At 69.9% G+C, this 54,313-nt stretch carries 57 protein-coding genes, 1 tRNA gene, 1 pseudogene and 1 riboswitch (1 of these 60 running past the window's edge); of the genes and pseudogenes, 23 read left to right on the top strand and 36 right to left on the bottom strand.

From position 1 onward, the window contains the following. From ACIGAQ_RS09985 to ACIGAQ_RS09970, 4 genes are all read right to left on the bottom strand, one after another. On the bottom strand, positions 1-261 hold the 5' end (the start) of the coding sequence (locus ACIGAQ_RS09985) for a DNA cytosine methyltransferase (protein WP_399780994.1). It extends 1,089 nt beyond the left edge of the window; the window shows 261 of its 1,350 coding nt (coding positions 1-261); the start codon lies at positions 259-261; its stop codon lies off the left edge, out of view. Positions 262-407: 146 nt separating this feature from the next. After that, positions 408-2,225, bottom strand: a complete 1,818-nt coding sequence (locus ACIGAQ_RS09980; protein ID WP_399780991.1) for a DEAD/DEAH box helicase — start codon at positions 2,223-2,225, stop codon at positions 408-410. Then, positions 2,222-3,658, bottom strand: a complete 1,437-nt coding sequence (locus ACIGAQ_RS09975; RefSeq protein ID WP_399780988.1) for a hypothetical protein — start codon at positions 3,656-3,658, stop codon at positions 2,222-2,224. The genes ACIGAQ_RS09980 and ACIGAQ_RS09975 overlap by 4 nt, the downstream gene beginning before the upstream one ends. A gap of 18 nt (positions 3,659-3,676) precedes the next feature. Next, positions 3,677-4,375: a hypothetical protein gene (locus ACIGAQ_RS09970; RefSeq protein ID WP_399780985.1), complete on the bottom strand. Its 699-nt coding sequence runs from the start codon at positions 4,373-4,375 to the stop codon at positions 3,677-3,679. A 544-nt stretch (positions 4,376-4,919) separates the two neighbouring features. Between ACIGAQ_RS09970 and ACIGAQ_RS09965 the strand changes: the two genes are divergently transcribed. Next, on the top strand, positions 4,920-5,591 hold the full coding sequence (locus ACIGAQ_RS09965; RefSeq protein WP_399780982.1) for a hypothetical protein: 672 nt from the start codon (positions 4,920-4,922) through the stop codon (positions 5,589-5,591). Between the two features lie 312 nt (positions 5,592-5,903). Continuing rightward, positions 5,904-6,602, top strand: a complete 699-nt coding sequence (locus ACIGAQ_RS09960; protein ID WP_399780979.1) for a hypothetical protein — start codon at positions 5,904-5,906, stop codon at positions 6,600-6,602. A 167-nt stretch (positions 6,603-6,769) separates the two neighbouring features. Here ACIGAQ_RS09960 and ACIGAQ_RS09955 read toward each other — a convergent pair whose 3' ends face one another. Next, positions 6,770-7,393 carry an ATP-binding protein gene (locus ACIGAQ_RS09955; RefSeq protein WP_399780976.1) on the bottom strand — a complete coding sequence of 208 codons (624 nt, stop codon included), beginning with the start codon at positions 7,391-7,393 and terminating at the stop codon, positions 6,770-6,772. A 205-nt stretch (positions 7,394-7,598) separates the two neighbouring features. Here ACIGAQ_RS09955 and ACIGAQ_RS09950 point away from each other — a divergent pair, with 205 nt between their 5' ends. Both ACIGAQ_RS09950 and ACIGAQ_RS09945 read left to right on the top strand, forming a co-directional pair. Continuing rightward, positions 7,599-8,447, top strand: a complete 849-nt coding sequence (locus ACIGAQ_RS09950) for a helix-turn-helix domain-containing protein (RefSeq protein WP_399780972.1) — start codon at positions 7,599-7,601, stop codon at positions 8,445-8,447. Beyond that, the gene (locus ACIGAQ_RS09945) at positions 8,444-8,671 is read left to right on the top strand and encodes a DUF397 domain-containing protein (RefSeq protein WP_399780969.1); all 228 of its coding nucleotides are present in this window, start codon (positions 8,444-8,446) and stop codon (positions 8,669-8,671) included. The genes ACIGAQ_RS09950 and ACIGAQ_RS09945 overlap by 4 nt, the downstream gene beginning before the upstream one ends. A gap of 286 nt (positions 8,672-8,957) precedes the next feature. On the opposite strand, the gene ACIGAQ_RS09940 is transcribed toward ACIGAQ_RS09945, so the two are convergent. The 4 genes from ACIGAQ_RS09940 to ACIGAQ_RS09925 all read right to left on the bottom strand — a co-directional run bounded on the left by ACIGAQ_RS09940 (position 8,958) and on the right by ACIGAQ_RS09925 (position 11,113). Further along, entirely contained in the window at positions 8,958-9,332 is a 375-nt protein-coding gene (locus ACIGAQ_RS09940) for a VOC family protein (protein WP_399780966.1), read from the bottom strand. A gap of 77 nt (positions 9,333-9,409) precedes the next feature. Beyond that, positions 9,410-9,898, bottom strand: coding sequence for a MarR family transcriptional regulator (locus ACIGAQ_RS09935; protein ID WP_399780963.1), 489 nt, complete (start codon positions 9,896-9,898; stop codon positions 9,410-9,412). Positions 9,899-10,067: 169 nt separating this feature from the next. Further along, on the bottom strand, positions 10,068-10,526 hold the full coding sequence (locus ACIGAQ_RS09930) for a DUF2267 domain-containing protein (protein ID WP_399780960.1): 459 nt from the start codon (positions 10,524-10,526) through the stop codon (positions 10,068-10,070). 164 nt (positions 10,527-10,690) lie between these two features. Continuing rightward, positions 10,691-11,113, bottom strand: coding sequence for an Hsp20/alpha crystallin family protein (locus ACIGAQ_RS09925; RefSeq protein ID WP_179272312.1), 423 nt, complete (start codon positions 11,111-11,113; stop codon positions 10,691-10,693). Between the two features lie 185 nt (positions 11,114-11,298). Between ACIGAQ_RS09925 and ACIGAQ_RS09920 the strand changes: the two genes are divergently transcribed. Beyond that, positions 11,299-11,613 (top strand): hypothetical protein, encoded by a 315-nt coding sequence (locus ACIGAQ_RS09920; protein ID WP_311688267.1) that lies wholly within the window; start codon positions 11,299-11,301, stop codon positions 11,611-11,613. Between the two features lie 440 nt (positions 11,614-12,053). Here ACIGAQ_RS09920 and ACIGAQ_RS09915 read toward each other — a convergent pair whose 3' ends face one another. Both ACIGAQ_RS09915 and ACIGAQ_RS09910 read right to left on the bottom strand, forming a co-directional pair. After that, positions 12,054-13,646, bottom strand: coding sequence for an MFS transporter (locus ACIGAQ_RS09915; protein ID WP_311688266.1), 1,593 nt, complete (start codon positions 13,644-13,646; stop codon positions 12,054-12,056). 53 nt (positions 13,647-13,699) lie between these two features. Further along, positions 13,700-15,070 (bottom strand): DUF445 domain-containing protein, encoded by a 1,371-nt coding sequence (locus ACIGAQ_RS09910; protein ID WP_399780955.1) that lies wholly within the window; start codon positions 15,068-15,070, stop codon positions 13,700-13,702. 164 nt (positions 15,071-15,234) lie between these two features. On the opposite strand from ACIGAQ_RS09910, the gene ACIGAQ_RS09905 reads away from it, so the two are divergent. Further along, the gene (locus ACIGAQ_RS09905; protein WP_399780953.1) at positions 15,235-16,566 is read left to right on the top strand and encodes an SGNH/GDSL hydrolase family protein; all 1,332 of its coding nucleotides are present in this window, start codon (positions 15,235-15,237) and stop codon (positions 16,564-16,566) included. A 60-nt stretch (positions 16,567-16,626) separates the two neighbouring features. Here ACIGAQ_RS09905 and ACIGAQ_RS09900 read toward each other — a convergent pair. From ACIGAQ_RS09900 to ACIGAQ_RS09885, 4 genes and pseudogenes are all read right to left on the bottom strand, one after another. Then, a pseudogene (locus ACIGAQ_RS09900) lies at positions 16,627-17,313 on the bottom strand (DUF1707 domain-containing protein); the annotation flags it as partial. Between the two features lie 33 nt (positions 17,314-17,346). Further along, positions 17,347-18,411 carry an ATP-binding cassette domain-containing protein gene (locus ACIGAQ_RS09895; RefSeq protein WP_399780950.1) on the bottom strand — a complete coding sequence of 355 codons (1,065 nt, stop codon included), beginning with the start codon at positions 18,409-18,411 and terminating at the stop codon, positions 17,347-17,349. Between the two features lies 1 nt (position 18,412). Continuing rightward, on the bottom strand, positions 18,413-19,234 hold the full coding sequence (locus ACIGAQ_RS09890) for an ABC transporter permease (RefSeq protein ID WP_311688262.1): 822 nt from the start codon (positions 19,232-19,234) through the stop codon (positions 18,413-18,415). Continuing rightward, entirely contained in the window at positions 19,227-20,027 is an 801-nt protein-coding gene (locus tag ACIGAQ_RS09885) for an ABC-2 family transporter protein (RefSeq protein WP_362275552.1), read from the bottom strand. Before ACIGAQ_RS09885 ends, ACIGAQ_RS09890 begins: the two co-directional genes overlap by 8 nt. Before the next feature lie 492 nt (positions 20,028-20,519). Between ACIGAQ_RS09885 and ACIGAQ_RS09880 the strand changes: the two genes are divergently transcribed. Continuing rightward, entirely contained in the window at positions 20,520-22,916 is a 2,397-nt protein-coding gene (locus ACIGAQ_RS09880; protein ID WP_362275272.1) for a transglycosylase domain-containing protein, read from the top strand. A 39-nt stretch (positions 22,917-22,955) separates the two neighbouring features. On the opposite strand, the gene ACIGAQ_RS09875 is transcribed toward ACIGAQ_RS09880, so the two are convergent. From ACIGAQ_RS09875 to ACIGAQ_RS09865, 3 genes are all read right to left on the bottom strand, one after another. Further along, positions 22,956-23,276, bottom strand: a complete 321-nt coding sequence (locus ACIGAQ_RS09875) for a multidrug efflux SMR transporter (RefSeq protein ID WP_362275274.1) — start codon at positions 23,274-23,276, stop codon at positions 22,956-22,958. Between the two features lie 34 nt (positions 23,277-23,310). Beyond that, positions 23,311-23,377, bottom strand: a riboswitch (guanidine-III (ykkC-III) riboswitch). Positions 23,378-23,442: 65 nt separating this feature from the next. Next, positions 23,443-23,799 carry a co-chaperone GroES gene (locus ACIGAQ_RS09870; protein WP_094052261.1) on the bottom strand — a complete coding sequence of 119 codons (357 nt, stop codon included), beginning with the start codon at positions 23,797-23,799 and terminating at the stop codon, positions 23,443-23,445. Between the two features lie 44 nt (positions 23,800-23,843). Next, complete coding sequence (locus tag ACIGAQ_RS09865; protein ID WP_311688259.1) at positions 23,844-24,173, bottom strand: DUF3618 domain-containing protein; 330 nt, start codon at positions 24,171-24,173, stop codon at positions 23,844-23,846. Between the two features lie 106 nt (positions 24,174-24,279). Here ACIGAQ_RS09865 and bcp point away from each other — a divergent pair, with 106 nt between their 5' ends. From bcp to ACIGAQ_RS09845, 4 genes are all read left to right on the top strand, one after another. Continuing rightward, positions 24,280-24,747, top strand: coding sequence for a thioredoxin-dependent thiol peroxidase (gene bcp / locus ACIGAQ_RS09860; RefSeq protein WP_399780945.1), 468 nt, complete (start codon positions 24,280-24,282; stop codon positions 24,745-24,747). A gap of 152 nt (positions 24,748-24,899) precedes the next feature. Continuing rightward, positions 24,900-25,541, top strand: coding sequence for an HNH endonuclease signature motif containing protein (locus ACIGAQ_RS09855; RefSeq protein WP_399780942.1), 642 nt, complete (start codon positions 24,900-24,902; stop codon positions 25,539-25,541). Beyond that, positions 25,538-26,032 (top strand): HNH endonuclease signature motif containing protein, encoded by a 495-nt coding sequence (locus tag ACIGAQ_RS09850; protein ID WP_362275279.1) that lies wholly within the window; start codon positions 25,538-25,540, stop codon positions 26,030-26,032. The genes ACIGAQ_RS09855 and ACIGAQ_RS09850 overlap by 4 nt, the downstream gene beginning before the upstream one ends. Positions 26,033-26,048: 16 nt before the next feature. Then, a tRNA-Leu gene (locus tag ACIGAQ_RS09845) sits at positions 26,049-26,121 on the top strand. Positions 26,122-26,166: 45 nt separating this feature from the next. On the opposite strand, the gene rdgB is transcribed toward ACIGAQ_RS09845, so the two are convergent. The 4 genes from rdgB to ACIGAQ_RS09825 form a co-directional block, all read right to left on the bottom strand. Further along, positions 26,167-26,769 (bottom strand): RdgB/HAM1 family non-canonical purine NTP pyrophosphatase, encoded by a 603-nt coding sequence (gene rdgB, locus ACIGAQ_RS09840; protein ID WP_311688255.1) that lies wholly within the window; start codon positions 26,767-26,769, stop codon positions 26,167-26,169. A 136-nt stretch (positions 26,770-26,905) separates the two neighbouring features. Next, positions 26,906-27,304 carry a hypothetical protein gene (locus tag ACIGAQ_RS09835; RefSeq protein WP_399780938.1) on the bottom strand — a complete coding sequence of 133 codons (399 nt, stop codon included), beginning with the start codon at positions 27,302-27,304 and terminating at the stop codon, positions 26,906-26,908. 145 nt (positions 27,305-27,449) lie between these two features. Continuing rightward, positions 27,450-28,187: a ribonuclease PH gene (gene rph, locus ACIGAQ_RS09830; protein WP_311688253.1), complete on the bottom strand. Its 738-nt coding sequence runs from the start codon at positions 28,185-28,187 to the stop codon at positions 27,450-27,452. 111 nt (positions 28,188-28,298) lie between these two features. Next, entirely contained in the window at positions 28,299-28,532 is a 234-nt protein-coding gene (locus ACIGAQ_RS09825) for a glucose PTS transporter subunit EIIB (RefSeq protein ID WP_010039992.1), read from the bottom strand. Positions 28,533-28,708: 176 nt separating this feature from the next. Between ACIGAQ_RS09825 and ACIGAQ_RS09820 the strand changes: the two genes are divergently transcribed. Both ACIGAQ_RS09820 and ACIGAQ_RS09815 read left to right on the top strand, forming a co-directional pair. Beyond that, a complete protein-coding gene (locus ACIGAQ_RS09820; RefSeq protein ID WP_399780933.1) occupies positions 28,709-30,022 on the top strand; it encodes a PTS transporter subunit EIIC in 1,314 nt (437 codons plus the stop codon). Positions 30,023-30,199: 177 nt separating this feature from the next. Further along, positions 30,200-31,462 (top strand): PTS transporter subunit EIIC, encoded by a 1,263-nt coding sequence (locus ACIGAQ_RS09815; protein ID WP_311688251.1) that lies wholly within the window; start codon positions 30,200-30,202, stop codon positions 31,460-31,462. 63 nt (positions 31,463-31,525) lie between these two features. Here ACIGAQ_RS09815 and ACIGAQ_RS09810 read toward each other — a convergent pair whose 3' ends face one another. Next, the gene (locus ACIGAQ_RS09810; protein ID WP_311688250.1) at positions 31,526-32,278 is read right to left on the bottom strand and encodes an MBL fold metallo-hydrolase; all 753 of its coding nucleotides are present in this window, start codon (positions 32,276-32,278) and stop codon (positions 31,526-31,528) included. A gap of 213 nt (positions 32,279-32,491) precedes the next feature. Between ACIGAQ_RS09810 and ACIGAQ_RS09805 the strand changes: the two genes are divergently transcribed. Further along, entirely contained in the window at positions 32,492-32,941 is a 450-nt protein-coding gene (locus ACIGAQ_RS09805) for a type II toxin-antitoxin system PemK/MazF family toxin (RefSeq protein WP_311688249.1), read from the top strand. 258 nt (positions 32,942-33,199) lie between these two features. Here ACIGAQ_RS09805 and ACIGAQ_RS09800 read toward each other — a convergent pair whose 3' ends face one another. The 7 genes from ACIGAQ_RS09800 to clpS form a co-directional block, all read right to left on the bottom strand. Then, positions 33,200-34,150: a PLP-dependent cysteine synthase family protein gene (locus ACIGAQ_RS09800; RefSeq protein WP_399780929.1), complete on the bottom strand. Its 951-nt coding sequence runs from the start codon at positions 34,148-34,150 to the stop codon at positions 33,200-33,202. A 2-nt stretch (positions 34,151-34,152) separates the two neighbouring features. Further along, positions 34,153-34,431: a MoaD/ThiS family protein gene (locus ACIGAQ_RS09795; protein ID WP_094052247.1), complete on the bottom strand. Its 279-nt coding sequence runs from the start codon at positions 34,429-34,431 to the stop codon at positions 34,153-34,155. A gap of 123 nt (positions 34,432-34,554) precedes the next feature. Then, entirely contained in the window at positions 34,555-34,650 is a 96-nt protein-coding gene (locus ACIGAQ_RS09790) for a putative leader peptide (protein ID WP_311688247.1), read from the bottom strand. A gap of 111 nt (positions 34,651-34,761) precedes the next feature. Beyond that, positions 34,762-35,184 carry a M67 family metallopeptidase gene (locus ACIGAQ_RS09785; RefSeq protein ID WP_311688246.1) on the bottom strand — a complete coding sequence of 141 codons (423 nt, stop codon included), beginning with the start codon at positions 35,182-35,184 and terminating at the stop codon, positions 34,762-34,764. A 132-nt stretch (positions 35,185-35,316) separates the two neighbouring features. Beyond that, the gene (locus tag ACIGAQ_RS09780) at positions 35,317-36,744 is read right to left on the bottom strand and encodes an amino acid permease (RefSeq protein WP_311688245.1); all 1,428 of its coding nucleotides are present in this window, start codon (positions 36,742-36,744) and stop codon (positions 35,317-35,319) included. A gap of 366 nt (positions 36,745-37,110) precedes the next feature. After that, on the bottom strand, positions 37,111-37,719 hold the full coding sequence (locus tag ACIGAQ_RS09775; protein ID WP_399780924.1) for a DUF2017 domain-containing protein: 609 nt from the start codon (positions 37,717-37,719) through the stop codon (positions 37,111-37,113). A gap of 32 nt (positions 37,720-37,751) precedes the next feature. Beyond that, on the bottom strand, positions 37,752-38,069 hold the full coding sequence (gene clpS / locus ACIGAQ_RS09770; RefSeq protein ID WP_094052242.1) for an ATP-dependent Clp protease adapter ClpS: 318 nt from the start codon (positions 38,067-38,069) through the stop codon (positions 37,752-37,754). Between the two features lie 107 nt (positions 38,070-38,176). Between clpS and ACIGAQ_RS09765 the strand changes: the two genes are divergently transcribed. Continuing rightward, complete coding sequence (locus ACIGAQ_RS09765) at positions 38,177-39,523, top strand: nicotinate phosphoribosyltransferase (RefSeq protein WP_311688243.1); 1,347 nt, start codon at positions 38,177-38,179, stop codon at positions 39,521-39,523. 115 nt (positions 39,524-39,638) lie between these two features. Next, positions 39,639-40,229 (top strand): isochorismatase family protein, encoded by a 591-nt coding sequence (locus ACIGAQ_RS09760; protein ID WP_094052240.1) that lies wholly within the window; start codon positions 39,639-39,641, stop codon positions 40,227-40,229. A 27-nt stretch (positions 40,230-40,256) separates the two neighbouring features. On the opposite strand, the gene ACIGAQ_RS09755 is transcribed toward ACIGAQ_RS09760, so the two are convergent. Both ACIGAQ_RS09755 and ACIGAQ_RS09750 read right to left on the bottom strand, forming a co-directional pair. After that, on the bottom strand, positions 40,257-40,601 hold the full coding sequence (locus tag ACIGAQ_RS09755; protein ID WP_311688242.1) for a hypothetical protein: 345 nt from the start codon (positions 40,599-40,601) through the stop codon (positions 40,257-40,259). 122 nt (positions 40,602-40,723) lie between these two features. Beyond that, positions 40,724-43,072 (bottom strand): immune inhibitor A domain-containing protein, encoded by a 2,349-nt coding sequence (locus tag ACIGAQ_RS09750; protein WP_362275294.1) that lies wholly within the window; start codon positions 43,070-43,072, stop codon positions 40,724-40,726. A gap of 404 nt (positions 43,073-43,476) precedes the next feature. Here ACIGAQ_RS09750 and ACIGAQ_RS09745 point away from each other — a divergent pair, with 404 nt between their 5' ends. Continuing rightward, positions 43,477-43,755: a hypothetical protein gene (locus ACIGAQ_RS09745; protein ID WP_311688274.1), complete on the top strand. Its 279-nt coding sequence runs from the start codon at positions 43,477-43,479 to the stop codon at positions 43,753-43,755. Between the two features lie 45 nt (positions 43,756-43,800). Here ACIGAQ_RS09745 and ACIGAQ_RS09740 read toward each other — a convergent pair whose 3' ends face one another. Further along, on the bottom strand, positions 43,801-44,556 hold the full coding sequence (locus ACIGAQ_RS09740) for an RDD family protein (protein WP_399780918.1): 756 nt from the start codon (positions 44,554-44,556) through the stop codon (positions 43,801-43,803). Between the two features lie 60 nt (positions 44,557-44,616). Then, on the bottom strand, positions 44,617-46,662 hold the full coding sequence (locus ACIGAQ_RS09735; RefSeq protein WP_399780915.1) for an RDD family protein: 2,046 nt from the start codon (positions 46,660-46,662) through the stop codon (positions 44,617-44,619). 246 nt (positions 46,663-46,908) lie between these two features. Here ACIGAQ_RS09735 and ACIGAQ_RS09730 point away from each other — a divergent pair, with 246 nt between their 5' ends. Then, positions 46,909-47,319 carry an SsgA family sporulation/cell division regulator gene (locus ACIGAQ_RS09730; RefSeq protein ID WP_311688238.1) on the top strand — a complete coding sequence of 137 codons (411 nt, stop codon included), beginning with the start codon at positions 46,909-46,911 and terminating at the stop codon, positions 47,317-47,319. 8 nt (positions 47,320-47,327) lie between these two features. Here ACIGAQ_RS09730 and ACIGAQ_RS09725 read toward each other — a convergent pair whose 3' ends face one another. Together ACIGAQ_RS09725 and hppD are read right to left on the bottom strand one after the other, a co-directional pair. Next, positions 47,328-48,734, bottom strand: coding sequence for an FAD-binding oxidoreductase (locus ACIGAQ_RS09725; protein ID WP_399780911.1), 1,407 nt, complete (start codon positions 48,732-48,734; stop codon positions 47,328-47,330). Between the two features lie 108 nt (positions 48,735-48,842). Next, positions 48,843-49,988, bottom strand: coding sequence for a 4-hydroxyphenylpyruvate dioxygenase (gene hppD / locus ACIGAQ_RS09720; protein WP_399780908.1), 1,146 nt, complete (start codon positions 49,986-49,988; stop codon positions 48,843-48,845). Between the two features lie 123 nt (positions 49,989-50,111). Between hppD and ACIGAQ_RS09715 the strand changes: the two genes are divergently transcribed. The 5 genes from ACIGAQ_RS09715 to ACIGAQ_RS09695 are packed head-to-tail and all read left to right on the top strand — an operon-like array spanning position 50,112 to position 54,293. After that, positions 50,112-50,582, top strand: a complete 471-nt coding sequence (locus ACIGAQ_RS09715) for an Lrp/AsnC family transcriptional regulator (protein WP_311688235.1) — start codon at positions 50,112-50,114, stop codon at positions 50,580-50,582. Positions 50,583-50,601: 19 nt separating this feature from the next. Continuing rightward, positions 50,602-51,249 carry an ABC transporter permease gene (locus ACIGAQ_RS09710; protein WP_311688234.1) on the top strand — a complete coding sequence of 216 codons (648 nt, stop codon included), beginning with the start codon at positions 50,602-50,604 and terminating at the stop codon, positions 51,247-51,249. After that, positions 51,242-52,498, top strand: coding sequence for a betaine/proline/choline family ABC transporter ATP-binding protein (locus ACIGAQ_RS09705; protein ID WP_311688233.1), 1,257 nt, complete (start codon positions 51,242-51,244; stop codon positions 52,496-52,498). The genes ACIGAQ_RS09710 and ACIGAQ_RS09705 overlap by 8 nt, the downstream gene beginning before the upstream one ends. Then, a complete protein-coding gene (locus tag ACIGAQ_RS09700) occupies positions 52,495-53,337 on the top strand; it encodes an ABC transporter permease (RefSeq protein WP_362275308.1) in 843 nt (280 codons plus the stop codon). Before ACIGAQ_RS09705 ends, ACIGAQ_RS09700 begins: the two co-directional genes overlap by 4 nt. Beyond that, complete coding sequence (locus ACIGAQ_RS09695) at positions 53,334-54,293, top strand: glycine betaine ABC transporter substrate-binding protein (protein WP_399780903.1); 960 nt, start codon at positions 53,334-53,336, stop codon at positions 54,291-54,293. Before ACIGAQ_RS09700 ends, ACIGAQ_RS09695 begins: the two co-directional genes overlap by 4 nt. Positions 54,294-54,313: the final 20 nt, after the last annotated feature.

The raw sequence follows: 54,313 nt of genomic DNA, 5'->3' as shown, positions 1-54,313 counted from the left end.
GAGTTCCTTGTACTCGTCGGAGTCAAGAAACTTCTTGACATCCATAGGCCTCAGCGCCTTGGCTCGCTCCGGGGTCCAGCCGGGCCAATCGCCCACGTTCTCTCGGAGCGTGTCTACCGCATCCGGCTCCCACTCGACGAGCGCCAAGTGGTCGAAGCCTGCGTTGTGCAGCCCAACAGCTTGTCCGCCTGCCCCTGCACAGATCTCGATCGAGGTCAGTGGCGTGGCGAACTGCGGACGCTGCTGGCCGCTGGGGCGCATGGCGCTCCTTCCGGAGGTGACTCAAAACTGTTGCCAAGTCTTACAGAGACGGTGATCGTGCACCGCGTAAGGCAACAAGAGTCTCGCACTGCTCCTGATTCCCGGCCCAATCCGGGGCTGAGGCGGGCCGGGAGAGCTGCTCGCCGCTAGTCGCCGCCGATGTGCCTGAGCAGGGCCTCAATGTCGTTCGGCGCGAGGCCAGCCGCCACCGCCGGCTCCTCCTGCAGGTCGGCTAGCTGCTGCACGGTGGGGTCGTCGAGGATCTTCCCCATGAACTCCAGCTTCTGGTCCAGGCGGGCCGTGACGACCTCGTCGATGGTGTTCCGAACAGCCAGAACGGTGACGCGAGTGTCTGTCCCGGGCGCCAGCCCCAGCCGGTGGATGCGGTCGAGGCTTTGCAGGAACCGGCCTGCCATGAAGTCACGGTCCACGTACACAGCGTCATGGCAGATTTGGTGCAGGCTGATGCCCTCCCCGAGAGTCGCAGGGTTGGAGATCAGGACCATGCAGCTCGGGTCTTCGCGGAAGCGCCGCAACTGCTCGTCCCGGTCAGGCGTGCCACCGTAGACGACTGCGGGACTGTACTTCTCCAGCATCTGTTCCAGAGTCGTGAGGCTACGGACGAACATCGTCCAGACCAGCGTCTTCCGGCCTTGTGCGGCGTTTTCCGCCACGATGGCCACCGCTTCCTTGTACTTGGGCGACAGTTCATAGTCCGGCAGGTTCTGCAGGAGCGAGTACAGGGAACTGCCTTGTGGAACCTCCAGCGGCGGCAGCTGATACGCCAGGGGCTCATACCGGCTACCGCCCTCCAGGAGGAGCGCTGGGCTGGTGGCCGCCATCAGCAACCGCAGAGCGGTCTTGCCGAGCGAACTCAGGTCATCCCTGGCAGCACGGCTGTTCTCACCACCTACCAGCGAGCTGTAGATCTCGTTGTGCAGTGGAGGCATGTCGACGTACCGCATTCTCAGCCAGACCGGGGGAAGGCCCAGTTCCTGCTTCGTCGTCCGGGTGAACAGCGGCCGGAGGACAGAGCTGGCATAGGCGAGGTCCCCACCTGCCACGGCCTGTACGACTGTTCGCTGCCCATGCCCTGGCCAGACGAAGCCGAGAAGATTCTCCAGATCCTTCGAACCGTTGGGCGCCGGCGTGCCGGTGAGAATCATCCGCCTCTCGGCAAGTGGACCAAGAGCCATGCACGCGGCACCGTAGGTTCCCCGGGCTCCCAGTTTCATCCGGTGTGCCTCGTCGAGGATGATCATTGAGGGTTCCGACTTCAGCCAACTTGCCAACGTAGCCAGGGAGCGGTCAAGTCGCTCGTAGTTGACGATCAGTACTTCGGCCCACTGATCCATGGAGCCATCGAGAACGTGAGTGCGCAGCGGGTAGCTGAAGCACACGGCTGTCTCATAACGCCACGACTCGTACGCTGACTTGGGGCAGACCACCAGGAGTCGGCTCACGCGGCCCCGAGCTTTCTGCGCCGCATACACCGCTAGGGCTACACGAGTCTTTCCGGCTCCAGGAACGCTGAAGTTCGCCCCATGCTGAAGGGTCAGCAGCTTCGCGATGTCCCGGAGCTGGAACTCGCTGAGCTCCGCCTTCCAGGTCTCGCCCAATAGGCTCGGTACCTCGTCGGGGCTGACCTCCCCTTGCGGCCTGGAACCGTCGAGACGTTCCTTGACCGTGTTGGCGTCGCGGACCACCCCCGCTACGAGGTTTCGGAGCTCAGGTGCCCATTCCACCCCCTGGTGATGCGGCCAGCCGCTAAGAACACTGAGGTCCGCGAGCAATTCGTCGAGGGCAACCGACGCAGTGAGCGGGCCGAGCTGGCCGCCCGTACGGAATCGGGCGGCCAGTTGGACAAGATCTTGTTGATACTGGTCGGTCGTTCTGAGCACGACACGAGTGCGCGTCTCATCGAAGCCGAGATGGAGGGATGTTCCGGGCGCGTTCCCTGTCACTGACGACCCTCCGCAGCCGCGGCTTCAAGCAGCCAGGCCACCCCGTCACCGGGGTTGGGAAGGCCTCTGCCAGCCTGTTGTGCGAGCTTGCGGAGGCTTGCACGCAGCTTCAGCACGGCTTCGTCGAAGGCCTCCTCGTCCAGACTCCTGGAGGTACGGGCCTGGACGAGGTCCATCACGCACTGATCGATACTCGCGCAGGCTTCCGCGAGCCGCGTAGGCGCAAGCTGCTTCCGCTTACGCAGACGCGCACTGCGACCGGCAGCTTCGATCGCATCGTCGAACGCCTTCCTGGCGTCGTCCAGCACGGCCTGTCCCTGTGCTTTGTCGCTGTCAGCCAGAGGCGAGTTCCCGCTGCGGATCTCGGCGCTGGCCCGCAGAATCTGGTCATTCAGCGCTCGCGCCCGGGACACGGCAGATGAGGCTGCTGGAACAGCCAGGTCAAGCCCAGGGATTGCCACCGTCTCATGACCGGCCGAACCGGTGCCTGACTCGGCCAGCGTGGCCGGCAAGGCACGAGCGAGATGATCCTCCTTCAGGAACTCCTCATCGATGTGCCGCACGTCCGTCTTCGAGAAGTCCAAAAGGATGGCAGCCAGTCGCCACTCCTTGAGGATCTCCGCCTGGTCCCGGTCGACAGACTCAAGCTTCACGTATAGACGATGAAGCTCCTTGAGGCGTTCTTGGGCACCTTCCCAGTCCACTAGCCGCAGGGTCACGCCTCCACCGCTCTTGCTGCGGTCGATGAGCTCCCGGATAGTGCTCAAGATCCAGCGCTCCTGGTGATAGGTCTTCACCTGGATACGGAAGGCCTTGGCGATCTGCTCCGGAGTGCGACCGATTGCAGCCTGCTCCTCCATCGCCAGAAGCCGGTTGATGTACGAGTAGTCGCGACGGTGGTCCTTACGCAGCTGGAGCGACAGCTCGACAGCGTTGATATCCGCCCATGTGAACGACTCGGGCAGCACGCCGACACGCATCGACTGCGCACCGAGTTCCTGCAGTGCGGCGGCACGCGTGTTTCCATTCACAAGCACGCCTTGATGTGTCACAAGGCCGGGATCGTTCTGCCCGAACTGCTCCAAACTCTCCTTGAGCTTGTCAAAGTCGGTGTCACGGATATTCGGGTCGGCCGGCGAAGCCTTCAGCAGAAAACGCAGGTAATCCTGGCTTTCCGCGCACCACGGATCCTTCTCAAGCAGCTCATCACGGGTTGCGTCGTGACTGCGCTGAGCCCGGATCCGGTGGGTGCTGGGATTGAAGTACAGCCCGCTAAGGGGCAGGTCGACGACCTCGACATGAGCCTGCTGCTCGTTCCAGTCAACCGTGACGGTCTCCCTAGTGCCGCCGGCTGCCTTGACCTCCTCCACCTTCTTCTTGATCAGCTCACTGAACTCGGCCGCGCGCGGCGGCGGCGGGAGTTCCCGCAGCATCGTTGTTCCCCGTCCTGTCTAGTGATCCTGGTCATCCATGTCGTGCAACGCGTCGGCGACGGCCTTGCGGGACTCCTCCGGGAGAGTCCTGTAGATGCCCCACATCTTCTCCATGGGACTGAGTGACCTCTGGTCGGCTGCGATCCACGCCAGGAAGATCTGCCGCTCCATGGGCGCCAGCGATTCGGCAAGATCCAAAATCACGCCGAGATCGACCTCACGATCGCTGCTGCCGGCCCCGCAACGCTTGCACTCGGTGACGAACTGGTAGTCGTTCCCGCCGTCTGGCAGCACTACCTTCCTGCGGGCCACATTCAGAACCGAGAGCGTGATGCCATCCTCGTACGCTTCACCACCAGCGATTCCGCAGGACCGGCAGAGGTGGTTGTCAGCCTGGAAGATCTTGAGGCGCTGTGCAGTCGTGAGGCTGTTCTTGTGCTTAGGCGCTTTCGACTTACCTGGCACCCAGACATCGGCGCCCCTCGCAACGAAACGCTGTTCCTGCTGCTTCAGAGACACATCATCGCGACTCGTGTCGATCCGCCATCCGTGGTCCCTGAGATCCCGGGTCCGCCGGTCAATCTGAGCGACCTCCGGGAAAGCCGACCGCAGCTGGGGCTTCGTGAAGACGTTTCCCTCCCCAACCACCTGCAGCAGCCATAGGGCCGCCCGCGCCATGCTTCCCAGCTTTGGGTCCTGCCACGACGGCAGCGTCATCCATCGCCTCCGGTCATATCAAAACGGCATACCGCAATCAGCCGTGCATGGCGATGGAAACCGACACGCACCCGGCTCACGTCCCCCCGCTTGCTTCTCGGGCGGCTGCCTCACCAGTCTGACACCACCACCCGAAAGGAAGTCCAGCGGTTGAACACTTGCTCCGCAAATAGCAAGCAGCAACTCCCTGCCCTTCAGGCACAATTGCGGGACCCATGCAGGCTCAGGGTTGACCACCAGGGCTTGCGGGCCAGGCCACCGGCCAGAAACCACTGATACGGGGAGGCGGAAGCTCATGGACGGAACCCGGAGCGCCCCAGCCGCACGCAACTGGATAGACAAGGAGATTCGCAGTGACGTTCCGCCAGGCCAGCGAGCCCTGGCCAGGGCCCTCCAGGACCTTTGCCGCCACATCACACCTCCGCCGTCGGGTAAGTCACCACATACAGCCCCCACCCAGGCGGACGCAGCTAGACACTTGCTGTGCAGTGAAAGCTCGCTGTCCCGATTCCTGAGCGGGCGGTCGGTTCCGCGGCTGCCCTCCGTGGAACATCTGTACAAGACGGCCGTCGCCGATGCTGGGGGTGAACGCGTTCTCGGCATCAGCCTCGACGACCTGCGGGAACTCCACAAGGCGGCGTTAGATGAACGGTGCCAGAGCTGCGTTGCCCTGCGGTCACAACTGGCATCCGCTGAGGCGCAGACAACGACAGCGGAAGCAAAGCTAGCCTCAGTACGGCAGTCAGCCTCAGACAGCGCGGCTGAGCTGGAAGCCCTCCGGCGAGAAGTCAAGTCGCTTAAGGATGCCGTCTTCAAGCTGCGGGCCACTAGGGCCGGCTTGCAGGCACGGCTGACCACTCAGGCGGCGCAGGCTCCGCTGCCGGTCCCCCGCCGGAGAGGGGACCGGCAGCGGAGTGAGAGCGATGTGTCAGCAGCACGGCAGGTAGCGAAGCGAGCAGCCGAGTTGCGGAGTGACGGCCGGCAAGAAGCCGCACTGGCCTTGCTGCGTCACACCACCGAAGTTCTCAGTCCTGTCGAGACCGCGGCGCTGTTCAGGGCACTCCGCCAGGAACGGCAGGACGAACTAGTGGACAACTTGATTCATATCTATGGCCGCGACCACCGAGATCGAGAGGTCATGCACGTGACCTGGGAGCTTCATAGGCAGGGTGCACCGGATGACGCCGGCGCTCTGCTCCGGGCGGCGATGGGCTGACACGTCGGCGCCGCAAGGCGGCGGTTCCTCTCACAAGGGCACAGGAGACGCCCGACGAACGGCCCCGCTACGGCTGGCCCGCAGGGAGATGCCCTGCGGCCACACCCCTGACGGGACGCCCCGATCGCCGGCCTCGGTCGGCTACACGACGGGTCCCCGCACACCCCGCGCAGGCCGCCCTCCCACACTCGCCTGCCGGACGTTGCCGAACGCCGCCGTCTGTACGAACAGGCGGGACGGCGGTACATTCGTTCGGGCCGTCACTGCATCGAGTGGCGCCGTCGTACCTCTACATGGCCCTGAGGGGATGCAATGGCACAGGAACGCGCCGTGAGGCGTTCTTCGAAGGTGAGGGTCGCGGAATTTCTTGCGGCCAAGGGCGAAGGCAAGGTGTTCAAGAAGCTCGAACTGTTCCAGGGCGTTCCCGGAGTGGCTCAGGTGGATCGCCGCATGCGTGACCTACGCGAGCTGGGCTGGCAGATCGACAACTACAAGACGGACCCGCACCTCCAACCCGATGAGTACCGGCTCACAGCGATCGGCACTCGTATCGACCTTGGTGAACAGCCGGGGCGTCCTTCACGGCCGCGGATCTCCGCTACTCGCCGCAGGGAAGCCATCGAAGCGGTCGACTCTCTGTGCCAGATGTGCGGCACAAGGGCCGGAGAGGCTTTCCCGGATGACAAGGACGAGAAGGCGGCCCTCGGTGTTCACCTCATTGATCCGAGCTCGCCAGCGAACACGGAGCTGTCGAACCTGCGGGTGGAGTGTCAGCGTTGCAGCCGGGGAAGCGGGGCCGGCAAGCCGTTGCCCACTCGCGAAGAGATCGTGGAACAGGCCTCTCGCCTCAGCAGTCGCGCCGAGAAGCGGCGCCTGTACCGGCTTATGCAGTCAGGGCAGCCGGAGCGCGATGAGGTCGAGAGGCTCTTTGTCCAGTGGCTCCGGCTGAAGCATGACGACAGGGTGGAGGTCATGCTGAAACTCGCAGGCGCTTTGATCGAGGAGGACTGACTCCTCCTGCCCACACCCGGGATGACCGGTGCTCTTCGAGACACCGGTCATCCTGCCGCCTGAACCAGCACGAGACGGCGCCATGCCCAGAACGGGCAGCGTGGCACAGCTGGTGCCGCGAGCGGCAAGGTAGTCGGCTCGGCTCGCTCACCGACCCTGCCGTGAGGTTACTGCCGGGACTCGAATCGCATCTGCGCGCGGTCGAGCATGTCGTCCGGATCTCGGCCGTGTGCTCGAAACCAGTGGAGGAAGTCGGTAATCGCCGCGATCGCCGTCTCCTCCGCCGCAGCGGAGCCCAGCCTGCTCATCTCAGGTCTGCGGGGTGACTGCACCGTGGCGTAGAAACCGAGGAGAGCTTCGGCTCGCGTCACACCGGGAGCCGTCATGTGACCGTCGTGCGTAGTCAGGTTCGTCGCCAGTTCGCACCATGTGACCTTCCGGTCCGGACGCAGCAGTACACCCCAGCGATCGGCGAGGGCATCCACGAGAGCCATCCCTCTGCCGCCCTCGGAGTCCAGGCCGGCATCACCGAGGACGGGCAGTGCGCGGGTGTCCGGGTCGTGTACTTCGATGCGCAGATGCGTGCCGTTGAGGGACACGGCCAAGGTCGCCGGAGTGCCGGGGCCGACATGCGTAATGACATTGGCGACCAGTTCACTGAGGCACAGCTGGGCCTCGTCCACGAGTTCGTCCAATCCCCAGACGCCCAGGTGCGTCCGCATGGCCCGGCGAAGGGCGGTCACCTCCGCGGGTTCGGCCGTGAAGACGATGTCCCACGGCTTGCGTGGCATGCAGGCTTCCTGGCACACGAAGACCCCTCTGGTATCAGTCGGCGCCACAACGTCACAGCAGTTCACTGAGCGTTGCTCTCGAAACCAGGGTGCGGTCTGCGCATCCCGCCGTGCAATATGCAGCAAGGGATTCCCACTTCTGAGTGATTGGCAGTCACATCCCTTGGCGCAAGACTGATCGCCCGCTAATCGAAAGAGGGTTGAGATGGCCGGATCACCCACGGCACGCCGTCGGCGCCTCTCCATCGAGCTCAAGAAGCTGCGCGAGAAGAGCTCCCTCACCTGCGCACAGGTCGGTGAGGCCCTGGACTGGAGCGGCTCGAAAGTCAACCGGATGGAGACGGGCAGCGGGCGCGTCCAGCCGTCGGACATCGACGCCCTGTGCCGGTTCTACGGCACGAGTGATGAGCTGCGCGAGTTCCTCAAGGCCCTTGCCCGGCAGGCAAAGGTGCGCGGGTGGTGGCAGGAGCACGGGGCCGGCGTTCCCGAATGGTTCAACATCTACATCGGCCTGGAGCAGGACGCCTCTACGTTCCGCCAGTATCAGAGCGAGGTCGTGCCCGGTTTGATGCAGACGGAGGCGTACGCGTCCGAACTGCACCGGGCCGGGGGACACATGCCCGCCGAGGACACGGCGAGAGCGGTTCGGGTGCGTATGGAGCGGCAGACCCTACTGCGACGACCAGATGCCCCAGATGCCTGGTTCATCGTCAATGAGGGGTCTCTGCGCCATGTCATCGGCGACCGGGCCCTGATGCGCGAACAGTTGGAACGGCTCTTGGAAACGGCCGCTTTGCCCAGCGTCACTCTCCAGGTTCTTCCATTCGACGCAGGGACCTATCCGGCCACTGGGTCATTCACCATGCTGGGCTTCCCGGCTCCGGAAGATCCGGATGTCGTGTACAGAGACGGCATTACAGATGCCGTGTATCTGGAAGGCGAGCATCATGTGCGGGAGTACACCAGAGCGTTCGACGGCTTGCGGGCAGCAGCCTTGAGTCCCCAACGCTCGGCCCTGTTGATCGAGTCGATCGTGAAGGATTACGCGCAGTGATATCGCCCGAGTCCGGCGGCAGCGGCCGTCCGGTGTGGTTCACCTCCTCCTACAGCAATGGCGCGGGGGGTGAGTGCGTCGAGTGCGCCTTCGTCGAAGACGGCGCCCTGGTCCGTGACACGAAGGTTGCTCAGGCGCACCCGATTGCAGTGGGCTGCGATGCTTGGCGGTCCTTCGTCCAGACGGTCAAGCGGGATGGGACTGCAGCTGGTAGAGGTTGCTGAACCGCTGGTCGGCCAGGAGCTACTCACGGCCGCCCGGTTTTTCTCAGGTTGGCGGTTCCGGGGCGGGTGTCAAGAGCGCCCTCCGGGCGTCGGCTTCGCCGATTGCGCTGCGCTTCACTCTTGACGCCCGCCCCTCCACCGCGAAGTGATGCCCGGCCGGGCGGCCCGGGGGTGGGGCGGCGGGCCGGGTGGCTGGGGGCAGTGTCCGTCGCCGGGTGCGGGCCCGCGGTGTATTTTCTTGCCTCTTTCGGTGGCTCCCGCCAGTCCTTCCTCGCACCTCGGTGGTTCAGCCCCGCTCCCCCCGTTCGATGCAGAACTCGTTGCCCTCCGGGTCGGTCATCACGACCCAGCCGCGGCCGTTCGGGAGGGTGCGGTCTGTTGCGACGCGCGCGCCGAGGGAGAGCGCTCGGTCGACCTCCTCGGAGCGGGTGCGGCCTGTGGGTGCGAGGTCGAAGTGGAGGCGGTTCTTGGTTTTCTTGGGGTCTCCGGTCCTGATGAAGAGGAGTCCGGGTGTGCCGGCCGGTAGTTCGATCAGGACCTCGTCGTCGCCGGGCTTGTCCGAGTCGGAGATCGGGTGGCCGAGGAAGTCGGACCAGAAGCGGGTCAGTTCATAGGGCTCGCCCGTGCAGTCGAAGGTGATGTGGCGGAGGGTGGGGTTCAACGGTCGGTTCCGTCCCGTCGGTGGCCAGAGGTGCCGTGCGCTCCGCAGCATCGTCGGCGAGGCCGGGCGCTGTCGAACTATTTGGCGGGATCGGGCAGATTGCCGTCGCCGCCCAGGTTGGCGACCATGCGGCGCAGGACGTTGATCGTGGTGATGAAGTCGGCCTGGGAGATGCCGTCGTGGGTCTGGTGGTGGACGCGGAGGTTGCGTTCCCTGGCCCGGAGGCGGGCGGCCTCGCCCCCGTCCGTGAGGGTCAGGCCGCCTGTCGTGTCGTCCTCGGTGAGCCAGCCCCGAGCCGTCAGGTCGTCGTAGACCGCGTCGAAGTCGGTGTCCTGGTCGTCGTAGGGGGCCAGGCGGGCGGTGAGGGTGGCCCGGGTCCAGGTGCCCGGGGCGCCAGCGGCGTGGTTCAGGGTCCACCAGTGGGGCTGCGTGAGGTTCTCCACTGCCAGTTGGGCGCGGATGGCCCCCACGACCCTGCGGTAGGCCTGACCGGTCCAAGCGCCGATCGGCTGGGCGGCCAGCTCCTCGTCTGGGTACTCCCTGAGGGCTTCGGTTCGGGTGCTCATGACTTCGGTTCTCCCGTGTGTGATGTGTTCCCCCCCGGGTGGGAGAGACGGGTTGAACCTAGGAGCTCAAGCAAGGTCGAGGTCAAGGACGACGTCGTTCCGGCCGCTGCGTGACGGCCGCCCCGGGCCTTGCCGGGGTGGCCGTCGGGTGGGGTTCGGGGTTCGGTGGTCAGGCCGCTGGGCTCAGGTCCGCCCGGCCGAACAGGAGGGCGTAGCCCGGCGGGAGTTGGGTCAGGATGCGGGTCACCAGGTCGTCGCCGATCAGGGGCGGGAGCGCGCTGAGGACGGAGCTGACGTCCCAGCGGGCCGTGGCGGGGGTGGCTCCCGGCGTGCGGGAGGCCACCTCGTCGACGAACCGCGCGGCGGTCAGCCGGTGCGTGGCCGGGATCTGGGAGGCGATCAGGCGGGCCGCCTCTTCGGGGAGGGCGCGGGCGAGGTCGACCCGTTCGTCGCCGATGACGTGGGCGCCGAGGGCCGCCAGGACCGTACGGGTGACCTGCTCGGCCTTGGTCAGGGTGTCGTACTGGCCCGACGCGCGGACTGCCTCGACGAGTCGGGGCCAGCCGTCGTCGTCCTCGTGGTCCCTCGTGGTCACACCGGGCACTGTCGCCGTGCTCGCCGTGCTCATGTGCGGGTTCTTCCTCCGGATGCGTGGGTGCGGTCCTCCCGGGTCGTGCCACCGTGTGCGCGTGCCGCGAGCGGTGGCACGACCCGTGGACGGGCGGTGTTCGCGGGGTGGTGCGGTCAGCCGCTGATCCGTGGTGCGGTTTCAGCCGCTGATCCGGCGTGCGGTCAGCCGCTGATCTGCCTGCGGCTGTCGCCGCCCGTGATCTGGATGCGGCGGGGCTTGGCCTGCTCGGCCACGGGGATGCGCAGGGTCAGGACGCCGGCCTCGTACGAGGCGTCGATGCGCTCCGTGTCCAGCGTGTCGCCGAGGAACAACTGGCGCGTGAAAGTGCCGGTGGGGCGCTCGGCGACCAGCGGTTCCGCGCCCTCGGGGGCGGGGGACCTGCGCTCGGCTCGCACGTTGAGGACGTTGCGTTCGACGTCCAGCTCGATCGTCTCGGGGTCGATGCCGGGGAGGTCGAAGTGGACGAAGAAGTCGTCCCCGGAGCGGTAGGCGTCCATCGCCATCGCGGACGGGCGGGCGGCGGAGCCCAGGACCTGCTGGGTGAGCCGGTCGAGTTCACGGAAGGGGTCCGTGCGCATGAGCATCACGGGTCACTCCTCTCTTCAGGCGCTGTGTGTGCGATGCCCTACGTTCTGCGTCTTCTTATATAGCTCGGAGGAGGAAACTTGACAACCTCCGACTCAGGTTCGCGGTGGTCTCCGCGTCTGTCCTGTGGAGGGTTAGCCTCGTGATCTCGTAAGCGTGGGCGTGGGCGTGGCAGGAGGCAGACATGGCGAAGGTTCCCAGCGCGGTGGTGGCGGCGAGCGGGCTCGTGGGCGGGTACGGCGTGGCCCGGTGGACCAGGCAGCGGCCGCTCGGCGGGGCCGTCCTCGCCGTCGCCGGTGCGGCGGCCGCGCGGCAGTGGCGGCAGCAGGCGGGCGGGGTGGCCGCGGGGGCGTTGTCGGCCGCCTACGTCGCCGCGTTCGCCGGGTCGCATCCGCTGGCCCGGAAGGTGGGGGCATGGCCTGCCGTGTTCGGTGTGGCGGGGGCCGTGGGGCTGGCGTCGTGGGTGGTGGCGGACCGGCGGCGGGGCGGCGGGGTGTAGGGCCATGCCATGGGTGCAGGGCCATGCCGTGCAGGGCCCTGCTATGCCGTGCAGGGCGCTGCTATGCCGTGCAGGGCCCTGAAGCCGCGCGGTCTCGGGTCCGGCCTCGCGCCGACACGTCGGGCCCATCAGGGCGGGCCTGTCAGGGCGAGACCGTGAGGGCGGGCTCCTGAACACACAGCAAAGAACCCGGCCCTGTCACCAGGGCCGGGTTCTCGGATGGAGCGCCGGGCAGGCCTTGCACCTGCATCTCCCCACAGGAAGTGGGGCGTCTTTCCTTGGACCACCAACGCATCGCCCCTCGGCCGGAGTTCGGCGAGCGGGCGCAGATCAACTATAGCGCAGCTTCCGGTGCCGCCGGTCCGTCGGAACTACGGACCCGGCGTGGGCGGCCGGCCGTCCCGCTGCCCGCCCACGCCCGGCCCGTCGGTGCTTCGGTGCTACGCCGTCGCCGGGCTGGATCCCGGCGAGCCCGGACCCGCACCCGGACCCGCGCCCGGAGTCGACCCAGGACCCGCGCCCGGACCCGCGCCCGGGTCCTGGGAGTCGCCACCGCCGCGGACGCCGGACTTCGCCTTGCCCGCCGCCGCTGTCAGCGGCTTGGCGATGTCCTCCAGGGAGCGGCGTTCGGCGTTCACCGCGAGCAGCGCCGCCACCAGGCCCGCCAGGCACATCAGCGTCGCGCCGATCGAGAAGGCGAGGACCGTGTCGCCGACGACGCCGGACTCCGTGAGCTTGGCGAACAGCAGCGGGCCGCTGATGCCGCCGGCCGCGGTGCCGATGGCGTAGAAGAACGCGATCGACATCGCGCGGGTCTCCATCGGGAAGATCTCGGAGACCGTCAGGTAGGCGCTGGAGGCTCCGGCCGAGGCGAAGAACAGGACCGCGCACCAGCACGCCGTCATCGTGGCCGCGCTCAGCGAGCCCTGGTCGAAGAGCCAGGCGGTGCCGAACAGGAGCAGGCCGGACAGGATGTACGTGCCGGAGATCATCACGCGGCGGCCGACCGTGTCGAACAGCTTGCCCAGCAGCAGCGGGCCGCAGAAGTTGCCGAGCGCGATGACGGCGAAGTAGTAGCCGGTGTTGCCGCTGGGCACGTCGAAGAACGTCGTCAGGATCGCGCCGAAGCCGAAGGTGATGGCGTTGTACAGGAACGCCTGGCCGATGAAGAGGGAGAAGCCGAGGATGGCGCGCCTGCGGTAGTCCGAGAAGACCGTGCGGCCGATCTCCAGGAAGGAGACGCTGCGGCGCTGGTGGATGGTGATCTCGCCTTCCGCGGGCGGCAGCGGCTTGCCGTTCTCGCGTTCGATCTCCTGCTCGATGGAGGAGACGATGCGTTCCGCCTCGTCGTCACGGCCGTGGATCAGCAGCCAGCGTGGGCTCTCCGGGACGTGCCGGCGGACCAGCAAGATGACCAGGGCGAGGACCGCGCCGAGGGCGAAGGTCAGGCGCCAGCCGACGTTGGCGGCGAAGATGTCCGTGTCCAGCGCGACGATCGACAGCAGGGAGCCGAAGACCGCGCCCAGCCAGAAGCTGCCGTTGATCATGAGGTCGACGCGGCCGCGGTACTCCTTGGGGATCAGTTCGTCGATCGCGGAGTTGATGGCCGCGTACTCGCCGCCGATGCCGAAGCCGGTGAGGAACCGGAAGAGGAAGAACCACCAGGTGTCGAAGGAGATCGCCGTGAGGGCCGTGGCCCCCAGGTAGACCGCCAGGGTGATCATGAAGAGTTTTTTGCGCCCCCACTTGTCGGTGAGGCGCCCCCAGAACAGCGCTCCCGTGCAGGCCCCCGCCACGTAGAGCGCGGCGGCCATGCCGGTGACCTCCCCCGAGGTGATGGGCAGGCCGCTGCCGGGTTCCGACAGGCGGCTCGCGATGTTGCCGACGACGGTGACTTCGAGACCGTCGAGGATCCACACGGTGCCGAGACCGATGACGATCGTCCAGTGCCAGCGCGACCACGGGAGGCGGTCGAGTCTGGCGGGGATGTCGGTGGTCAGGGTCCGGCCGGTCTCGGCCTGCGCGGTGGCCATGGGCTCCCTCCTCGTCGAGAAGAACCCCCATCGGGTGCCCGGCCGGGGTCTCCTTACGCCCCGAGCGCGTGCGTCACCGTGTAGATCAGCAGGCCGGCCAGGGAGCCGACCACCGTGCCGTTGATGCGGATGAACTGCAGGTCGCGGCCGATGTTGGCCTCGATCTTCTTCGTGGTGTGCTCGGCGTCCCAGCTCGCGACGGTGTCGGTGATCAGGGAGGTGATCTCCTTGCGGTAGGTGGTGACGACGTAGACGGCCGCGTCCTCCACCCACTTGTCGACCTTGTCCTGCACCTTGCGCTCGCCGGCCATCCGGGAGCCCAGCGAGAGCAGGGAGGCGCGGACGCGCAGCCGCAGCTCGCTGCGCTCGTCCTCCGCGGCGGCGACGATCATGGAGCGGACGGCGGTCCAGGCGCTGGCGATGAGGTCCTGCACCTCGCCGCGGCCGAGGACCTCGCCCTTGAGCCGTTCGACGCGGGCGCGGGTGTCGGTGTCGGACTGCAGGTCGGAGGCGAAGTCGGTGAGGAAGCGGTCGAGGGCCCCGCGCGCGGGGTGGGCGGGCATGTCGCGCATCTCGGTGACGAAGCGCAGCAGTTCCTTGTAGACGCGCTCGCCTACCTTGCGGTCGACGAACTTCGGGGTCCAGCCGGGGGCGCCACCCTGCACGGCGTCCATGACGGAGTCACCGTGCAGCACGAGCCAGTCGTGGGCGCGGGTGACGACGAGGTCGACGACCCGTTTGTGGCCGCCGTCGGCGACGACCTTCTCCAGCATCTTGCCGATGCCGGGTGCGATCTCCTGGGCGCCCGCACGGCGGGTGATGGCCTCGCCGACCACGGCCTGGACGTCGGAGTCGCGCAGCACGGTCAGGGCGCCGCGCAGGGCGGTGGACAGCTCGGCGGTGACCCGGTCGGCGTGCTCGGGCACGGCGAGCCAGGCGCCGAGGCGGCTGCCGATGCCGACGGCGCGCAGCCGCTGGCGCACGACGTCCTCGGAGAGGAAGTTCTCCCCGACGAACTCGCCCAGGGAGACGCCGAGCTGGTCCTTCTTGGTGGGGATGATCGCGGTGTGCGGGATGGGGATGCCGAGGGGGTGCCGGAAGAGGGCCGTGACGGCGAACCAGTCGGCGAGCGCGCCGACCATGCCGGCCTCGGAGGCGGCGGCGACGTAGCCCGCCCAGGCGCCGGCGCCGGAGTTCTGGGCGATCTTGGCGAGCACGTAGACCAGGGCCACGAACAGCAGCAGTCCGGTGGCGGTGAGCTTCATCCGGCGTACGCCGCGCTGTTTCTCCTCGTCCGCCGGGCTGAAGGTCGTCATCGCACGGTTCACGGTGGCGCCGGGGCGGGCATGCTCCTCGCCGGCACTGACCTTTTCTTCCGTTTTCGTCCGTTCCATCCGCTCCACCCGCTCGGTGATCCCGCACACATTGTCCCTTCCTGACCGACTCCTGGAACGGAACAGGAGTTCCCGGCGTCTGTCGGGAGGGGGTATTGCCACGGGGTCCTGTGAGCCTCCCCCGGTCCATGACGCATCATGGGCACATCAGATCGGAGCCTTGGGCTCCCATCGCCCGAGGAGAACTACACAGCATGACCCGAGGACGTGGCTACGCCCTCTTGGGCCTGGTCGTCGCAGCGATCGTGGCCCTTTCCACCGCCATATACGTCGGGGTGGCGTCCGACAACGGCGAGCCGGGCCGGAACGCCCTCGGTGACGGCCGCGCCCCGAACTCCGCCGCTCCCGCCTCCACCGGCACCTGGGTCAGCACCTGGTCCACGTCCCCGGCCGCCGGCGAACCCGGCACCGAGACGACGGGCATGGCGGACCGTTCGGTGCGCAACGTCGTCCACACCAGCGTCGGGGGTACGAGTGCCCGCGTGACGCTGTCCAATCTCTACGGCCGCTCCCCGCTGAGCATCACGGGCGCGTCGATCGCCCTCGCAGCGGGTCCCGGCACACCCGCCGCGCTCCCGGACACTCTGCGGCAGCTGACCTTCAACGGCGGCCCGACGGTCGTCATCCCGCCCGGCCGGCAGGTGATGAGCGATGCCGTGCGCATCGCCGTGCCCCACGACTCGGACGTGCTGATCACCACGTACACCCCGGCCGGCTCCGGCACCGTGACCTACCACCCGCACGCCCGGCAGATCTCCTACCTGGCGCAGGGCGACCACACGCGGGACACGACGGGCGCGCCGTACACGGAGCAGACCAAGAACTGGCGGTACCTGACCGCGCTGGACGTGCTGAGCAACGAGTCCGAGGGGACGGTCGTCGCCCTCGGCGACTCGCTGACGGACGGCATCACGTCCACCATGAACGCCAACAACCGGTGGCCGGACGTCCTGTCCGACCGGCTGCGCGCGGAGATCGCCGCCGGGCGGGACCTGCCGCGCTACAGCGTCGTCAACCAGGGCATCAGCGGCAACCGGGTCCTCACCGACGGGCTGGGCCGCCCCGCGGACAACCCCAGCGGCCTGAACCGCTTCTCGCGGGACGTGCTGCAGCGGACCAACGTCAAGGTCGTCGTCATCGACCTCGGTGTCAACGACATCCTGCGCAACCCGCGGCTTGCCGACCCCCAGGCGATCCTGGGCGGCCTGCGCACGCTGGTGGACCAGGCCCACGCGCGCGGCCTGAAGGTCGTGGGCGCGACCCTGATGCCGTTCCACGGCCACCGCGGCTACACGGACCAGCGCGAGTCGGTGCGCCAGGCCATCAACGCCGAGATCCGCTCCGGGCGGGTCTTCGACGCGGTGGTCGACTTCGACGAGGCGCTGCGCGACCCGTACGACCCGCGCCGGCTGCGCGCCGACTACGACTCGGGCGACCATCTGCACCCCAGTGACAAGGGCTACACGCGCATGGCCGAGGTGTTCGACCTGGAGTCCCTGAAGGGCTCGGCACCGGCGAAGCTGTAGGTCCGACGGCGCTCCACCGCCCCCCCCCTCGCGCGGAGGGGGGCGGCCGGTGTCTCAGTCCAGTTCCCGGCGGTCCGCCCTGCGCTCCAGCTTCTCCTGGCGCCGGGCCTCGCGGATCCGCTGCTTCTCCGCACGGGTCAGCTTCCGCTGGACCCCGACGCCGCCCCAGAAGGCGAAGCCGGTGACGATCACACGCGGGGCGCCCGGTTCGCCCGGCACGCCCTCCTCACGGTGGTCGAACCCGCCCATGACGCCGATGCCGCGGACCACGACCTCCACGCCTGGCGGGACGATGACCTCCACCCCGCCCATGATCGCGACGGCGTTGATCTCGACCTCGCGCTCGGTGAAGTCCGCCTCGCGCAGGTCGATCTCCCCGCCGCCCCAGAAGGCGAAGCAGGTGAACCGGCGCGGCATCGTCCAGCGGCCCTTGCGCTGGAAGCCGGACATCACGGCGACGGCCCACGTGGAGGAGCCCGCGCCGCCGACGATCCGCCCGGACCAGCCCGGCCCGGCCGCGGGCTCCTTGCTCAGCGACACCACCGGGGCCGTGACACCCGGGGCGGGCAGGTCCCGGGTGATCGGCGCCAGTTCCCCGTACGTCCGCGCCCGGTACGTCGCGTCCAGCCGCTCCTCGAACTCCGTCATGTCGAGCCGGCCCTCCGCGAGGGCGTCCCGCAGGATGTCGGCGACCTTCTCGCGGTCGGCGTCGGAGGCGCGGAGGTCCGGCACTGCGTCGTCGGTCATACACAGCAGCCTACGAGTTGCCCCTGCCGGGCACTACGTGGTCGCACGCTCCGGCGGATTCGGGGCGTCCCCGGGGGTGTTCCCAGCGGCCTGCCCGGGGGCGTCCCGGGAAGTGTCCCCGGGCTTCTCCTCCATGGAGTGCAGCATCTTCGCGATCACCGCCTCGATGTCCGGCTCCCGCACCGACAGGTCGACCAGCGGGTAGCGCGCCGCGATCCCGGCCACCAGGGGCGCCGCCGACTCCGCCGCCGGGAACGCCAGCCACTGGCGCGGCCCGTCCACCCGGACGACCCGGGCCGGCGCCGGCGCCTCGATGGGCGGCAGTTCCCGCTCCAGGTCCACCACCAGGGTCCGTTCGCTCTCCCCCGCCTCGTGCAGCCCGGTGAGCGGCCCGTCGTACATCAGCCGTCCGTGGTCGATGACCATCACCCGCTTGCACAACTGCTCGATGTCCTGGAGGTCGTGCGTGGTCAGCAGCACCGTCGTGCCGCGCTCGGCGTTCAACTCCCGCAGGAACTCCCGCACCTTCGCCTTGGAGACCACGTCGAGACCGATGGTCGGCTCGTCCAGGTACAGCACCTCCGGGTCGTGCAGCAGCGCCGCCGCGATGTCCCCGCGCATCCGCTGCCCGAGCGAGAGCTGCCGCACCGGCACGTCCAGCAGGTCGGCCAGGCCGAGGAGTTCGACCAGCCGGTCGAGGTTCTCGCGGTAACGGGCGTCGGGGATCCGGTACATGCGGTGCATCAGCCGGTAGGAGTCGATCAGCGGCAAATCCCACCACAGCGTCGTACGCTGCCCGAACACCACGCCGATGCGGTGCGCGAGACGGATGCGGTCCCGGGAGGGGTCGATGCCCGCCACCCGCACCCGGCCGGCGCTGGGCGTCAGGATGCCGGTCAGCATCTTGATCGTGGTGGACTTGCCGGCGCCGTTGGGGCCGATGTAGCCCACCATCTCGCCGCTCGCCACCCGGAACGAGATCGAGTCGACGGCCCGCACCTGCCGCCGCTCCCGCTTCATGAAGCCGGTCTTCCTGCGCACCTCGAAGACCTTCTCGACACCGTCGAGTTCGATGAACCCGCTTTCCGAACCGGTCAACTCAACTCCCTGTACTCCGGTACGAGCGCAGCCCCGTCCGCCACGCCAGGCCCGCCAGCGCGCCGCACGCCAGGGCCACCAGCGGCGAGGCGTACGCCGTCCACCCGGGCAGCGCGACGGGATAGGGCCTGCCCAGCACATGGGCGGCGGGCACCCAGTTGACGAAGGCCAGCGGCACCATGAAGGTCACCCCGCGCACCAGGTCCTTGCCGAACACGCTCGGCGGGTACTGCAGCAGCGTCGTCCCGCCGTAGGTGAAGGCGTTCTGCACCTCGGCGGCGTCCTGCGCGAAGATCTGGAAGGCCGCGCCCGCCACGAACACCGCCGAGAAGATCGCCGCGCCGCTGATCACCATCACCGGCACCAGCAGCACCTTCGCCGCCGTCCAGTCGACGTCCACCGCCACCAGCGCCCAGCCCAGCACCACCGCGCCCTGGGTGATCCGGCCCAGCCGGCGCAGCGCGAAGCGGTCCGCCCCCACCTGGGCGAGCACCGGGGCGGGACGCACCAGCAGCGTGTCGAAGGAGCCGTCGCGCATCCTCGCGCCCAGCACGTCCATCGAGCCGAGCAGCAGATCGGCGATCCCGAACGCCGTCACCGACAGCCCGTACAGGAAGGCCACCTCCGGCAGCGACCAGCCGCCCAGCGAGTCCACCTGCGAGAACATCAGCAGGATCCCCACGAAGTCCAGGCCGGTCACCGTCAGGTTGCCGAGGACGGTGACCACGAAGGAGGCCCGGTAGGTCATGCTGGAGCGCATCCACATCCCGGCGATCAGCCGGTAGGCCCGCACCCCCTCCAGCAGCACGCCGCGCTCACCCACCCTGCACCACCACCCGCCGGGTCGCGGCCGACTGCACCAGCCGCCCCGCCGCGAGCAGCGCCACCGCCCACGCCGCCTGGAAGGCGAACGCCCGCAGCGCACTCGTCTCCCCCATCAGCACGTCCGCCGGCATCTGGATCTGCGCCGCCCACGGCAGCACCCGCACCACCTCGCCGAACGCGCCCGGGAACGCGTTCAGCGGCAGCACCATGCCCGAGAAGAAGATCCCCGTGACCATCAGGGCCTGGTTGACGCCCATGCCGTCCATCAGCCAGAACACGCTCAGCGCCGCGAGATAGCGGATCGCGAAGCTGACGAGGGCCGCCAGCAGCAGCGTGACCGTGAACGCCGCCCACGGCGTGACGTCCGTCGGCAGCGCCATCGGGAAGAACGCCGCGCCGAACAGGAAGGGGATCACGCCCCGCCCCAGCATCTGGAACAGCGCCCGCCCCACGTCCCCGGCCAGCCACCACAGCTGCAGATCGGCCGGCCGGTACAGGTCGACGGCGATCTCACCGGTGCGGATGCGCTCCATCAGGTCCTTCTCCGCCCCGCCGCCCTGGATGGCGAGCGTCGCGTACAGACACTGCCCCAGCCACACATAGGTCACGGCCTGCGCCTGGTCGTACCCGCCCAGGTGCGGCTTCTCGTCCCACAGCGCGAGATACGTGTGCACGAGGATGACGCCGAAGACCGTGTTGGTGAACACCCCGGCCGCCGTGGCCGCCCGATAGGTCGCGTACCGCCTGAAGCCGCCCGCCGCGACGGCCGCGTACAACCGTCCCGAGCCCACCTCCACCACCCTCCTCGCCGCCCGGCACCGAAGCGCAGGAGCCTAGTGCTCCGACGGGCGGGCCTGCCACGGGATTTCCGGCGCGTGCGCGGGCGCCGCGAGGCGAGCCGGCACCGGCAATGACGGTACGATCCGTTGCGTCCGCGTGGGCCGAGGCGCCCGTGGCCAGGGCGAGCGGCGTGACGGCGGTGCCGGCCGGGCGGAGCGTACGAGTCGGCGCTCTTCGGTCGGATCACCCTCCGGGGCGTGTCCCTCCTGGGGCGGATCTCGTGCGAGCACGATCTCGACGCGCGCAGGCCCGCGAGGGTACGGTCCGCCCTCGGCTCGCCTGCGCGTTCGTCCGCGCGCCACCCGCCTCGCCCCACGGCTCACGACACGGCCCTCGATCAGGGAACTGATCGCCGGATGGGACAGTCTTCATCACAGGGGCGCAAGAGCGAGCAGAGACGTACGGGAACGACGTACGACGCGAAACAGGAGTCCGTGCACGACATGAGTGACGAGCCTCAGCCGCAGCAGCCGAACCCGGGCTGGGCACCGGGAGAGCCGCAACCGGACGGCGACTCCGGCACGCCCGGCGCGGCCGCGAAACCCAGGCGGACCGGCTGGCGCCGGGCCATCCCGACCTGGCGCATGACGCTGGGCGCGTTCCTCGTCACCGCCCTGCTGCTCGTCGGCGCGTTCTTCCTGGGCTACTCCCTCGTGAAGATCCCGCCGGCCAACGCGCTCGCCACCAAGCAGGCCAACGTGTACCTGTACGCGGACGGCTCCGTGATCGCCCGCGACGGCGAGGTCAACCGGGAGAACGTCACCCTCGCGCAGATCTCCAAGGACGCCCAGCACGCCATCCTGGCCGCCGAGGACCGCGACTTCTACACCGAGTCCGCCGTCGACCCCAAGGCCATGGTCCGCGCCGCCTGGAACACCGCCCTCGGCAAGGGCAAGCAGTCCGGCTCCACGATCACGCAGCAGTACGTGAAGAACTACTACCTGCGCCAGGAGCAGACCGTCACGCGCAAGGCCAAGGAGTTCTTCATCGCGATCAAGCTGGACCGCGAGGTGAGCAAGGACCACATCCTGGAGGGCTACCTCAACACCAGCTTCTTCGGCCGCAACGCCTACGGCATCCAGGCCGCCTCCCAGGCCTACTACGGCATGGACGCCAAGGACCTCGACGCCGGCCGCGCCGCCTACCTCGCCGCGCTCGTCAACGCGCCCAGCCAGTACGACGTCGTCGCCCACCCCGAGAACCGCGACGCCGCCGAGTCCCGCTGGAACTACGTGCTGGACGGCATGGTCAAGAAGGGCTGGCTCGACGAGTCGGAGCGGGCCGGCATGAAGTTCCCGGTGCCGAAGGAGTCCACCCTCTCCACCGGCATGTCCGGGCAGCGCGGCTACATCGTCCGGATCGTCAAGGACTACCTCGTCCAGAACAAGATCGTCGAGGAGTCCGCGCTCGACGCCGGCGGCTACCGCATCACCACCACCCTGCAGAAGCCCAAGCAGGACGCCTTCGTCAAGGCCGTCAACGACAAGCTGATGGACAAGCTCGACAAGAAGGACAACAAGGTCGACCGCTACGTGCGCGCGGGCGGCGCCGCCGTCGACCCGAAGACCGGCAAGGTCGTCGCGATGTACAACGGCATCGACTACGTCAAGCAGTACACCCCGAACGCCACCCGCAGGGACTTCCAGGTCGGCTCCACCTTCAAGCCCTTCGTGTTCACCGCGGCCGTCGAGAACCACAGCGAGACGCAGGACGGCCGCGTCATCACCCCCAACACGATCTACGACGGCACCAACCAGCGCCCCGTCCGCGGCTGGGCCGGCGACCCCTACGCCCCCGAGAACGAGGACCAGGTCTCCTACGGCGACATCACCGTCACCGAGGCCACCGACAAGTCCGTGAACTCCGTGTACGCGCAGATGGCCGCCGACGTCGGCCCGCAGAAGGTCAAGCAGACCGCCATCGACCTCGGCATCCCCGAGGCCACCCCCGACCTCGCCGACGGCCCCGCCATCGCCCTCGGCACCGCCACCGCCAGCGTCCTCGACATGGCCGAGGCCTACGCCACCCTCGCCAACCACGGCCGCCACGGCGCCTACACGATGGTCGAGAAGGTCACCAAGGAAGGCACCCCGATCGACCTGCCCGAAAGGCGCACCCGGCAGGCCGTCAGCCGTGAGGCCGCCGACACCACCACCAAGGTCCTGCAGAGCGTCGTCCAGAACGGCACGGCCGCCGCCGCCCAGGCCGCGGGCCGTCCCGTCGCCGGCAAGACCGGCACCGCGGAGAAGGACAAGGCCGCCTGGTTCGCCGGCTACACGCCCGACCTGGCCGTCGTCGTCTCCGTCATGGGCCAGGACCCCGTCACCGCCGACCAGATGCCGCTGTACGGCGCCCTCGGCCTGCCCCGCATCAACGGCGGCGGGCCGCCCGCCGAGATCTGGGCCCAGTTCACCCGCGACGCCCTCAAGGGCAAGCCCGCCAAGGACTTCGACCTCAGGCTCCAGCCCGGCGCCGACGTCTCCCAGGCCCCCGGCACCGAGGCCCCGGCCGACCCCACCACCGGCACCACCGACGGCGGCACCACCACCGGCGGCCAGGACGACGGGACCCAGCCGCCCAGCCAGACCCCGAGCGCACCGGAGGGCCAGAACCAGGGCCAGACCGACGGCGGCACCACCGACGGCGGCACGGGCGGGGAGTCCCCCACCGGCGGCGGCACCGCGGACGGCGGCACCACCGACGGCGGAGCCACCGGCGGTGACGGCGGCACGGCCGACGGCGGGGCCACCGGCGGCGGCGAACCCGGCGACGGCGGCACCACCGAAGGGCCCACCGGCCCCGGCTGGGGTGTGGTCCCGCAGGGCGCACGCCGCGAATGACGCTGACGGCCCGGTGACGCCGCTCAGCGACGCGGGGCCTCAGTGACCGCTGGTCGCCTTCAGACCCACCACGGCGACCAGCAGCAGGCACACGAAGAAGATCCGGGCGGCGGTCGCCGGCTCCCCCAGCACCGCCATGCCGAACACCGCCGCCCCGGCCGCGCCGATCCCCACCCACACGCCGTAGGCGGTACCGATGGGCAGCGTCTTGGCGGCCTGCGACAGCAGCAGCATGCTGGCCACGATGCCGGCGCCGGTGAGCACACTCGGGATCGGGCGCGTGAAGCCGTCGGTGTACTTCATGCCCACGGACCACCCCACCTCGAGCAGACCGGCGACGACGAGCAGAACCCAGGCCATGACGGGCACCTCCGGGAAACGGGCTGACGGTGTCGGTGCGTCGTCTTTGCCTTGATCCCGGTACGGCGCGTCTCGTCGGGGTCCCCCCAACGTAGCAAAGCCCGACGGCACGCCGAAGGGGCCGGTGACGAGCGTCACCGGCCCCTTCGCACTGCCGCCCACGGGCCTACAGGTACAGGCCCGTCGAGTCCTCCGAGCCCTCGAACCGGTCCGCGGCCACGGCGTGCAGGTCGCGCTCGCGCATGAGCACGTACGCGATGCCCCGCACCTCGACCTCGGCACGGTCCTCCGGGTCGAACAGAACCCGGTCGCCCGGCTCCACCGTCCGCACGTTCTGCCCCACCGCGACCACCTCGGCCCAGGCCAGCCGCCGGCCGACCGCCGCCGTGGCGGGGATCAGGATGCCGCCGCCGGAACGCCGCTCGCCCTCGCTGGTGTCCTGCCGCACGAGTACGCGGTCGTGCAGCATCCGGATGGGCAGCTTGTCGGGATGGGTGCTGTGCTCGTTTCTGTTGGCGCTCACGCCCTGAAACCTACCTGTCTTCCCGGGGGACGTCCGCAGTCGGGTCAGCCCTTGCGCCGCCGCGTGCTGAACGCGAGCAGCCCGACCACGCCCACCACGACGAGCGCGACGGGCACGACCCGCTCCAGCCGGGGTGCCCCGTCCTCGTCCACGAAGCGGGCCCGCACGTCCGTGACGGCCTTGTTGACCCCCACGTAGGCCCGCCCCAGGGTGTGGTCGATGTTCGACGCGACCTTGGCCTTGGCATCCCCGACGATCGTCTTCGGGTGCACCCGCACGCCGATCTCGTCGAGGGTCTCGGCCAGGGTCGCGCGGCGGCGCCTGATGTCCGCCTCGATCTGCGCCGGGGTCCTGGTGTCCGCCGTGTCCGCCACCGTGTCGCCTCCGAAGTCGGTATGTGCCTGTGCCTGTGCCTGTGCCGAACAGTCTGTCAGCTCCACGGCTCATCGCATCGCGTCGACCCCCGGTTAGGCTGGCCCGATGAGCGAGCGACTGCAGCCGGGGGACGTGGCCCCCGCCTTCACCCTGCCCGACGCCGACGGCACCGAGGTGTCCCTGGCGGACCACAAGGGCCGCAAGGTCATCGTGTACTTCTACCCGGCCGCCCTCACGCCGGGCTGCACGAAGCAGGCCTGCGACTTCACGGACAACCTCCAGCTGCTGGCGGGCGCGGGCTACGACATCATCGGCATCTCCCCCGACAAGCCGGAGAAGCTGGCGAAGTTCCGCGACAAGGAGTCCCTGAAGGTCACCCTCCTCGCCGACCCGGACAAGAAGGTCCTGGAGTCCTACGGCGCCTTCGGCGAGAAGAAGCTGTACGGCAAGACGGTCGTCGGCGTCATCCGCTCCACGGTGATCGTGGACGAGGAGGGCAAGGTCGAACGGGCCCTGTACAACGTCAAGGCCACGGGCCACGTCGCCAAGATCATCAAGGACCTGGGAATCTGACACACCCTCCCCCACCCGAGAGCGGCTCACACCGGCACCGTCCCGGCCCGAGCCGCTCTCACGTTTCCCAGGTGACCGCCCGCGGGTCGCTTCGTTACTCCGTGCGGGATCACGAACACGTGGTCGAGGACGGAGCGAGCGGGAGGGGCTCGATGGGGGCGAGCGCGTACACGAGGGAGCGCCTGGAGGAGGCGGCCCGGGGGGCGCGGACGTTGTCGGAGGCGTTGGGGAGGTTGGGGGTTGATCCGGGGAGTTCGACGCGACGGTACGTGTTCGCGCGGATGAAGAAGCTCGGCGTGGACGTGTCGCACTTCGAGCGGGAGGGCGTGAAGTGGACCAGGGAGGTCCTTGAGCGAGCGGTCGCCGCGTCGACGAACATGTGCGAGGTGCTGCGCCGGCTGGGGCTCGATGTCGTCGGCGGGCATCACACGCACATCAGCCGCCGGATCAAGGCGTACGGCATCGACACCTCGCACTTCCGGGTGCCGACCCGGCGTGGACAGCCACGGCCCCGGCGAACCCCGGAGGCCCTCCTCGTCGAGCAGCCGCCCGAGCACGCCCGGCGCGTGCCGGGCGACCGCCTCAAGTGGGCGATGACGGCCCGTGGAGTGGAGGAGCGCTGCGCGCTGTGCGGCACGGGAGCGATCTGGCGGGGCCGCCCGCTTTCCCTGGAGGTCGACCACATCAACGGCCGTTGGCAGGACAACCGGATCGAGAACCTGCGGCTGCTGTGCCCCAACTGCCACGCCACCACGGACCGGTACCGGGGGCGCGGCAAGGGGCGCGCCTCGTGAGCCGCAGGCGGCCCCGTCCGGACCGCGAGGAGCTGCGTGCCGCGGTCGCCGAGTCCGTCTCCGTCGCCGAGGTGCTGCGCCGCCTGGGCCGCTCGGGCAGCGGCACCCAGCGCGCGCATCTGCGCCGGTGGATCGCCGAGGATCAGCTGAGCACGGAGCACTTCCTGGGCCAGGCACATCAGCGGGGCAGGGCCCGTCCGGCCCTGGCGAGGCCGGCCGAGGAGATCCTCGTCAAGCACGAAGGCGAGCGCCGGACCCGCACGGCCGTGCTGCGCCGGGCGCTGCGGGAGGTGGGCGTGCCCGAAGTGTGCGCGGAGTGCGGCATCGGTCCGCAGTGGCTGGGCAAGCCCATGACGCTCGAGGTGGATCACATCAACGGGGACTGGAGCGACGACCGGCTGGAGAATCTGCGCCTGCTCTGCCCCAACTGCCACGCGGTCACGCGTACCTGGTGTCGAGGAGGGCAGCGGCGACATAATCTCGCCCAGTAGAGTAGGGATCTGCTGGGCGCCCGTACGCCAACGGCTGAGCGGCGATCTTTAGGTGGTCGTGTCTGTCGGTTCGAATCCGACCGGGCGTACCGAGACAGCCCCGCGCCTCTTCCGGAGGTGCGGGGCTGTTCCCTTCAGCCCAACAGCTCCCGCACCACCGGTACCAGTGCGCGGAACGCCTTGCCCCGGTGGCTGATCGCGTTTTTCTCCTGGGGGGTCAGTTCCGCGCAGGTGCGGGTTTCGCCCTCCGGCTGGAGGATCGGGTCGTAGCCGAAGCCGCCCGTGCCGGCGGGCTCGTGGCGCAGGACGCCGCGCAGTTGTCCCTCGACCACCCGCTCCGTGCCGTCGGGCAGGGCCAGGGCGGCCGCGCAGGCGAAGTGGGCCTGGCGGTGTTCGTCGGCGATGTCCGAGAGCTGGGCGAGGAGCAGGTCCAGGTTGGCCTTGTCGTCGCCGTGGCGGCCGGACCAGCGGGCGGAGAAGATGCCGGGGGCGCCGTTGAGGACGTCGACGCAGAGGCCGGAGTCGTCGGCGACGGCCGGCAGGCCGGTCGCCCGGGCCAGGGCGTGTGCCTTGAGCAGGGCGTTCTCGGCGAAGGTGATGCCGGTTTCCTTGACGTCGGGGATGTCCGGGTAGGCGTCGGCGCCGACGAGCTCGTGGGGAAGTCCGGCCTCGGCGAGGATCGCGCGCAGTTCGGTGATCTTTCCGGCGTTACGGGTGGCGAGGATCAGGCGACTCATGGGCCCACAGTATTCCGCGCCCGGGAAGGGGCGTGGGGGACTGCGCGAGCGGCCACGGCGCACCCGCGGACGGCCACCGGCGCGACCCGGCGGCCGAGGGGCCGCGGTCGCTCCTGGCGGCGCGGCGCGGCGCGGGCTACGGCGTGCAGACCTTCGTCAGTTCGCCCGCGGCGTCCGTGACGGGGCTGATGTCGGGCGTCTCGTCGCCGTTCTCGAGGGAGGTGCGGACGTTGTCGACGGCCTTGTCGAGGTCGTCCACGGCCTTGTCGACGTCTGCGTTGTCCGTCTTGTCGCCGATCTCGCCGAGGTTCTTGTCGATGGAGTCGAGGGACTCGTCCAGCTGCGTGGGGTCGTTCGCGGCGTTGTCGACGGCCTGCTGGAGTTCCGTGACGCTGTCGGCGATGGCGTCGGCGGTCTGGACGCAGTCCAGCGCCTTGTCGACGGCGGCGCAGCCGGTGGTGAGTCCGGCGGTCAGCGCGACGGCCGCCAGGGTGGCGGCGACGGCTGCGGTGCGGCGTCGGCGGCTCGCGGCCATGGAACGGTCCCTCTCGTTCGGTCGGGCCGGTCCGGGCCCGTGTGGCTGGCCGGGCGCACAGGGGTGAGCCGTGCGCCCGTACTCCTTCAGACGCGTGTGTGCTCGGCGCGGTTGCCCGTGCCGAGCACCCGTTTTGGTGCGCCCTTTACTTTTCGAGGACCGTATCAAGGGCGGTGCGCTGGTGGGCGGCGAGTTCGGTGCAGCCGGCGACGGCGAGGTCGAGGAGGGCGTCGAGTTCGTCGCGGGCGAAGGGTTCGGCCTCGGCGGTGCCCTGGACCTCGACGAAGCGGCCGTCGCCGGTGCAGACGACGTTCATGTCGGTGTCGGCCTTGACGTCTTCCTCGTAGCAGAGGTCGAGGAGGGGGACGCCGCCGACGATGCCGACGGAGACGGCGGAGACGGTGCCGGTCAGGGGCTTGCGGCCGGCTTTGACGAGCTTCTTGCCCTGGGCCCAGGCGACGGCGTCGGCCAGGGCCACGTAGGCGCCCGTGATGGCCGCCGTGCGGGTGCCGCCGTCGGCCTGGAGGACGTCGCAGTCGAGGACGATGGTGTTCTCGCCGAGGGCCTTGTAGTCGATGACGGCGCGCAGGGAGCGGCCGATGAGGCGGCTGATCTCGTGGGTGCGGCCGCCGATGCGGCCCCTGACGGACTCGCGGTCGCCGCGGGTGTTGGTGGAGCGGGGCAGCATGGAGTATTCGGCGGTGACCCAGCCTTCGCCGCTGCCCTTGCGCCAGCGCGGGACGCCTTCGGTGACGGAGGCGGTGCAGAAGACCTTGGTGTCGCCGAAGGAGACGAGGACGGAGCCTTCGGCGTGCTTGCTCCAGCCGCGCTCGATGGTGATGGGGCGGAGCTGCTGGGGGGTGCGGCCGTCGATTCGAGACATGGCGCTGAGCCTATCCGTACGTGCGGAACGGGCCCGTCCCGCGGTGGGGAGGGGCCCGTACAGGTGGCGTCAGGGTCCGTCAGGGGTGAAGCCCGGGACGATCCCAGCGCTTCACATCATGTCTTCGATCTCCGCGGCGATGGGGTCGGCGTCGGTGCCGATGACGACCTGGATGGCGCTGCCCATCTTGACGACGCCGTGGGCGCCGGCGGCCTTGAGGGCGGTTTCGTCGACCTTGGCGGGGTCCACGACCTCGGTGCGGAGGCGGGTGATGCAGCCTTCGACTTCTTCGATGTTGTCGATGCCGCCGAGCCCGGCAACGATCTTCTCAGCCTTGGTGGCCATGTTCGTTCTCCCTGATCCGAACCGCTTTGTCGCAGTAACCCACAGTTGGCCCATCTTCGCGAGCGGTCTCGTCGTGTGTGCCTAAGGATGGCGTCACGTCGGTGCGACCGTCCGGACGACTGGTCTACACCACGAGCCCGTCTCACGACAAAAGTCTCTCGGCAGAGGGGACCGGAATGAGTGCCGACAGTCCCGCCGGTGCCGAGGCCGCCGCCGGTCCCGCGCGTGCCCGCTGGAACCGGTTGTTCCAGGGGTTGCAGAAGATGGGCCGCAGTCTGCAGCTGCCGATCGCGGTGCTGCCGGCGGCGGGGATCCTCAATCGGCTGGGGCAGCCGGATGTGTTCGGGGACGACGGGCTGGGCTGGACGAACGTCTCGAAGGTGATGGTGGGGGCGGGCGGGGCGCTGCTGGACAGTTCGCTGGGGCTGCCGCTGCTGTTCTGCGTGGGTGTGGCGATCGGGATGGCGAAGAAGGCGGACGGGTCGACGGCGCTGGCGGCGGTGGCCGGTTTCCTCGTGTACTGGACGGTGCTGCGGCAGTTCCCGGAGGACTGTCCGGAGGGGTCGGTGGCGGTGCCCGGCGTCGGGTGCCAGGTGACCGACGGGGACCGGGAGGTGACGGCGTTCGCGTTCCAGAATCCGGGGGTGTTCGGCGGCATCGTGATGGGGCTGCTGGCGGCGTTCTTCTGGGCGCGGTTCCACCGGACGCGGCTGGTGGACTGGCTGGGGTTCTTCAACGGGCGGCGGCTGGTGCCGATCCTGATGGCGTTCGTGGCGATCGCGTTCGCGGCGTTGTGTCTGTGGGTGTGGCCGCCGATCGGTGACGCGCTGGAGGGTTTCAGCGACTGGATGGACGGGCTGGACGCGTGGGGCGCGGGTGTGTTCGGGGTGGCGAACCGGGCGTTGCTGGTGGTGGGGCTGCACCAGTTCCTGAACGTGCCCATCTGGTTCCAGTTCGGTTCGTTCACGAAGCCGGACGGGACGGTGGTGCACGGTGACATCAACATGTTCCTGGCGGGCGACCCGGACGCGGGGCAGTTCACCTCGGGTTTCTTCCCGATCATGATGTTCGCGCTGCCGGCGGCGGCGCTGGCGATCACGCACTGCGCGCGGCCGGACCGGCGCAAGGAGGTCGGTGGCCTGATGCTGTCGGTGGCGCTGACGTCGTTCGTCACGGGCATCACGGAGCCGATCGAGTACTCGTTCCTGTTCGTGGCTCCGGTGCTGTACGCGGCGCACGCGCTGTTGACGGGGGTGTCGATGGCGGTGACGTGGGGGCTGGGGGTGCATGACGGGTTCAGCTTCTCGGCGGGGCTGATCGACTACGTCATCAACTGGAATCTGGCGACGCGGCCGTGGCTGATCGTCCCGATCGGGCTGGGCTTCGCGCTCGTCTACTACGTGATCTTCCGGTTCGCGATCACGAAGTGGGATCTGCGGACTCCGGGGCGGGAGCCGGAGGAGGACGTGGAGGACAGCGCCAAGGCGTGATCGTCCGGGGCGGGCGGAATTGGCGGGTTCCACTCGTTCGGCCTACCGTGCTACAACTGGTCTACACCACTCACCGGTGGAGGTCGCGCGGTGGATACCGCGTTCCCCTTTCTTTGAGACGCCGCCGTCCCCCGTCGATTTTCTCCTGGGCGGCGCCGTGCCCCATGGAGGAAGTTCATGTCCACAGACACTGCCGCGCCCGCGAGCCCGAGCAGAGGGTCGGCCGTGATGGCCGTCCTGCAGCGCATCGGCCGCAGCCTGATGCTGCCCGTCGCCGTGCTGCCCGCCGCCGCCCTGCTGGTCCGGCTCGGCAACACCGACATGCTGGGGCGCGAGTCGTTCCCCGCCTTCATCACCAAGATCGCGGGCTTCATGGCGGCCGGCGGCAACGCGATCCTCGACAACATGGCGCTGCTGTTCGCCGTGGGCATCGCGATCGGCTTCGCCAAGAAGTCGGACGGCTCCACCGCCCTGGCGGCCGTGGTCGGCTACCTGGTCTTCAAGAACGTGCTCGCCACGTTCACCGACGGCAGCCTGCCCAAGAAGGAAGCCATCGTCGACGGCAAGATCGTCATGGTCGAGCAGGCGGTCGACGCCAAGGTCCTCGGCGGTGTGGTGATGGGCCTCGTCGTCGCCCTGCTCTACCAGCGCTTCTACCGCACCAAGCTGCCCGACTGGGCGGGCTTCTTCGGCGGCCGCCGCCTGGTCCCGATCCTGTCGGCCTTCGCGGGCCTGCTCATCGGCATCGTCTTCGGTTACATCTGGCCGGTCCTCGGCACGGGCCTGCACAACTTCGGTGAGTGGCTGGTCGGCTCCGGCGCGGTCGGCGCGGGCATCTTCGGTGTCGCCAACCGCGCGCTGATCCCGATCGGCATGCACCACCTGCTCAACTCCTTCCCCTGGTTCCAGGCCGGCACCTACGAGGGCAAGAGCGGCGACATCGCCCGCTTCCTGGCCGGTGACCCGAGCGCCGGGCAGTTCATGACCGGCTTCTTCCCGATCATGATGTTCGCCCTGCCGGCCGCGTGCCTGGCGATCGTGCACTGCGCCCGCCCCGAGCGCCGCAAGGTCGTCGGCGGCATGATGTTCTCGCTCGCGCTGACCTCGTTCGTCACCGGCGTCACCGAGCCGATCGAGTTCACCTTCATGTTCATCGCCCCGGTGCTGTACGCGATCCACGCGGTGCTCACCGGTGTCTCGATGGCGCTGACCTGGGCCCTCGGGATGAAGGACGGCTTCGGCTTCTCGGCCGGCGCGGTGGACTTCTTCCTCAACCTGGGCATCGCGACCAACCCGTGGGGTCTGGCGCTGGTCGGCCTGTGCTTCGCGGCGGTGTACTACGCGGTGTTCCGCTTCGCGATCACCAAGTTCAACCTGCCGACGCCCGGCCGGGAGTCCGACGAGGAACTCGCCGAGCTGCAGAAGGCGGAGGCCAAGTAGTCCGCTTCCGCGCCGAAGGCCCCGGAACCGCTGGGTTCCGGGGCCTTCGGGCGTGTGGACCGCTCAGATCTCGTACGTCTGCCGGGGCGCGGCGAGCTCCACGGGACCGTCGTAGACCTCGCGGGCGTCGACGAGGTTGACCTGCGGGTCCGTCCACGGCGGGATGTGGGTGAGGACCAGGCGCCGCGCACCGGCCCGGGCCGCCGTCTCGCCCGCCTCGCGGCCGTTGAGGTGCAGGTCGGGGATGCTCTCCTTGCCGTGCGTGAACGCCGCCTCGCACAGGAACAGGTCGGCGTCCCGGGCGAGTTCGTCCAGCGCGGGGCTCACACCGGTGTCGCCGGAGTACGTCAGGACCTTGCCCTCGTGCTCGACGCGGATGCCGTACGCCTCCACGGGATGGGCCACCCGCTCGGTGTGCACCGTGAAGGGGCCGATGTCGAAGGTGGACGGCTTGACCGTGTGGAAGTCGAAGACCTCGCTCATGGACGAGGCGGTCGGGGTGTCCGCGTAGGCGGTGGTCAGCCGGTGTTCCGTGCCTTCGGGGCCGAAGACGGGGAGCGGATCGCAGCGGCCGCCGTCGTGGCGGTAGTAGCGCGCGACGAAGTACGCGCACATGTCGATGCAGTGGTCGGCGTGCAGGTGGCTGAGGAAGATCGCGTCGAGGTCGTAGAGACCGCAGTGGCGCTGCAGCTCGCCCAGGGCGCCGTTGCCCATGTCGAGGAGCAGCCGGAAGCCGTCGGCCTCGACGAGGTAGCTCGAGCAGGCCGATTCCGCGGACGGGAACGACCCCGAGCAGCCGACGACGGTGAGCTTCATGAAGCAGAAACCTCCGCTGGCGGGATAAGTCTGGTAGGGGCGTCGGGGGTCGTGCGGTTCGACGAGCGTAAGGCGCAAAACCTCCACTAGCTCCTCCGCCAAGGCCCGTTGTGGGCGAACTCACCTGTGGTGTCACCGGTTCGGCTGGCAGCGCCGGGCGGGATCCGCACGAGGACGGGCGCGTGGGAGGGAGTACGCCGGTACCGTCTCAGTATGGACACGTCCTGGTGGCTCGCGCTCGCCGCGGTGGTGCTGCTCGCGTTCGTCGCCACGCTCGTCGACGGGTGGGGGCGCGGGCCGCGCACGCTCGAACGGCGGGCCCGGACGGCGGCGCCGGACACGGCGGTGGCGGGCCGGCCGCAGCCGGCGGAGATCTGGTGGGCGGACGTGCCCTACGAGGACGCGGCGGTCACCAAGGACCGGCCCTGCCTGGTGCTGGCGGTGCGCGGGGAGCGGGCGACGGTCGCCAAGATCACCACCCGGTTCCGGCACGGGCGCACCGGGGTGATCCCCCTGCCGCCCGGCTCGGTCGGCGACGCCCGCGGGCGCGCGAGCTTCCTGGAGACCGACGAGCTGCGGGAGGTCCCGGTGTGGGGCTTCCGGCGCCGGGTCGGAGTGGTGGATCCGGCCCTGTGGGACCAGGTGCGATACCTGGCCGGGTGATCCGGACGCCGGGGGGATGGGGCGCCGGGTGATCCGGACCCCGGTTGGACCGGACGCAGGTGATCCGGACGCGGGGCGGACTTTGACGCCGGGCGGACCGGACGCAGCGTATCCGGACGCCGCGTGATCCGGACGCCGCGTGATCCGGACGCGGGGCGGACCGGACGCCGGATGCACAGGCCGTGGACGGGCCGTGGGCGGAAACAGCGAAGGGGCCGGAGTCGCGACCCCAGCCCCTCGGTGTGTCCGTGCCGTCGGCTACGCCCAGAGCTGGCCCTGCAGCGTCTCGATGGCCTCCTCCGTCGTGGCGGCGGTGTAGACGCCGGTCGAGAGGTACTTCCAGCCGCCGTCGGCGACGACGAAGACGATGTCGGCCGCCTCGCCCGCCTTGACGGCCTTCCTGCCCACCCCGATCGCGGCGTGCAGGGCGGCGCCCGTGGAGACGCCGGCGAAGATGCCCTCCTGCTGGAGCAGCTCGCGGGTGCGGGTCACGGCGTCGGCCGAACCGACCGAGAAGCGCGTGGTCAGCACGGACGCGTCGTACAGCTCGGGCACGAACCCCTCGTCGAGGTTGCGCAGGCCGTAGACCAGGTCGTCGTAGCGCGGTTCGGCCGCGACGATCTGCACGCCGGGCTTGTGCTCGCGCAGGTAGCGGCCGACGCCCATGAGCGTGCCGGTGGTGCCGAGCCCGGCCACGAAGTGGGTGACGGACGGCAGGTCCGCGAGGATCTCGGGGCCCGTGGTCGCGTAGTGGGCGCCCGCGTTGTCCGGGTTGCCGTACTGGTAGAGCATCACCCAGTCGGGGTGCTCGGCCGAGAGCTCCTTGGCGACGCGCACGGCGGTGTTGGAGCCGCCCGCGGCCGGGGAGGAGATGATCTCGGCGCCCCACATGGCCAGCAGGTCACGGCGTTCCTGCGAGGTGTTCTCGGGCATCACGCAGACGATGCGGTAGCCCTTGAGCTTCGCCGCCATGGCCAGGGAGATGCCGGTGTTGCCCGAGGTCGGCTCCAGGATCGTGCAGCCGGGGGTGAGCCGGCCGTCCTTCTCCGCCTGCTCGATCATGTGGAGGGCGGGACGGTCCTTGACCGAGCCGGTCGGGTTGCGGTCCTCCAGCTTCGCCCAGATGCGGACGTCGGGGGACGGCGACAGCCGCGGCAGGCGCACCAGGGGGGTGTTGCCTACCGCGGCCAGGGGTGAGCCGTAGCGCATGATCAGACCATGCCGCCGGCCACGGCCGGCAGGATCGTGACGTTGTCGCCGTCCGACAGCTTGGTGTTGATGCCGTCGAGGAAGCGCACGTCCTCGTCGTTCAGGTACACGTTGACGAAGCGGCGCAGCTGGTCGCCGTCCACGATGCGGGCCTGGATGCCCGCATGCCGGGTCTCGAGGTCGTTGAACAGCTCGGCGAGGGTGTCCCCGGAGCCCTCCACCGCCTTCTGGCCGTCGGTGTAGGTGCGGAGGATGGTCGGGATGCGGACCTCGATGGCCATGGCTCAGGGCTCCTGTCGGAAGGTGTCGTCGGGTGGTGGCGCGCGGCGGCGCGGAATTGCGTGGTCGTACGCAGGTGGAGCGTTTCGCCGCGGCTCACGGCCGTACGGCGGCAGGGTGCTGCGTCAACAGATGGCGCTGGCGAGCCTGCACAGGTCGACGTGCAGCCGCGCCACGAGCAGATCGCCCGGCGTCTTTTCGCTCACGTCGTGGAAAACCATGGGCTCATCGTATCGATTCCCGGCCCGGCTCCCGGAGTGTGATCCCACACTTCGGACGTTATTCATCCGCATGTCGAGATTTCTGCGCTGCGTCCGAGCTCAGACCCCGGCTCAGTACGCCTCGACGATCCGGACCTCCTCCTCGGTGACCTCGCCCTCGACGATGCGGAAGGAGCGGAACTGGAAGTCGCCGGCGCCGTCGGTGTCGGCGGTGGAGACCAGGACGTAGTGCGCGCCGGGCTCGTTGGCGTAGGAGATGTCGGTGCGCGAGGGGTAGGCCTCGGTGGCCGTGTGCGAGTGGTAGATGACCACCGGCTCCTCGTCGCGGTCGTCCATCTCGCGGTAGAGCTTGAGCAGGTCGCCGGAGTCGAACTCGTAGAACGTGGGCGACATGGCCGCGTTCAGCATGGGGATGAAGCGCTCGGGGCGGTCCGAGCCGGCCGGTCCGGCGACGACGCCGCACGCCTCGTCGGGGTGGTCCTTGCGCGCGTGGGCGACGATCCGGTCGACGAGGTCCTGGGTGATGGTCAGCATGCTGGTCAGGATAAGCAGAAGGGCCGTTCCGTACCGATGGATGGTACGGAACGGCCCATATGCCGGACGCCCTGAGCGGCAGCCGCAGGGGGTGCCACGAGTACTCCCTGCGGCGGGCGTCCCGCGGGTGGGTCAGCCGACCTTCTCGAACTCCGCGTCGTCGCGGCGCTCGGCGATCTGCGGGTTGCGGCGCTTGAGGACCGCCCAGCCGACGCCGAGGGCCACGGCCCAGCCGGCCGCGACGTACAGGCAGATCCGCGCGTCCTTGTCGTAGGCGATCATGCAGGTCACGCCGACGAGGAAGAGGAGCGCGACCCAGCTGAACAGCGCTCCGCCGGGCGCGGGGAAGGACGAGGCGCGCAGCCGGCCCGCGTCGACCGCGGCGCGGTAGCGGATGTGGCTGACGAGGATCATCATCCAGGTCCAGATGCCGGCCGCGGTGGCGACGGAGGTGACGTAGAGGAACGCCTTCTCCGGGACGACGTAGTTCAGCACGACGCCGATGCCCATGAGGGCCACGGAGACCGTGATGCCGACGGCGGGCGTCTTGCGGGCGTTGAGCTTGCCGAAGGCCTGCGGGGCCTCGCTGTTGGAGGCCAGGTCGCGCAGCATGCGGCCGGTGGAGTACATGCCGGAGTTGCAGGACGACAGGGCCGCGGTGAGCACGACGAAGTTGACGATGCCCGCGGCGAGCGGGATGCCGATCTTGCCGAAGGCGTGCACGAAGGGGCTCTCGCCGGCGGAGAACTCGGTCCACTTGACGACGGAGAGGATCACCAGCAGGGCGCCGACGTAGAAGACGATGATGCGCCAGGGCAGGGTGTTGATGGCCTTGGGCAGGGTCTTCTCGGGGTTCTCGGACTCGCCCGCGGTGACACCGACGAGCTCGACGGCGAGGTAGGCGAACATGACGCCCTGGAGCGTCATCAGGCTGGAGCCGATGCCGTTGGGGAAGAAGCCGTCGTGCGCCCAGAGGTTGGAGACGGTGGCGGTGTCACCGGCGTCGGAGAAGCCGAGGGTGAGCACGCCGAGGCCGATGACGATCATGCCGATGATGGCCGTGACCTTGATCATCGAGAACCAGAACTCGACCTCGCCGAAGATCTTGACGGAGATCAGGTTGACGCCGAAGAGCACCACCAGGAACACCAGGGCGCTGACCCACTGCGGGATCTCCGGGAACCAGAAGTGGATGTAGATGGCGGCGGCGGTGAGCTCGGCCATGCCGGTGACCACCCACATGAGCCAGTACGTCCAGCCCGTCACGAACCCGAAGAACGGGCCGAGGAACTCCCGGGCGTACTCGGCGAAGGAGCCGGAGACGGGCCGGTAGAGGAGCAGTTCGCCCAGGGCCCGCATGATGAAGAAGATCACGACGCCCGCGAGGGCGTACATGAGGATGATGCTGGGTCCCGCCTTGGCGATGTTCGCTCCGGCACCCATGAACAGGCCGACGCCGATGGCGCCGCCGATCGCGATCATCTGGACCTGGCGACTGCCGAGTCCCCGCTCGTAGCCCTCCTCGGGCACGTTTTCCGTGTCGACCTGCGCAGAGGTCATGTGTGGTGCGCCTTTCTCCATGCCGACCCGGGCCTCTCGTCGGCCCCGGATCGGGTCTCGATCCCCCCGGAATGATGGAGCTGAGCGGATCTCGAAAGGCCCGCTCGTGCCTGGCCGGCGGTTGCCGGCTCGGTGGCGCACCCGGCCGAACATTCGGGTGGTGCTCGCCGGGCGGTCGTGAAGATTTATCACGGCCGCAACACTGATCACAGGGGCGCTGTGTGACACACCGCACGAAAAGAACCGGACAAAACGCACCCCACGTGGCCATAGAAGGCGGGTGCGGTGACGGGATCGTTATCCGGATTTGAGTGTCCTCTGAGCGAACACGGAACGGTCATCCGATGGTCACGAAACCTGCACCGATCAGGGCATAAGCGTTCCGACCAGCGTCTCCTGGAGTCCGCCGAGCCACAGATAGGCCATCACCATCGGCTTGCGCGGGTCGTCGTCCGGCAGGCGGTAGAGGAGGTCGGTGTCCTCCTCCTCGGCGATCTCCAGCCGGGAGCCGATCGCGAGCCGCAGGTCGTTCAGCGCGCCCAGCCACTGCCGGGACTCCTCCACCGACAGCTTCAGCACCGCTCCGCCCTCGCCGGCCGAGGCCGAGGCGAGCGCGTCCAGGGAGCGGACCACCGCCAGGGCGTTGTCCCGCTTGCCGGCCCGCAGGTCGTTCTCGGTGTAGCGGCGGAACTCGGCGGAGTAGGCCCGCCGCTCCTCGGCGTCCCCCGCCGAGGCGGCCTGCTCGGGGTCGCTGTAGGCGTCCGGGAACAGGCGCCTGAGCACCGGGTCGGCGGGCGGCTCGCTCGGGCCCTCGGCGAACAGCTCGGCGAGCGGGTCGCCGGAGGCGTCCTCGGCGGGGCCGGGGCCGATGAGCTCCAGCAGCTGGACGGCCAGCGACCGGATGATGGAGATCTCGACGTCGTCGAGGGCGACGGCCGCGCCGCCGCCGGGAAGCGGTTCGAAGGTTCCGGGCATGAACGCCTTTTCGCTGCTGGGCGGGGTGCTGGCTACTTGCGGTCCTGCTGGAGGGTGGCCCACAGGCCGTAGCCGTGCATGGCCTGCACGTCGCGTTCCATCTCCTCGCGGGTGCCGCTGGAGACGACCGCCCGGCCCTTGTGGTGGACGTCGAGCATGAGCTTGGTGGCCTTGTCCTTGGAGTAGCCGAAGTACGTCTGGAAGACGTACGTCACGTAGCTCATGAGGTTGACCGGGTCGTTGTGCACGATGGTGACCCAGGGGACGTCCGGCTCGGGTACGGCGAAGACCTCCTCCGCCGACTCGGTGCGTTCGATCTCCAGGGGCGCGGGTGACGTCACATGGCCCATGCTGCCACCCGACGGGGGTAGTCGCACAAACGGGCCTGGCCGTAAGGCGATCGCGTCCCCCGGGACTGCAATCGTCAGATTGACGAAATGGGGGTACGCTCCTCCTCATGAACACAGCGGACCTTGGGCTGCCGGTGGATGTTCCCTCGACGGCGCTCTTCACGGACCAGTACGAGCTGACGATGCTGCGGGCCGCCCTGACGGCGGGTACGGCCGAGCGGCGGAGCGTGTTCGAGGTCTTCACCCGCAGGCTGCCGAACGGGCGCCGCTACGGCGTCGTGGCGGGCACCGGACGGGTGCTGGACGCGGTGGAGAACTTCCGCTTCGACCCGGGCGTCCTGGGCTTCCTGCGCGAGCGCGAGATCGTCGACGAGCAGACCCTCGAATGGCTCGCCGGCTACCGGTTCAGCGGGGACATCTGGGGCTACCCCGAGGGCGAGGTGTACTTCCCGGGCTCGCCGATCATGCGGGTGGAGGGCACCTTCGCCGAGTGCGTGCTGCTGGAGACGGTGATCCTGTCGATCCTCAACCACGACTCGGCGATCGCGGCGGCCGCCTCGCGGATGTCGGCCGCCGCGGGCGACCGGCCCCTGATCGAGATGGGCGCCCGGCGCACGCACGAGCTGGCCGCGGTGGCGGCCTCCCGGGCCGCGTACGTCGGCGGCTTCTCCACCACCTCCGACCTGGCGGCCGGCTTCCGCTACGGCATCCCCACCGTCGGCACCTCCGCGCACGCCTTCACACTGCTGCACGACAGCGAGCGCGACGCCTTCCGGGCCCAGGTGGAGACGCTGGGCCGGGGCACCACGCTGCTGGTGGACACCTACGACGTCGCCGAGGCGGTCCGCACGGCCGTCGAGGTCGCCGGCACCGGGCTCGGGGCCGTCCGGATCGACTCCGGCGACCTGCTGCTGGTCGCGCACCGGGTGCGCCAGCAGCTGGACGAGCTGGGCGCGACCGACACGAAGATCGTGGTCACCTCCGACCTGGACGAGTACGCCATCGCCTCGCTGGCGGCGGCGCCCGTGGACGCCTACGGCGTCGGCACGCAGCTGGTGACCGGCTCCGGCCACCCCACGTCCTCGATGGTCTACAAGCTGGTCGCGCGGGCCGAGTCGTCCGACCCGAAGGCGCCGCTGGTGCCGGTGGCGAAGAAGTCCAGCGGCGGCAAGACGTCGGTGGGCGGGCGCAAGTGGGCCGCGCGACGGCTGGACTCCTACGGGGTGGCCGAGGCCGAGGTGATCGGCACCGGGCGGGTGCCGGCCGCGCTCGCGGACCGGCAGCTGCTGGTGGAGCTGGTCAAGGGTGGTGAGGTGGTGGCGCGCGAACCGCTGGACGCGGCGCGCGACCGGCACGCGAAGGCGCGCGCGGGGCTCCCGATGTCGGCCACCCAGCTCTCCCGCGGGGAGCCCGTCATTCCGACGGAGTACGTGCACGAGGGCTCGGGTAGCTAATTGCGGTGTGCCGTGATGCGCCGACCCGCGCCCCCTCCCGACCCCGCTCCCTCGTTCGTAGGCTCGGCAGTGCACCGGCCGGGCTCGCCGACCCCATAGCCGAAGGACACCGACCATGCGCCGCGCCTTGATCGTCGTAGACGTGCAGAACGACTTCTGCGAGGGGGGCAGCCTCGCCGTGGCCGGCGGGGCCGACGTGGCCGCCGCCGTCACCGAGCTGATCGGGCAGGCGGCCGGCTCCGGCTACCAGCACGTGGTGGCCACCCGCGACCACCACATCGCGCCCGGCGGCCACTTCTCCACCAACCCCGACTACGTCCGCTCCTGGCCCGCGCACTGCGTCGCCGGCACCGAGGGCGTCGGCTTCCACCCGAACTTCGCGCCGGCCGTCGCCTCCGGGTCGATCGACGCGGTGTTCGACAAGGGGGCGTACGCGGCGGCGTACAGCGGCTTCGAGGGGACCGACGAGAACGGCACCACGCTCGCCGAGTGGCTGCGCTCCCGCGACGTCACCGAGGTGGACGTGGTCGGCATCGCCACGGACCACTGCGTCCGGGCCACGGCCCTGGACGCCGCGAAGGAGGGCTTCCGCACCCACGTCCTGCTCGACCTCACCGCCGGGGTGGCCGCCGAGACCACCGAGCGGGCCCTGGAGGAGCTGCGGGAAGCGGGCGTGGAGCTCACCGGCAAGCCCGTCGTCCAGTAGCCCCGAGGGCCTGCCCGGGCCCGCGGGTCAGGTCTGGGCCGTGGGGCGCCGCAGCAGGGACCTGATCGGCCGCCACAGCTCCTGGACCAGGTCCGGGCTGCCCGCGACACCGTTGTCGGGGGCCGTGCGCCATATCAGGCCGTCGGGGTGGTGCAGGACCGCCGTGATCTCGTCGGGGGTCGGCGGGGCGGCGTTGCCGCGCAGGTACACCGCCCGCAGACCGAGGTTGCGGAGCCTGGTCAGGGCCCGCGCCCGGTTGGCGGAGTGGACGAGCACGCGGACGGCGCCGGGGCCGTCGGCGGCGGGGCTGGGCAGGTTCAGTGCCACCACCACCGTGCCGTTCGGCAGCTTGCAGAAGCCTCCTGCGGCCATGCGGTCATCCCCCCGTGTCGGTCGGTGTCAATAAGAGAGCCACAGGACGCACCTAAACACGGATCGGCGGTGACCCGCCAGTGGGTCACCGCCGATCATGTTCTGACCTGCAAGGATGCGGATTACCTACCCGCGGGGCCGACCTCCAGCTCGATCGTCGAGCCGTCCTTGGCCTCCTTGAGGATCTTGATCTTCGTGTTGGTGTCAGTGATCTTGACACCCGCCGTCGGGTTCGACTCGTCGTAGTAGTCGTTCGTCCGGTCGTTGAAGACCGAGACGCCCTTCGAGCCCGGGATGTACTTCGCCACGTCCGCCTTGTGCAGCGTCATGCCGTCGGTGCGGTAGAGGCTGAACGGCGAGTCGTAGGCCTGGATGCGGTTGCGCATCAGCGTGCCGTCGGCCCACTTCAGCGCGGTCGGGTGCGAGTCGATCGGGAGGACCAGACCGGTGCCCTTGTGCTGGCTGGTGTTGTTGTCCGCCTGGGAGGTGTCCCACTTCCAGATCAGCAGACCGTTCTGGTACGCGTAGTGCTCGACCCAGTCCGGGCGCTCGGTGAAGCCGAAGTTGTACGGGCCGACCTTCAGGGTCTTGTCGTACGACACGTACTGCCGGTTCTCGGCGATGTAGTACTGCGCGTAGTCCTTGGTGAAGGACGCACCGATGCGGGAGAAGCCGGTGGCCTTCCACGCCTCGTCCGCGGTCTCGGCGTTGTCCGTGAAGACGGGCGCGCCGTCGGCGGTCACCGTGATCGCGTCGGCCGCGAAGCCCTTCTGGGCCACGCCGCCGTCGGTCTGGTAGCGGAAGCGCAGGTCGATCTTCTTGCCGGCGTAGGCGTCCAGCGAGAAGGCGAGCTTCTTGTAGCCGTCGACCGTGCCGGTGAGGGCCGGCTTGTCGCTGCCGTCGCGCGGGATCGGCTGGCCGTCCACCGTGCCGTCGAGGGCGGTCCAGTTGGCGCCGCCGTCGGTCGAGACCTCGGTGTAGAGGTAGTCGTACTCGGCCTCGATGTCGTACCAGCCGTCGAGGGTCAGCTGGGCCTTCGCCTTGCCGGTGAGGTCGACCGAACGCGTCAGCGTGTTCTTGAGGTTGTCACCGCTGCCGCTCCACCACTGGGTCTTGCCCTCGGCGGGGGTGACGATCTCGGTGGTGACCGCCTTCTTGGGCAGGTCGACGACCAGCGCCTGCTTGTGCTTGGTGTTGTACTCCGCCACACCCAGCTTGTGCCACGAGTCGACGCCGGCCTTGGCCTTGTCGAAGTTCAGCCAGCCCAGCTGCAGCTTGTCCCAGGCGGTCATGTCGCCGGGCAGGTCACCGATCTCGTTCTTGCCGGTGCCCAGCCAGGAGCCGGACGACATCAGCGTCCAGAAACCGGTGGAGTTCTCGCCGCCCGCGGTGTCGTAGTGGTCGGGCAGACCGAGGTCATGGCCGTACTCGTGGGCGTAGACGCCCAGTCCGCCGTTCTCCGGCTGGACGGTGTAGTCGCCGACCCAGATGCCGGTGTCGCCGATCTTCGCACCGCCGAGCTTGTTGTTCTCGGGGCCGGTGGCGCCGGCGTCGGTGCCGAAGGCGTACCAGCGGTGCGCCCAGATCGCGTCGGTGCCCTGGGCGCCGCCGCCCGCGGACTCGTCCTCGCCCGCGTGCACGATCTGGAAGTGGTCGATGTAGCCGTCGGGCTCGTTGAAGTCGCCGTCGCCGTCGAAGTCGTAGCGGTCCCACTCGTCGAAGCGCGCGACGTCCGCCTTGATCTGGGCGTCGGTCCTCCCCGCTGCCTTCTGCTGGGAGACCCAGGCGTCCAGGCCGTCGCTGACGACGTTCCACACGCTGGAGCAGTTGGTCTGGCCGCAGGCGTTGTTGCCGTAACGGGCCTCGTTGTAGGGGACCTTGACCCAGTCGGAGACCTCGCCCTCGACCGAGTAGCGGCCCGAGGACTGCTTCTCGTAGTAGGTCTTGACCGAGTCGACGCCCTTGCCGGAACCGAAGTACAGGTCCTGGAAGTAGTCCCGGTCGTAGTCGGCCCGCCAGGCGGTGGAGTTGTCCTTCTTGCGGTCCGGCTTGGGTATCTGGTTGTGCAGCGGGCCCGCCGTGCCGCCGTAGCGCGGGTCGGTCTTGTCGCCGAACTCGACCAGGATCGTGAAGATCTTGTCGGTCTTCTCGCGGCCGAGCTCGACGTACTTGCTGTCGCCCTTCTTGCTCTTGAGCTGGACGACCTTCGAGCCCTCGCGGTTCTTGACCTTGGTCTCGCCGGATATGACCTGCTCCAGGGCCTCCTGGCGCTGGGCCTCCTGGGTCTTGCTCAGGGGGCCTTCGAGGTCGTGCTCGTCGTGGTGACGGTCCGCCGGGTCGTGCCGGTCCACGGTGGTGGACCGGGGGGCGGAGGTGTCGTCGGCCACCGCGTAGGTAGAGGCGGTGGCTGTGGCCGCCGCGAGCGCCACACCGATGGCGGCCGCTCTGAACGTCCAGGGTCTACTGGTCACTTGAGTTCCTCCCCAGCGTCCGTGCGCGCGGAAGGAAGGGGTCCCTGGTCAGGTGCGGTCCGCGCGCGCGTGATCAACGCGTGTAGTCAAGTGACGACATTTGACTAGAGGTTTAGAAGAAAAGACAGACCTTGACTTGGACAAGTCAAGTGCACTATGCGGAGTCGCGGTTCGTTTTACGGACAACCAAACGGTTGTCCCATCGGTGGGCGGGCGCGTGCATATGTCCACTCCGTGGACGCCATGAATCCGTGCGCCCCCTGTGCACCGCCCTTGTTGATTAGGTCACGCTTACCGCTCGTTCCGGTCGGGCAGCCTGCCGGTTAGAGTCGCTTGGCGGAACGCCCGGAAGCCGGCGGAATGCCAGGCCGACGCCCCCGTGGACCCCCACTTTCGAGGACATGATGGCCATGCCCCGTCCGACTGCCGCACAGCTCGCCTACGGTTCGTGCACCGTGATCCTCTCGACCCTCGCCATGCTGCTGCTGTCGCAGACGAGTTCGGGCCCGGGGATCGCGCTCATCGCCGTCGCGGCGCTCGCCCTCGGGCTCCTGGTCGCCATGACGGTGCCGCTGCCCGGCAGGCGTCCCGCCGCGGTGGAGCAGCCCGCGCCCCCGGAGCCGGTACGGACCCCGGTCGCCGCGTCGGCCCCGGAGCCGGTGCGGGAGCGGGCGGCTTCCTGACCGCCGCCCGGTCGCTTCCTTTGCGGCGGTCGGCCCCGCCCTGCCTCAATCGGTGCTGACCACGACCGTTTTGGCCGCCTTGTCGTGCAGGCCCTGCTTGTAGGGGCGGTCGAAGAAGCTCCAGCCGCCGGAGATCGCCGTCCAGACGCAGGCGCAGCAGAAGGCGAACGGGATCCACAGCACGGCCGCGCGCGCCAGCGCCGTCTGCACGGAGGGCGTCGCGCCGTTGTCCAGGTTGGCCACGCGCAGGTGCAGCAGCCGCTTGCCGAGGGTCTGGCCGGTCCGGGCCGTGAGGACGGTGTCGTAGGCGATGTAGAGGACGGCGGCGACCGCCGACTGCCAGAAGGACTTGCCGACTTCGATGCGGTCGCTGTCGACGTCGTACTCGTTGACGCCGAAGCCCCACGTGAGCAGCCAGACGACGACACCCACCAGGATCATGTCGATGATGCGGGCGAGCGTGCGCTTGCCGCTGTCGGCGAGCGGGGGCATGCCGGCGAGCGGGTCGGAGGGGGCCGATCCTCCGCCGTAGGGGTCACCGCCGTAGGGACCACCACCGGGTGGGCCGCCGTACGGGCCTCCACCGTAGGGGCCGCCACCGGGTGGGCCGCCGAAGCCGCCCGGGCCGCCCGGGCCTGCGGGGCCGCCCGCACCGCCCGGGCCGCTCCCCGGGTACGGCGGGGGGTCGTTGCCGTACGGGGAGCCCGCGCCCTCGCCGGGCTGCTCGCCCGGGGGCCGCTTCCGGAACGGGTCGTCTTCCGGGGGCTGCTGACCGGAGCCGGGGGGCGGTTCACTGCTCATGGCCCGAGTCGACCGCGAACCCCCCGGCTCCGCATCCGGCAGGCGTCCGTCCGGGGGAGCTCAGCCCGCGACGAACGTGTGCGCGGCCTTGTCGTGCCAGCACTGGCGCCACGGCTTGTCGAAGAGGCACCAGGCGACACCGACGACCCCGACGACGAGGAGGCCGGGCACGCTGTAGACCAGCCAGCGGCGCAGCGCCGCACCGAGCTCCGGGGTGTCGTGGCCCTCGATGTCCCGCACGTCCAGGCCCATCAGCCGCTTGCCCAGGGTGCGACCCCACTTGGCGGTGGGGAGCACCTCGCTCAGGAACCCGGCGAGCAGCAGCACGGCCACGATGATGCCGAGGTAGACCGAGGTGGTGCCGTCGAGCAGCCACACCGTGACGGTCTCTCCGGAGAGCCTGGCCGCGTCGATCTTCTCGTTGACGTGGTCGACGGCCTTGATGCCGAGCGGGACGGCGGCAGCGGCGGTCAGGCCCAGGAGGACGACGCTGTCCACGAGCCGGGCGACCAGCCGCTTGCCGAGCCCGGCGGGGCGGGCCGAGGCCTGACGCCGGGCGGCCGCCTGGAACACGTCCTCGACCGGCGGCTTCCAGGGCGCCACCGGGTGCTCCTCGCCCCCGCCGGCTCCGGCGAGCCGGTGCACCTGCTGCGCCCAGGAGGACTGGCCGCCGCCGGGTCCGGGGCTGAGGGGGGTGGCCGCGGAGGCGGCGGGGCCGGACTGCGGGCCGCCGGGCTGCGGGGGAACGGTGGGCGCCGCCTGGGGTCCGGACAGCGCCGACGAACCGGCCGCGGAGGCCTGGGCGCCGACCGGCCCGGCGGACGCCTGCGCGGCGGCGGCCCGGGCGGCGGCGGCCTTGCCGGCCGCGAAGCCGGGCCGGTTCCCGCCGTCGGCGGAACCGGCCGAAGCGCCCTGTGCGCTGAAGGCGGGCCCGGCCGGAGCCTGCGCCACACCGGCGGGCGCCCCGAAGCCGGAGCCGCCGCCCGATGCGGCGGGAGCCGTCTGACCGCCGAAGCCGGACCCCGCGGAAGCGCTGCCCGACGCGGCCGGGCCGCCGAAGGCCGCCTGGGCCGGGCCGCCGTCGGCGGAACCGGCCGGACCGAAGCCTGGCCCGGCCGTGCCCCCGCCCGGTCCCGAGCCCGGGGAACCGGCCGGGCCGGAAGCACCGGCGGGGCCCCGGGCCGTCGAAGAACCCTGAGAACCGGCGGTGCCCGGCGCACCCGCGGCACCCGCCGCACCGGGGCCCTGTGCCCCGGCGCTGCCGCCCGTGCCCGGCGCGCCGCCCTGCGCGCCCGGACCGGTTCCGCCCGGCTTCGCACCGCCCTGCGGGCCGCTCCGGGGGCCGCCCTGAGGGACGCTCTGGAGCCCGCTTTCGGGCCCGCCCGGGCGCGGCGGCACCGAGGAGTGGCCGCTCCGGGGGCCGCCTCCTTGGTGGCCACCCTGGGGCCCGCTCTGGGGTCCGCCCGTGCGCGGCGGTACCGCGCGGAACGTCATCGTGCCCTCGTCCGGGGTCTCGGCGGCGGCCCCTCCCCCGGACGTGCCGGACGGGCGGCGGAAGACGAACGTGCTGCCGGAAGCCGCCGCGTTCGCCTCCCGGTCCGCCGGCGCGATCGACGCCGTGCCGTCGGTGCGCGGGGAGTCGCCGGCCGGCCCGCGGTCGGCGGGCGCCACCCTGGGGTCGGCACCCTGCCGGTCCCCGGCCCGGGCGGCACCCGTCTGCTGAGCCGCCGCGGCCTGCGCCCCCTGCGGCGCGCCCCACGACACGCGGCGGTCCTGGTCGCCGCCGAAACCGGACTGGCGCGAGCGGTCCGCGCCCCAGGCGGAGGCCGGTTCGGGGCGGCTGCCGTGCTGGGCGTCGGCGGGAGCGGGCTCGTCGACCGGGTCCTCGTCGAAGAAGTGCGGGCCGGTCTCCTCGACCGAGGCGGCGGGCGCCGCTCCCGCACCGGGCGGCGGCGCGAGCGACTCGCCGTCCCCGGGCGCCGGACGGCTGGTGCCCGGCACCCAGGAGACACCGTTCCAGTACCGGACATATCCAGGAATGGACGGGTCCGGGTAATACCCTTCGCGGGGCCTGTCGTCACCGGGGGCCGGGGTTGGGGCGCTCATGTCCGTCGTCCCGTATCTGCTCGGGGGCCAAATGGGGGCCTCCACATCTATCAGACGAGGGCAAGCCCCACCGCCGCTCCCACCGGACCCGCCCCTTTCGAGCACCGATGTGCTACGCACGGCCGCCGCTCCGCGGCGTCCCCCTGCGAAAAAACTTCCGGCAAGGCGCGTAATGCCGCCGTCCCCGCCCGTTCTCTTCCCCTGACCGGCCCTCACGGGCAGCCGTCAGAAGAAGGGAAGACCGTCATGCGGACCGTGGTGGAGCGGGACCTGGAGCTGAAACTCGTCCTGTCGCCGGAGCGCAGGATCCCGGTGCCGGCCCGGCTCGGGTACGTCACCGACGACCCGTACGCCGTCCACGTCACCTTTCATGTCGACTGCGCGCACCCGGTGTACTGGACGTTCGCGCGGGACCTGCTCGTGGAGGGCGTGTTCCGGCCGTGCGGGCAGGGCGACGTGCGGGTGTGGCCGACGAAGACGGAGGGGCGCAGCGTGGTGCTGATGGCGCTGAGTTCGCCCGACGGGGACGCCCTGCTGGAGGCCCCGGCGGCGCTGGTGTCGGCCTGGCTGGAACGCACCCTGCGGGTGGTGCCGCCGGGGACGGAGGGCGAACAGCTGGGGCTCGACGACGAGCTGGACCAGTTGCTCGCCCAGTGACGGCGGTGTCAGAACAGTTTGCCCGGGTTGAGGATGCCCAGCGGGTCGAAGGCCTGCTTCACGGCCCGCTGCATCTCCATCCCGACGGGGCCGATCTCGCGTGCCAGCCACTCCTTCTTGAGGACGCCGACGCCGTGTTCGCCGGTGATGGTGCCGCCGAGTTCCAGGCCGAGAGCCATGATCTCGTCGAAGGACTCGCGGGCGCGGCGGGACTCGTCCGGGTCGGCCGGGTCGAAGCAGACCGTCGGATGGGTGTTGCCGTCGCCCGCGTGGGCGACGACGCCGATGGTGAGCCGGTACTTCTCGGCGATCCGGTCGACGCCGTCGAGCATCTCGGCGAGCCGGGACCGCGGCACGCACACGTCGTCGATCATCGTGACGCCCTTGACCGCCTCCAGCGCGGTGAGGGACAGCCGGCGTGCCTGGAGGAGCAGTTCGGACTCGGCGGCGTCGTCGGCGGGGACGACCTGGGTGGCGCCGGCGGCCTCGCACAGCGCGCCGACGGCGGCGAGGTCGGCGGCCGGGGCGGTGGTGTCGAAGGCGGCCAGGAGCAGGGCCTCGGTGGTCTCGGGCAGGCCCATCTGTGCCAGGTCGTTGACGGCCTTGACCGTGGTCCGGTCCATGAGTTCGAGGAGTGACGGCACGTGGCCGCCCTCCATGACGCGGCACACGGCGTCGCAGGCGGCGGCCGCGGAGGCGAACTCGGCGGCCAGGACGAGCTGCTGGGGCGGCTTGGGCCGCAGCCCGAGCACGGCCCGGACGACGATGCCGAGCGAGCCCTCGGAGCCGACGAACAGCCGGGTCAGGTCGTAGCCGGCGACGCCCTTGGCGGTGCGGCGGCCGGTGGACATGAGCCGTCCGTCGGCGAGCACCACGTCCAGGCCGAGGACGTACTCGGCGGTGACGCCGTACTTCACGCAGCACAGGCCGCCGGAGGCCGTGCCGATGTTGCCGCCGATGGTGCACATCTCCCAGCTGGAGGGGTCCGGCGGGTAGTACAGGCCGTGTTCGCCGACGGCCCGGGACAGGGCGGCGTTGACCACGCCGGGCTCGACGACGGCGATGCGGTCGACCGGGTTGATCTCCAGGATCCGGTCCATCTTCGTCAGGGAGAGCACGATGCAGCCGTCGGAGGCGTTGGCGGCGCCGGACAGGCCGGTGCGGGCGCCCTGCGGGACGACCGGGACGCGCAGGGCGGTGGCCGTGCGCATCACGTGCTGGACCTGTTCGGTCGTCCGGGGCAGCACGACGACGGCGGGGGTGCCGGCCGGGCAGAAGCTGGCCATGTCGTGGGCGTAGGAGGCCGTGATGTCGGGGTCGGTGAGCACCGCGTCGGCGGGCAGGCCGCCGAGCAGCAGGTCGACGAGGTTGCCGGTCCGGTCGTCGCGAGGCGCTTCGATACGGCTCATGATCACAGGTTCGCACCCGGGGCCATCGGTGTGAACCCCGTCGGCGGCCGCCTTCGCCTGTCCGGGGCGCGCGGGTGCTCCGTGGCACCCGCACGCCCGGAACGCGCGGTCGGGCTACAGGTTGCCGCGGCGGGCCTGCTCGCGCTCGATCGCCTCGAACAGGGCCTTGAAGTTGCCCTTGCCGAAGCCCATGGAGCCGTGGCGCTCGATGATCTCGAAGAAGACCGTCGGGCGGTCCTGGACCGGCTTGGTGAAGATCTGCAGCAGGTAGCCGTCCTCGTCGCGGTCGGCGAGGATCTTCAGCTCGCGCAGGGTGTCGATCGGCACGCGCGTCTCGCCGACCCACTCGCCGAGCGTGTCGTAGTAGGAGTCGGGCGTGTTGAGGAACTCCACGCCGGCCGCGCGCATCGTGCGGACCGTCTGCACGATGTCGTTGGTGTTGAGCGCGATGTGCTGCACGCCCGCGCCGCCGTAGAACTCCAGGTACTCGTCGATCTGGGACTTCTTCTTGGCGACGGCCGGCTCGTTGATCGGGAACTTGACCTTGAGCGTGCCGTCGGCGACGACCTTGGACATCAGGGCGCTGTACTCGGTGGCGATGTCGTCGCCCACGAACTCCTTCATGTTCGTGAAGCCCATGACCTTGTTGTAGAAGCCGACCCACTCGTTCATGCGGCCGAGCTCGACGTTGCCGACGCAGTGGTCGATCGCCTGGAAGGTGCGCTGGGCGGGCGGCTCGACGATCGGCTTGGCCGCGATGTAGCCCGGCAGGTACGGGCCGTCGTAGCCGGAGCGCTCGACGAGGGTGTGGCGGGTCTCGCCGTAGGTGGCGATCGCGGCCAGCACGACCGTGCCGTGCTCGTCCTTCGTCTCGTACGGCTCGGCGACCGAGCGGGCGCCGTGCTCCAGGGCGTAGGCGTACGCGGCGCGCGCGTCCGGCACCTCGATGGCGAGGTCGACGACGCCGTCGCCGTGCTCGGCCACGTGCCGGGCGAGGAAGTGGCCCCAGTCGGTGGTGGGCTTGACGACCGAGGTGAGGACGAACCGGGCGGAGCCGTTCTCCAGCACGTAGCTCGCGGTCTCGCGGCTGCCGTTCTCCGGTCCGGAGTAGGCGACCAGCTTCATGCCGAAGGCGGTGGAGTAGTAGTGCGCCGCCTGCTTGGCGTTGCCCACGGCGAAGACGACCGCGTCCATTCCCTTGACCGGGAAGGGGTCGGCCTGCCGGGCGGTGTCGGGAGTGTGGTGTGTGGTCTGCGTCATAGCCGCAGGGTCTCCCTGCCCGGCAAGGTGCGCAATAGTTTGCGTTTCTGCTGGGCAATCTGTTCAGCAATACGGCCGATCAACCGGCCTTTCTGTACAGGATGACCACCTCGGGAGGCTGCTGTGGCGATCGATCAGCTGGACGGCCGGATCATCCTGCTGCTCGCGCGGGAGCCGCGGATCGGGGTGCTGGAGATGTCCCGTCGGCTGGGCGTGGCCCGGGGCACCGTGCAGGCCCGGCTGGACCGGCTTCAGTCGAACGGAGTCATCCGCGGATTCGGCCCCGAGGTGGATCCGGCGGCGCTCGGCTACCCGGTCACGGCGTTCGCCACGCTGCAGATCCGGCAGGGGCAAGGCGCCGACGTGCGCGCCCACTTGGCCGGTGTGCCGGAGGTGCTGGAGCTGCACACCACGACCGGCACGGGGGACATGCTGTGCCGGCTGGTGGCGCGGTCCAACGCCGATCTCCAACGTGTGATCGACCGGGTCGTCGGTTTTGATGGCATCGTCCGGGCCTCCACGGCGATCGTCATGGAGAACCCCGTTCCGCTGCGGATCATCCCGCTCGTGGAGCAGGCCGCGGAGGAGACCTGACGTACAGGGGTGAGCGCGTGTGAACTTCTGGGAGTACCTGGTCAACCGGCACCAGCAGCTGCTCACGGACGCCTACCAGCACGCCAGCGCCGTCTTCCAGTGCATGGTCGTCGCGACGCTGCTCGGGGTGCTGATCGGCGTCGCCACCTACCGCAGCGAGTGGGCCGGGAACCTCGCGACCACGACCACCGCCACCGTCCTGACCGTGCCCGCGCTCGCCCTGATCGGTCTGCTGATCCCGGTCGTGGGCCTGGGCGTGGCGCCCACGGTGATCGCGCTGACGCTGTACGGGCTGCTGCCGGTGGTCCGCAACGCGATCGTGGGGCTGCGCCAGGTCGACCCGTCCCTGGTGGACGCGGCCACCGGCATCGGCATGTCCCGTCCGGCCCGGCTGCTGCGGATCGAGCTGCCGCTGGCCTGGCCGCCGATCCTGACCGGCATCCGGGTCGCCACGCAGATGCTGATGGGCATCGCCGCCATCGCCGCGTACGCCTCGGGACCGGGCCTGGGCAACGTCATCTTCCGCGGGCTCGCCTCGCTGGGCAGCGCCAACGCGCTCAACCAGGTCCTCGCCGGCACGCTCGGCATCATCGTCCTCGCGCTCCTCTTCGACGCCGCGTACGTCCTGATCGGGCGGCTGACCATTCCCAGGGGGATCCGTGCCTGAGACCGGTGACCACGGTGCCTCCATCGAGCTGGAGAACCTGACCAAGCGGTTCCCCGGCAGCGCGCAGCCGGCCGTGGACAACGTGAGCATGGAGATCAAGGCGGGCGAGGTCGTCATCCTCGTCGGCCCCTCGGGCTGCGGGAAGTCGACCACGCTGCGGATGATCAACCGGCTGATCGAGCCGTCCGGCGGCCGGATCCGCATGGGCGGCGAGGACGTCACCGACATCGACCCGGTCGGGCTGCGGCGCAAGGTCGGCTACGCGATCCAGTCCGCCGGGCTGTTCCCGCACATGACGGTCGCCCAGAACATCGGTCTGGTCCCGAAGATGATCGGCTGGCCCAAGGCCCGGATCAGGGAGCGGACCGAGGAGCTGCTCGACTTGGTCGGCCTGGATCCCGGCGAGTTCCACGGCCGTTATCCGCGCCAGCTCTCCGGTGGTCAGCAGCAGCGCGTGGGCGTGGCCCGGGCGCTGGCGGCCGATCCCCCGGTGCTGCTGATGGACGAGCCGTTCGGGGCGGTGGACCCGATCACCCGGGACCATCTCCAGGACGAGCTGATCCGGCTGCAGCACGAGCTGCGCAAGACGATCGTCTTCGTCACCCACGACTTCGACGAGGCGATCAAGCTCGGCGACCGCATCGCCGTGCTGCGCGAGCGCTCGCACATCGCCCAGTTCGACACGCCCGAGGCGATCCTGACCAACCCGGCGGACGACTTCGTCTCCGGCTTCGTGGGCGCCGGGGCGGCGCTGAAGCGGCTGAACCTGACCCGCGTACGGGACGTGGAGATCACCGACTATCCGACCGTGACGGTCGACGACCCGCTGCAGCAGATCTTCAACCGGCTGCGGGCCGGCGGCACCAACGAGGTCCTGCTGCTCGACCGGCGGGGCCGCCCCTACAAGTGGCTGCGGCGCGGCGACCTGATGCGGGCCAGGGGTTCCCTGGCCCGCGCCGGGACGCTGGTGCACGACACGGTCACCCGGGACGCGACCCTGCGCGACGCGCTGGAGGCGGTGCTCACCGACAACGCGGGGCGGGTGGCGGTGACCGGGCGGCGCGGTGAGTACACGGGCGTCGTCGACATGGAGACGCTCATGAACTCCGTGCACGAGATGCTGGAGGCCGACCGGCTCGACGCGATGGAGCACCAGCACGAGCTGGAGTCGCTGCGGGCCGCGCAGACCCAGGCGGAGCAGGAGGGGGCCGGAGGCGTGACCGGCGTGGGCCGCGGAGGAGAGCGGTGAGGGCCACGGCGGCCGAGGAGACCTCGGGGGCTCCCGGTGCGGGCTCCGGGCCCGCCGCCGAGTCCTCCGCGTCCGGTGCGGGACCGCCCCGGCCGGAGCGCCGGCCCGCCCGGGTCGGCTGGCGGAAGCTGACCTTCCTGCCCGTCGGCCTGATCGCCGTGTGCCTCGCCACCTGGCTCTGGTTCGAGCAGGCCGACCTGGACGCGCTCTCCCGCAACGCCCTGTCGGGCGGCCAGGTGTCCAAGGCGCTGTGGCAGCACATCCAGCTGACCGCGATCTCCACGTTCTTCGTGCTGATCATCGCGATCCCGCTGGGCATCCTGCTGACCCGCGGGGCGTTCCGCCGGGCCACGCCGGTGGCGATGGCCTTCGCCAACACGGGCCAGGCGACCCCGGCGATCGGCCTGCTCGCCCTGCTGGTGATCTGGCTGGGCATCGGCCGCAGGGCCGCCCTGATCGGGATGGTCCTGTACGCCGTCCTGCCGGTGCTGTCCAACACGATCGCGGGCCTGAAGGCGAACGACCCGACCCTGCTGGAGGCGGGCCGCGGCATCGGCATGTCCCCGATGGGCGTGCTGACCCGGGTCGAACTCCCCCTGGCCGTCCCGCTGATCCTGGCGGGCGTGCGCACGGCCCTCGTGCTCAACGTGGGGACGGCGACCCTGGCGGTCTTCGGCGGGGGCGGCGGCCTCGGCGTGCTGATCACGACCGGGATCACCAACCAGCGGATGCCGGTGCTGGTGCTGGGGTCGGTCCTCACGGTCGTCCTGGCGCTGCTGGTGGACTGGCTGGCCTCGCTCGCCGAACTGCTGCTGCGGCCGCGGGGGTTGCGGGCATGAGGAGCCGGCTGGGGTCGGTCCTGCTGCTGGTGGCGGCCTCCGGCTGCGGTCTGACCAGCGGCTCCCCCATGGCCGACGACGTCCGGCCCGGGTCGATCGGGCGGGGCGAGCCGCTGCGGGGCGCGAGCCTGACGGTGACGTCGAAGTCGTTCACCGAGGGCCTGATCCTGGGCGCGATCATGGGGATCTCGCTGGAGGCGGCCGGGGCGGAGGTGCTCGACCGGACGGGCATCCAGGGTTCCATCGGCAGTCGCGAGGCGGTGCGCAAGGGCGACGCGGACGCCGGGTACGAGTACACGGGCACGGCCTGGATCACCTACCTCGGGCACAGCCGGCCGATCACGGACCCGCGGCGGCAGTGGGAGGCGGTGAAGAAGGAGGACGCGGCGAACGGGCTGGCCTGGCTGCGGCCGTCGTCCCTCGACAACACCTACGCGCTGGCGATGAACCAGGAGAACGCGAAGAAGTACGGCACGAAGACCATGTCGGACGTGGCGAAGCTGGCGAAGTCCGACCCCGATGCCGTGCGGCTGTGCGTGGAGGTCGAGTTCGCCAACCGGGCGGACGGGCTGCCGGGCATGCAGAAGCGGTACGGGATGGACCTGCCCGCGCGGAACGTCACGCAGATGGACACGGGGATCATCTACACGCAGACGGAGAAGGGGAGTTGCCCGTACGGCGAGGTGTTCACGACGGACGGGCGGATCAAGTCGATGAACCTGGTCGTGATGGAGGACGACCGGAAGTTCTTCCCCAACTACAACGCCGCGCCGATGATCAACGCGAAGACGCTGAAGGAGTGGCCGGCGATCGCGGACGTGCTGGATCCGGTGACGGCGCGGCTGAACAACACCGTGGCGCGGGACCTGAACGCGAAGGTGGACGTGGACGGGGAGGACCCGCACGAGGTGGCACTGGACTGGCTGGTGGCGGAGGGGTTCGTCAGGGAGGGCTAGGGAGAGTTGCAAAGAAACCC

This window comes from Streptomyces sp. NPDC085932, from assembly GCF_044540525.1.
GTDB classification, from domain to species: Bacteria; Actinomycetota; Actinomycetes; order Streptomycetales; family Streptomycetaceae; genus Streptomyces; species Streptomyces levis.
Note: the sequence above shows the minus strand (reverse complement) of the source record. Positions and strands in the feature narration are given on the sequence as shown.

Excerpts from the sequence above, each read along its gene's own strand:
- ACIGAQ_RS09780 (WP_311688245.1), bottom strand. The coding sequence starts at position 36,744 with ATGACCTCTGCGCAGGTCGACACGGAAAACGTGCCCGAGGAGGGCTAC.
- ACIGAQ_RS09775 (WP_399780924.1), bottom strand. The coding sequence starts at position 37,719 with ATGCCCGGAACCTTCGAACCGCTTCCCGGCGGCGGCGCGGCCGTCGCC.
- ACIGAQ_RS09930 (WP_399780960.1), bottom strand. The coding sequence starts at position 10,526 with ATGAGCACGGCGAGCACGGCGACAGTGCCCGGTGTGACCACGAGGGAC.
- ACIGAQ_RS09745 (WP_311688274.1), top strand. The coding sequence starts at position 43,477 with ATGGCCATGCCCCGTCCGACTGCCGCACAGCTCGCCTACGGTTCGTGC.
- ACIGAQ_RS09920 (WP_311688267.1), top strand. The coding sequence starts at position 11,299 with ATGGCGAAGGTTCCCAGCGCGGTGGTGGCGGCGAGCGGGCTCGTGGGC.
- ACIGAQ_RS09795 (WP_094052247.1), bottom strand. The coding sequence starts at position 34,431 with ATGGCCATCGAGGTCCGCATCCCGACCATCCTCCGCACCTACACCGAC.
- ACIGAQ_RS09970 (WP_399780985.1), bottom strand. The coding sequence starts at position 4,375 with ATGACGCTGCCGTCGTGGCAGGACCCAAAGCTGGGAAGCATGGCGCGG.
- ACIGAQ_RS09735 (WP_399780915.1), bottom strand. The coding sequence starts at position 46,662 with ATGAGCGCCCCAACCCCGGCCCCCGGTGACGACAGGCCCCGCGAAGGG.
- ACIGAQ_RS09760 (WP_094052240.1), top strand. The coding sequence starts at position 39,639 with ATGCGCCGCGCCTTGATCGTCGTAGACGTGCAGAACGACTTCTGCGAG.
- ACIGAQ_RS09785 (WP_311688246.1), bottom strand. The coding sequence starts at position 35,184 with ATGCTGACCATCACCCAGGACCTCGTCGACCGGATCGTCGCCCACGCG.
- ACIGAQ_RS09790 (WP_311688247.1), bottom strand. The coding sequence starts at position 34,650 with ATGGTTTTCCACGACGTGAGCGAAAAGACGCCGGGCGATCTGCTCGTG.
- ACIGAQ_RS09755 (WP_311688242.1), bottom strand. The coding sequence starts at position 40,601 with ATGGCCGCAGGAGGCTTCTGCAAGCTGCCGAACGGCACGGTGGTGGTG.
- hppD (WP_399780908.1), bottom strand. The coding sequence starts at position 49,988 with ATGACGCAGACCACACACCACACTCCCGACACCGCCCGGCAGGCCGAC.
- ACIGAQ_RS09805 (WP_311688249.1), top strand. The coding sequence starts at position 32,492 with ATGGACACGTCCTGGTGGCTCGCGCTCGCCGCGGTGGTGCTGCTCGCG.
- ACIGAQ_RS09880 (WP_362275272.1), top strand. The coding sequence starts at position 20,520 with ATGAGTGACGAGCCTCAGCCGCAGCAGCCGAACCCGGGCTGGGCACCG.
- ACIGAQ_RS09905 (WP_399780953.1), top strand. The coding sequence starts at position 15,235 with ATGACCCGAGGACGTGGCTACGCCCTCTTGGGCCTGGTCGTCGCAGCG.
- ACIGAQ_RS09975 (WP_399780988.1), bottom strand. The coding sequence starts at position 3,658 with ATGCTGCGGGAACTCCCGCCGCCGCCGCGCGCGGCCGAGTTCAGTGAG.
- ACIGAQ_RS09730 (WP_311688238.1), top strand. The coding sequence starts at position 46,909 with ATGCGGACCGTGGTGGAGCGGGACCTGGAGCTGAAACTCGTCCTGTCG.
- ACIGAQ_RS09695 (WP_399780903.1), top strand. The coding sequence starts at position 53,334 with ATGAGGAGCCGGCTGGGGTCGGTCCTGCTGCTGGTGGCGGCCTCCGGC.
- bcp (WP_399780945.1), top strand. The coding sequence starts at position 24,280 with ATGAGCGAGCGACTGCAGCCGGGGGACGTGGCCCCCGCCTTCACCCTG.
- rdgB (WP_311688255.1), bottom strand. The coding sequence starts at position 26,769 with ATGAGTCGCCTGATCCTCGCCACCCGTAACGCCGGAAAGATCACCGAA.
- ACIGAQ_RS09955 (WP_399780976.1), bottom strand. The coding sequence starts at position 7,393 with ATGCCACGCAAGCCGTGGGACATCGTCTTCACGGCCGAACCCGCGGAG.
- ACIGAQ_RS09800 (WP_399780929.1), bottom strand. The coding sequence starts at position 34,150 with ATGCGCTACGGCTCACCCCTGGCCGCGGTAGGCAACACCCCCCTGGTG.
- ACIGAQ_RS09925 (WP_179272312.1), bottom strand. The coding sequence starts at position 11,113 with ATGCTCATGCGCACGGACCCCTTCCGTGAACTCGACCGGCTCACCCAG.
- ACIGAQ_RS09875 (WP_362275274.1), bottom strand. The coding sequence starts at position 23,276 with ATGGCCTGGGTTCTGCTCGTCGTCGCCGGTCTGCTCGAGGTGGGGTGG.
- ACIGAQ_RS09765 (WP_311688243.1), top strand. The coding sequence starts at position 38,177 with ATGAACACAGCGGACCTTGGGCTGCCGGTGGATGTTCCCTCGACGGCG.
- ACIGAQ_RS09825 (WP_010039992.1), bottom strand. The coding sequence starts at position 28,532 with ATGGCCACCAAGGCTGAGAAGATCGTTGCCGGGCTCGGCGGCATCGAC.
- ACIGAQ_RS09815 (WP_311688251.1), top strand. The coding sequence starts at position 30,200 with ATGTCCACAGACACTGCCGCGCCCGCGAGCCCGAGCAGAGGGTCGGCC.
- clpS (WP_094052242.1), bottom strand. The coding sequence starts at position 38,069 with ATGGGCCATGTGACGTCACCCGCGCCCCTGGAGATCGAACGCACCGAG.
- rph (WP_311688253.1), bottom strand. The coding sequence starts at position 28,187 with ATGTCTCGAATCGACGGCCGCACCCCCCAGCAGCTCCGCCCCATCACC.
- ACIGAQ_RS09855 (WP_399780942.1), top strand. The coding sequence starts at position 24,900 with ATGGGGGCGAGCGCGTACACGAGGGAGCGCCTGGAGGAGGCGGCCCGG.
- ACIGAQ_RS09810 (WP_311688250.1), bottom strand. The coding sequence starts at position 32,278 with ATGAAGCTCACCGTCGTCGGCTGCTCGGGGTCGTTCCCGTCCGCGGAA.
- ACIGAQ_RS09740 (WP_399780918.1), bottom strand. The coding sequence starts at position 44,556 with ATGAGCAGTGAACCGCCCCCCGGCTCCGGTCAGCAGCCCCCGGAAGAC.
- ACIGAQ_RS09835 (WP_399780938.1), bottom strand. The coding sequence starts at position 27,304 with ATGGCCGCGAGCCGCCGACGCCGCACCGCAGCCGTCGCCGCCACCCTG.
- ACIGAQ_RS09950 (WP_399780972.1), top strand. The coding sequence starts at position 7,599 with ATGGCCGGATCACCCACGGCACGCCGTCGGCGCCTCTCCATCGAGCTC.
- ACIGAQ_RS09935 (WP_399780963.1), bottom strand. The coding sequence starts at position 9,898 with ATGAGCACCCGAACCGAAGCCCTCAGGGAGTACCCAGACGAGGAGCTG.
- ACIGAQ_RS09820 (WP_399780933.1), top strand. The coding sequence starts at position 28,709 with ATGAGTGCCGACAGTCCCGCCGGTGCCGAGGCCGCCGCCGGTCCCGCG.
- ACIGAQ_RS09960 (WP_399780979.1), top strand. The coding sequence starts at position 5,904 with ATGGCACAGGAACGCGCCGTGAGGCGTTCTTCGAAGGTGAGGGTCGCG.
- ACIGAQ_RS09915 (WP_311688266.1), bottom strand. The coding sequence starts at position 13,646 with ATGGCCACCGCGCAGGCCGAGACCGGCCGGACCCTGACCACCGACATC.